This window comes from Thermopirellula anaerolimosa, from assembly GCF_054657335.1.
On sequence record NZ_BAAHYX010000004.1, the window covers coordinates 573,961 to 631,631 of the forward strand.

General features: G+C 60.0%; 36 protein-coding genes and 1 pseudogene (1 of these 37 running past the window's edge). 23 read left to right on the forward strand and 14 right to left on the reverse strand.

From position 1 onward, the window contains the following. Nucleotides 1-127 precede the first annotated feature (127 nt). A pseudogene (locus ACYQ6J_RS02850) lies at nt 128-391 on the reverse strand (transposase); the annotation flags it as partial. Between the two features lie 1,194 nt (nt 392-1,585). Here ACYQ6J_RS02850 and ACYQ6J_RS02855 point away from each other — a divergent pair. The 3 genes from ACYQ6J_RS02855 to ACYQ6J_RS02865 all read left to right on the forward strand — a co-directional run bounded on the left by ACYQ6J_RS02855 (nt 1,586) and on the right by ACYQ6J_RS02865 (nt 8,113). After that, nucleotides 1,586-4,546 (forward strand): vitamin B12-dependent ribonucleotide reductase, encoded by a 2,961-nt coding sequence (locus tag ACYQ6J_RS02855; RefSeq protein ID WP_460182684.1) that lies wholly within the window; start codon nt 1,586-1,588, stop codon nt 4,544-4,546. A 480-nt stretch (nt 4,547-5,026) separates the two neighbouring features. Then, nucleotides 5,027-6,412 carry a tetratricopeptide repeat protein gene (locus ACYQ6J_RS02860; protein ID WP_460182685.1) on the forward strand — a complete coding sequence of 462 codons (1,386 nt, stop codon included), beginning with the start codon at nt 5,027-5,029 and terminating at the stop codon, nt 6,410-6,412. Between the two features lie 27 nt (nt 6,413-6,439). Next, nucleotides 6,440-8,113, forward strand: a complete 1,674-nt coding sequence (locus tag ACYQ6J_RS02865; protein ID WP_460182686.1) for a CRTAC1 family protein — start codon at nt 6,440-6,442, stop codon at nt 8,111-8,113. Between the two features lie 57 nt (nt 8,114-8,170). On the opposite strand, the gene ACYQ6J_RS02870 is transcribed toward ACYQ6J_RS02865, so the two are convergent. From ACYQ6J_RS02870 to ACYQ6J_RS02880, 3 genes are all read right to left on the reverse strand, one after another. Further along, complete coding sequence (locus tag ACYQ6J_RS02870) at nt 8,171-10,105, reverse strand: DUF4340 domain-containing protein (RefSeq protein ID WP_460182687.1); 1,935 nt, start codon at nt 10,103-10,105, stop codon at nt 8,171-8,173. Between the two features lie 141 nt (nt 10,106-10,246). Further along, nucleotides 10,247-13,555, reverse strand: coding sequence for a Gldg family protein (locus ACYQ6J_RS02875; protein WP_460182688.1), 3,309 nt, complete (start codon nt 13,553-13,555; stop codon nt 10,247-10,249). A gap of 224 nt (nt 13,556-13,779) precedes the next feature. Beyond that, on the reverse strand, nt 13,780-14,535 hold the full coding sequence (locus ACYQ6J_RS02880) for an ABC transporter ATP-binding protein (RefSeq protein WP_460182689.1): 756 nt from the start codon (nt 14,533-14,535) through the stop codon (nt 13,780-13,782). A gap of 553 nt (nt 14,536-15,088) precedes the next feature. Between ACYQ6J_RS02880 and ACYQ6J_RS02885 the strand changes: the two genes are divergently transcribed. Then, nucleotides 15,089-16,195: an isocitrate/isopropylmalate dehydrogenase family protein gene (locus ACYQ6J_RS02885; RefSeq protein ID WP_460182690.1), complete on the forward strand. Its 1,107-nt coding sequence runs from the start codon at nt 15,089-15,091 to the stop codon at nt 16,193-16,195. A 473-nt stretch (nt 16,196-16,668) separates the two neighbouring features. After that, nucleotides 16,669-17,052, forward strand: coding sequence for a hypothetical protein (locus tag ACYQ6J_RS02890; RefSeq protein ID WP_460182691.1), 384 nt, complete (start codon nt 16,669-16,671; stop codon nt 17,050-17,052). A gap of 188 nt (nt 17,053-17,240) precedes the next feature. On the opposite strand, the gene ACYQ6J_RS02895 is transcribed toward ACYQ6J_RS02890, so the two are convergent. After that, nucleotides 17,241-18,518 (reverse strand): Gfo/Idh/MocA family protein, encoded by a 1,278-nt coding sequence (locus ACYQ6J_RS02895; protein ID WP_460182692.1) that lies wholly within the window; start codon nt 18,516-18,518, stop codon nt 17,241-17,243. A 461-nt stretch (nt 18,519-18,979) separates the two neighbouring features. Here ACYQ6J_RS02895 and ACYQ6J_RS02900 point away from each other — a divergent pair, with 461 nt between their 5' ends. Further along, the gene (locus ACYQ6J_RS02900) at nt 18,980-19,660 is read left to right on the forward strand and encodes a zinc metallopeptidase (protein WP_460182693.1); all 681 of its coding nucleotides are present in this window, start codon (nt 18,980-18,982) and stop codon (nt 19,658-19,660) included. A 238-nt stretch (nt 19,661-19,898) separates the two neighbouring features. On the opposite strand, the gene ACYQ6J_RS02905 is transcribed toward ACYQ6J_RS02900, so the two are convergent. Beyond that, nucleotides 19,899-21,080 (reverse strand): Gfo/Idh/MocA family protein, encoded by a 1,182-nt coding sequence (locus ACYQ6J_RS02905; RefSeq protein WP_460182694.1) that lies wholly within the window; start codon nt 21,078-21,080, stop codon nt 19,899-19,901. Nucleotides 21,081-21,453: 373 nt separating this feature from the next. Here ACYQ6J_RS02905 and ACYQ6J_RS02910 point away from each other — a divergent pair, with 373 nt between their 5' ends. Continuing rightward, a complete protein-coding gene (locus ACYQ6J_RS02910; protein ID WP_460182695.1) occupies nt 21,454-23,553 on the forward strand; it encodes a bifunctional serine/threonine-protein kinase/formylglycine-generating enzyme family protein in 2,100 nt (699 codons plus the stop codon). A gap of 45 nt (nt 23,554-23,598) precedes the next feature. On the opposite strand, the gene ACYQ6J_RS02915 is transcribed toward ACYQ6J_RS02910, so the two are convergent. Further along, nucleotides 23,599-24,444, reverse strand: coding sequence for a hypothetical protein (locus ACYQ6J_RS02915; RefSeq protein WP_460182696.1), 846 nt, complete (start codon nt 24,442-24,444; stop codon nt 23,599-23,601). Nucleotides 24,445-25,386: 942 nt separating this feature from the next. Between ACYQ6J_RS02915 and ACYQ6J_RS02920 the strand changes: the two genes are divergently transcribed. The 3 genes from ACYQ6J_RS02920 (at nt 25,387) to hemG (ending at nt 29,303) form a co-directional block, all read left to right on the forward strand. Next, nucleotides 25,387-26,259, forward strand: a complete 873-nt coding sequence (locus ACYQ6J_RS02920; protein WP_460182697.1) for an MBL fold metallo-hydrolase — start codon at nt 25,387-25,389, stop codon at nt 26,257-26,259. A gap of 266 nt (nt 26,260-26,525) precedes the next feature. Beyond that, the gene (locus ACYQ6J_RS02925) at nt 26,526-27,767 is read left to right on the forward strand and encodes an alpha/beta hydrolase family protein (protein ID WP_460182698.1); all 1,242 of its coding nucleotides are present in this window, start codon (nt 26,526-26,528) and stop codon (nt 27,765-27,767) included. 39 nt (nt 27,768-27,806) lie between these two features. Further along, complete coding sequence (hemG, locus tag ACYQ6J_RS02930; RefSeq protein WP_460182699.1) at nt 27,807-29,303, forward strand: protoporphyrinogen oxidase; 1,497 nt, start codon at nt 27,807-27,809, stop codon at nt 29,301-29,303. Between the two features lie 506 nt (nt 29,304-29,809). Here hemG and ACYQ6J_RS02935 read toward each other — a convergent pair. Next, a complete protein-coding gene (locus tag ACYQ6J_RS02935) occupies nt 29,810-30,514 on the reverse strand; it encodes a hypothetical protein (protein WP_460182700.1) in 705 nt (234 codons plus the stop codon). Between the two features lie 1,733 nt (nt 30,515-32,247). Between ACYQ6J_RS02935 and ACYQ6J_RS02940 the strand changes: the two genes are divergently transcribed. The 8 genes from ACYQ6J_RS02940 to ACYQ6J_RS02975 all read left to right on the forward strand — a co-directional run bounded on the left by ACYQ6J_RS02940 (nt 32,248) and on the right by ACYQ6J_RS02975 (nt 42,725). Further along, nucleotides 32,248-32,805 carry a sigma-70 family RNA polymerase sigma factor gene (locus ACYQ6J_RS02940; RefSeq protein WP_460182701.1) on the forward strand — a complete coding sequence of 186 codons (558 nt, stop codon included), beginning with the start codon at nt 32,248-32,250 and terminating at the stop codon, nt 32,803-32,805. Between the two features lie 71 nt (nt 32,806-32,876). Then, a complete protein-coding gene (locus ACYQ6J_RS02945) occupies nt 32,877-34,613 on the forward strand; it encodes a hypothetical protein (RefSeq protein ID WP_460182702.1) in 1,737 nt (578 codons plus the stop codon). A gap of 266 nt (nt 34,614-34,879) precedes the next feature. Further along, nucleotides 34,880-36,256 (forward strand): bifunctional folylpolyglutamate synthase/dihydrofolate synthase, encoded by a 1,377-nt coding sequence (locus ACYQ6J_RS02950; protein ID WP_460182703.1) that lies wholly within the window; start codon nt 34,880-34,882, stop codon nt 36,254-36,256. A 283-nt stretch (nt 36,257-36,539) separates the two neighbouring features. Further along, nucleotides 36,540-37,670 carry a sialidase family protein gene (locus ACYQ6J_RS02955; RefSeq protein ID WP_460182704.1) on the forward strand — a complete coding sequence of 377 codons (1,131 nt, stop codon included), beginning with the start codon at nt 36,540-36,542 and terminating at the stop codon, nt 37,668-37,670. A 136-nt stretch (nt 37,671-37,806) separates the two neighbouring features. Continuing rightward, nucleotides 37,807-38,787 carry a sugar phosphate isomerase/epimerase family protein gene (locus tag ACYQ6J_RS02960; RefSeq protein ID WP_460182705.1) on the forward strand — a complete coding sequence of 327 codons (981 nt, stop codon included), beginning with the start codon at nt 37,807-37,809 and terminating at the stop codon, nt 38,785-38,787. Nucleotides 38,788-38,838: 51 nt separating this feature from the next. Then, complete coding sequence (locus ACYQ6J_RS02965; protein WP_460182706.1) at nt 38,839-40,308, forward strand: carbon-nitrogen hydrolase family protein; 1,470 nt, start codon at nt 38,839-38,841, stop codon at nt 40,306-40,308. A 185-nt stretch (nt 40,309-40,493) separates the two neighbouring features. Then, the gene (locus ACYQ6J_RS02970) at nt 40,494-40,802 is read left to right on the forward strand and encodes a hypothetical protein (protein WP_460182707.1); all 309 of its coding nucleotides are present in this window, start codon (nt 40,494-40,496) and stop codon (nt 40,800-40,802) included. Between the two features lie 462 nt (nt 40,803-41,264). Beyond that, nucleotides 41,265-42,725 (forward strand): DUF7402 domain-containing protein, encoded by a 1,461-nt coding sequence (locus tag ACYQ6J_RS02975; protein ID WP_460182708.1) that lies wholly within the window; start codon nt 41,265-41,267, stop codon nt 42,723-42,725. Between the two features lie 11 nt (nt 42,726-42,736). On the opposite strand, the gene ACYQ6J_RS02980 is transcribed toward ACYQ6J_RS02975, so the two are convergent. Next, entirely contained in the window at nt 42,737-43,246 is a 510-nt protein-coding gene (locus ACYQ6J_RS02980) for a YbjN domain-containing protein (RefSeq protein ID WP_460182709.1), read from the reverse strand. Nucleotides 43,247-43,522: 276 nt separating this feature from the next. Here ACYQ6J_RS02980 and ACYQ6J_RS02985 point away from each other — a divergent pair, with 276 nt between their 5' ends. Together ACYQ6J_RS02985 and ACYQ6J_RS02990 are read left to right on the forward strand one after the other, a co-directional pair. Next, entirely contained in the window at nt 43,523-44,653 is a 1,131-nt protein-coding gene (locus tag ACYQ6J_RS02985; protein WP_460182710.1) for a glycosyltransferase family 2 protein, read from the forward strand. A gap of 366 nt (nt 44,654-45,019) precedes the next feature. Beyond that, complete coding sequence (locus ACYQ6J_RS02990; RefSeq protein WP_460182711.1) at nt 45,020-46,015, forward strand: DUF1573 domain-containing protein; 996 nt, start codon at nt 45,020-45,022, stop codon at nt 46,013-46,015. Between the two features lie 57 nt (nt 46,016-46,072). Here the strand turns inward: ACYQ6J_RS02990 and ACYQ6J_RS02995 are convergent, their stop codons facing one another. From ACYQ6J_RS02995 to ACYQ6J_RS03005, 3 genes are all read right to left on the reverse strand, one after another. Continuing rightward, nucleotides 46,073-47,650 carry an outer membrane protein assembly factor BamB family protein gene (locus ACYQ6J_RS02995; protein WP_460182712.1) on the reverse strand — a complete coding sequence of 526 codons (1,578 nt, stop codon included), beginning with the start codon at nt 47,648-47,650 and terminating at the stop codon, nt 46,073-46,075. Nucleotides 47,651-47,800: 150 nt separating this feature from the next. Beyond that, nucleotides 47,801-49,144 carry a Gfo/Idh/MocA family oxidoreductase gene (locus ACYQ6J_RS03000; protein WP_460182713.1) on the reverse strand — a complete coding sequence of 448 codons (1,344 nt, stop codon included), beginning with the start codon at nt 49,142-49,144 and terminating at the stop codon, nt 47,801-47,803. 127 nt (nt 49,145-49,271) lie between these two features. Next, nucleotides 49,272-50,168: a sugar phosphate isomerase/epimerase family protein gene (locus ACYQ6J_RS03005; RefSeq protein ID WP_460182714.1), complete on the reverse strand. Its 897-nt coding sequence runs from the start codon at nt 50,166-50,168 to the stop codon at nt 49,272-49,274. Between the two features lie 616 nt (nt 50,169-50,784). Between ACYQ6J_RS03005 and ACYQ6J_RS03010 the strand changes: the two genes are divergently transcribed. From ACYQ6J_RS03010 to ACYQ6J_RS03020, 3 genes are all read left to right on the forward strand, one after another. Then, nucleotides 50,785-51,135: a protein kinase family protein gene (locus ACYQ6J_RS03010; protein ID WP_460182715.1), complete on the forward strand. Its 351-nt coding sequence runs from the start codon at nt 50,785-50,787 to the stop codon at nt 51,133-51,135. Nucleotides 51,136-51,432: 297 nt separating this feature from the next. After that, nucleotides 51,433-52,038, forward strand: coding sequence for a hypothetical protein (locus tag ACYQ6J_RS03015; protein ID WP_460182716.1), 606 nt, complete (start codon nt 51,433-51,435; stop codon nt 52,036-52,038). 105 nt (nt 52,039-52,143) lie between these two features. Next, nucleotides 52,144-52,563 carry an acyl-CoA thioesterase gene (locus ACYQ6J_RS03020; protein ID WP_460182717.1) on the forward strand — a complete coding sequence of 140 codons (420 nt, stop codon included), beginning with the start codon at nt 52,144-52,146 and terminating at the stop codon, nt 52,561-52,563. Between the two features lie 57 nt (nt 52,564-52,620). On the opposite strand, the gene ACYQ6J_RS03025 is transcribed toward ACYQ6J_RS03020, so the two are convergent. Continuing rightward, complete coding sequence (locus tag ACYQ6J_RS03025; protein ID WP_460182718.1) at nt 52,621-54,015, reverse strand: 3-deoxy-D-manno-octulosonic acid transferase; 1,395 nt, start codon at nt 54,013-54,015, stop codon at nt 52,621-52,623. A gap of 83 nt (nt 54,016-54,098) precedes the next feature. Beyond that, a protein-coding gene (gene secA, locus ACYQ6J_RS03030) for a preprotein translocase subunit SecA (protein WP_460182719.1) crosses the window boundary here: on the reverse strand, nt 54,099-57,671 show its 3' portion. 120 nt of this gene lie beyond the right edge of the window; 3,573 of the gene's 3,693 nt are visible here — the last part of the coding sequence; its start codon lies beyond the right edge, outside the window — the gene reads right to left on this strand; its stop codon occupies nt 54,099-54,101.

Sequence of the window (57,671 nt, forward strand, 5' to 3'; positions counted from 1 at the left end):
TCGCCCGGGGCGACCTCTCCCGAATCGCCTCCTTTTGTCCCACGTAAGCCTTGTCGCCGGTCGGCCGGAAAGAACGCGTTCGGAGACGCCAAAGCGGCCGAGGAATACAGACGACATCAGCCACCGGACGAAAACCCTTGGCCTCGTGGACCCGGCCGGCGGTCACGTGGACGGCTAGCGGAGTTCCCCGGCCAGCGGTAACCGCGTGCATTCTCGCCCCAAACCGCCCCGCGAGCCGCCCAATGCATAGTCGTCCGGTTCGTCGGGGCCCCCTTTTCCTCGGCTCCGGCGCCGTCGCATGAGCCCGGACGCTGCTGCCGTCGAACGTCCGCAAGTCCCGGTCGATCCGGCCTTCCTCGTCCGGAGGAATCTGAAGTCGTTCGAAAATCAATTCCAGCCTGCCGTCTTTTCGCCGGCGATTGAAACGGTCACAGGCGGTCTGTCAAGGGCCTTAACGGTCGAGCAGGTCTCGCCATAGAGAGCCGGTATTGAGAATCCACAGCATGGCGCTGATCATCGTTCAACGGCCTCGCCAAGACCGACCGTTGGTGACCAACGGCGGAAAAAAATCCTCGATCAACCTTCACTGCTCGGCCGTGAGTTCGTAGCGTCGCATCCCTGGGACTTCCATATCCCGGGATCACATTTGCCCTTCCACATACCCTAACCGCCACCCAATTCCGCCCAAATAGGACTTACGAGACAGGACCTCGCCCGTGCTTCAGGCCGGAAACAGTGCGGACGACCCCGCCGGCTGCACGCCATGGGTGCTACGCCAGCGATCAAGGGAGCATTGAGATGTCGGAGCGATGGTCCTGAACCGCCCGTTTCGGAATCGCGCCAAGTTAGCAAGGCCGCCTAGACTGCGTTGAATGGAAGTTTCGTCAAGTCGGAGTTTCCGAAAAGTCAACGGCGGAACTTCGTTCCGCCAAGCTCCGTCCCGCCAAGCTCCCCGAGCGTCAAAATGGTCGGTCTTGTAGCGAGAATAGATGGACGCGGTAGTTTGAGTCGGGTTATTTTCTTGGAATTCTTCGATTGGTGGACTCGCGGCCGGGTAATTCCACAAACTCAATTTTTTCAGATACTTGCGGCTTGAGTTCGTTAATGCGCTCGGCTGGCCCTTCAGCGAGAGCTTTTCGTTTGTTGCTGAGGCGTAGGGACTTAGGGCAAATGGGTACCAGCCTGTTGACAACCCGGCCAGCATGCATAAACTGAACGAAACACTGTATGTAGTGGTTGAAAACAGGCAGAGCACTACCTATAGTTGTTTTGGGTAAGCAAAACGATTACAACCAAAGGGGGGGCGTCTGGTTCCGCATTGGGCAAAACCGGGGACCAGCGGCTGGCGCGATGCGTGAGGGCGGGTTGGCAGGCCGTTTTGACCAAAATCTATTCCAGGTTTGAATGGCAAACGTGGAAGACGGTGCTGGAACAGTGCGTTGTCGGGGATGACGGCGCAACGGACACGTTGGCAGGTTTCTAGTCTTTGGCTTTTCGTTTTTGGGAGAGCCGATACTCCGGCGTTTTTGGAGCATCGGCTATCAGGGTTTCCGGAAAAAATTTCCTTTGCATGGAGTGCAGGATCATGGCTGAGTTGGATCGCAGGAACGTGACTTTGGTTGAAAACGAGGATGCCGGAAAGGCCTCGGCACCCAAGTTTTCTCCTTTCGGCTTGAAGGTCGATGCGCGTTTTTGTCCGCCGGACGTCGAAAGTCCGTTCGACACCGTGGTTTGGACCCGGCGGACCGCCGAAATCAAGAATGAGGCGGGCGGAACGCACTTCCAACAACCGGACTGCGAAGTCCCGGAAACGTGGAGCCAATTGGCGACCAACATCGTAGCCAGCAAGTATTTCTACGGCGAGATGGGGACGCCCCAACGAGAAAGCAGCGTGCGGCAATTGATCCACCGCGTGTGCCGTACGATTGCCGACTGGGGAATCGCCGACGGAGTCTTCCATTCGGCGGAAGACGGTGAACGTTTCTATCGGGAATTGGCCTGGCTCTGCCTGCATCAGCATGCGGCGTTCAATTCTCCGGTCTGGTTCAATGTGGGGCTGTATCATCAATACGGCATTCGCGGCGCCGCTTGCAACTGGAGGTGGGATGCGGCGGCGAATCAGGCCGTCCAACCCGAGAATCCCTACGAGTACCCCCAAGCCTCGGCGTGCTTCATTCAAAGCGTTCAAGACAACATGGAGGACATCATGGAGCTGGCCCGGAGCGAGGCCATGCTCTTCAAGTTCGGCTCGGGGACGGGTACTGATTTGTCCACCCTGCGGTCGCACCGTGAGAAGCTTTCCGGCGGCGGCAAACCCTCCGGCCCGCTCTCCTTTATGCGCGTGTACGATCAAATCGCAGCCGTGGTGAAAAGCGGCGGCAAGACGCGCCGCGCGGCCAAGATGCAATCGCTCAAAGTCCACCACCCGGACATCCTCGAATTCATCGAGTGCAAGTCGCGAGAGGAAAAGAAAGCTCGCCTCTTGATTCAGGAAGGCTACAATCCCGAGGAAGCCTACGGTTCCATCTTGTTCCAGAATGCCAATCTTTCGGTCCGTGTGACCGACGAGTTCATGGAGGCGGTGGAGGCGGATCGACCGTGGACGACGCGCTGGGTGACGGACCCGACTAAAGAAGGCCCGACCTACAGCGCCCGGGAATTGTTGCAGAAGATGGCCGAATCGGCCTGGTCCTGCGGCGATCCCGGCCTGCAATACGACACTACGATCAACCGCTGGCACACGTGTCCCAATTCCGGGAGGATCAACGCCAGCAATCCGTGTTCGGAGTACATGTTCCTCGACGACTCGGCCTGCAATCTGGCCAGCATCAATTTGATGAAGTTCCGTCGCGACGACGGCGTATTCGACGTGGACGGGTTTGTGAACGCCTGTCGAATCGTGTTCATCGCCCAGGAAATCTTGGTGGACCACTCCAGCTATCCCACCGCCAAGATCGCCAGGAACAGCCACTTGTTCAGGCCGCTTGGGTTGGGGTACTCGAATCTGGGCAGCTTGATCATGGCAAGCGGTCTGCCTTATGACTCGGACGAGGCCCGAGGTCTCTGCGGGGCGATTACGGCCTTGATGCACGGGGCGGCCAATCGCACCAGCACGGAGTTGGCTGCCGCCGTCGGTCCCTTCGCCGAGTTCGAGAAGAACCGCCGACCGATGTTGGATGTCATGGAGCGGCATTGGCAAAAGGTGGAGGAACTGAAGCACGCACCGGATTATCTGAAGGATGCCGCTCGCAAGATATGGGATGAAGTCCTGGCCGGCGGGCGGCGATTCGGTTTCCGCAACGCGCAGGCCACGGTTTTGGCGCCCACCGGCACGATCAGCTTCATGATGGATTGCGATACCACGGGGATCGAGCCTGATTTCGCCCTGGTCAAGTACAAACAATTGGCCGGCGGGGGCATGCTGAAAATCGTCAATCAGACGATTCCGTTGGCGCTCAAGACGCTGGGTTACAGCGACGACCAAATCGCCGAAATCACGGAGTACGTAAACCAACACGATACCGTGGAGGGCGCCCCGCATCTCGATCCGGAGCACCTCGCGGTGTTCGATTGCGCTTGTCCGGTAGGCGGCGGAACGCGAGCGATCTCGTGGCGGGCCCACGTGCTCATGATGGCGGCGGCGCAACCGTTCATTTCGGGTGCCATCTCCAAGACGGTCAACATGCCGCGGGAGACTAAACCGGAGGACATCGCGGCGGCCTACATGGAAGGTTGGAGATTGGGGCTGAAGGCCATGGCCGTTTACCGCGACGGTTCCAAGGGCGCGCAACCCCTCGTGACCAAGAAGAGCGAGAAGGACGAGAAGACCGTGCCGCCGCCGCGGCGCGAGCGTTTGCCGGATACCCGAAACTCCGTCACCCACAAGTTTTCCGTGGCCGGTCACGAGGGCTATATCACCGTGGGGTTGTATCCGGACGGGCGTCCCGGCGAACTGTTCATCACCATGGCGAAGGAGGGCAGCACGATCGGCGGGCTGATGGATTGTTTTGGAACCGCCGTTTCGATGAGTTTGCAGTACGGCGTCCCCTTGGAGGTCTACGTCAACAAGTTTTCGTACACGCGATTCGAGCCGATGGGGTTCACCAAGAATCCCGACATTCGCGTCGCTACGAGCATCGTGGATTACATTTTCCGTTGGTTGGGCATCACCTTCCTGCCGGGATATCGCGAATCGTTACAGCGGCAGGAATTCGCCAAGGAACCGGTATCCGGTGAGGCCGGCCAAGTGGCGGTCAAGGCGGCAGGTGTGGGGGAGGGAGATCGGACGACCAAGCCCGCTCCGATTCCGACCGATTCGTTGCTGAAACGAGGTACCGCCGCGGTCTACAAGCCCAACGCCAAATCGGGAAACGGCGCCCAGACCACGAATTCGTCCTTGGTTTCGACGTCGGCGGTCAACCGGTTGGCGGGTGTCATGGAGATGCAGTCCGACAATCCGCCCTGCGACGAGTGCGGCGGATTGACCCGCCGTAGCGGTGCCTGTTTCGTTTGCACCGTATGCGGGCACAGCATGGGTTGCTCTTGACCCCGGCCCGCCGTGTAGCGGCTTGCCTAACCGCAAGCCGACGCTCGCGACGGGAAAACGATCGATGAACCTGAGAGGCCGTCGGCATCCGCCGGCGGCTTTTTTCGCCAATTTGGCGACCCGGGACGCCGCGCGGATTCCCTTCGATCGAACGAGCGGCAGGACAGCGCTGAGGCACGCGGCCTACGGCGAAGGAAGCGGTCGGCGACGTTGCCGTGCGACGGAAACGCGGTCAAGGAAGACGATCCTCAACGTCCGCGTCGGGAGTGCGCTCGCGGAACTCGACGTGCCGGGGACCGGTTGGGGTGCGGTGCTCCATGGTTCGACAGGATGTCGAGACGGTACAATAACGTTACGTGATTTTGGCCGGGCAGCCTGGCGGCGGTCCGATAGCTTGGTAGCCCGCCCGTGCCGGCAGTAGGGACGCCTGAGCGTTTCTCGGCGTGGACGGGCGCGGCCTTTTCCCGGCGATCGATGATCATGGACGTCTTCTCGGGTGTGCATCTGCGTGACGGCCTTTTGCTTGCGGCGTTGTTCCTGCTTTCGTCGGCGGGATGTCGACCGTCGGCGGAAACGGTTTCAAGCCGACCGGATTCCGCGCCGGATCCGGTCGCTGCGGTTGAAGCGGCGGCGGAACCCGTGCCATATCCCGCGCTGCCAGACCCGCTCACAGGCGCTTGGATGAAATTGCAGGCCGAAGAGGAAGCCCGGCGATTGGCCGACGCCTTTGCCGACGATGTGGAAGCCCTGGACCTTCAGGCGACGGTTCACCGGATGTCGGGCCGAAATGACGAGGCCGTGGAAGTCTGGAAGCGGTGCCTGACGCTGCGTCCGGACTTCATCCGGGCCTACGTACCGATGATCACGGTGACCCGGCGAAAAGGGGAGTATCCCGAGGCCGAGCGCCTGTGCCGCGAATGCTTGCGGTTCAATCCCCTTCAGGTCGAAGCGCGGGGGCTTTTGGCGGCGGTGTTGTTCGAGCAGGGGCAATACGACGCCGCGATCGAGGCGGTATTGGCGGGGCAGGCCATCGGGGCGGTCAATGCCGAGGCCTTGTTCTTTCAGGGGCAAGCCTATCAGAAGAAGCAAGAGCACGAAAAAGCGGCGGCGGCCTTCCGCGAAGCGATTCGACTGGAACCGAACTACACGCGGGCCTATTATGCCTTATCCGTCAGCCTGAGTCGATTGGGCCGCAAGGAAGAGGCCGACCAGGCGCGGACGAAGTTTCGAGAGTTGCAAGGACGGGATATGGCAGCCAATGCGGCGGTCCTTCAAGTGGAAAGCGAGGAATTCGTGCGAAGGACCGTAGCTTCGGTGTTTCAGCGGGCCGGCGAGATTTGGGCGAATAAAGGCCGGGTAGAGGATGCCGAACGATGCTGGCTCTTCGCCGCCGTGCTGGTGCCCCAAGATCCTGCCCCGCGGCTGAAGTTGGGCATGCTCTACGACAGCTTAAAACAGCCCGGTCGAGTCCGCAGTGTGCTGGACGAGCTCGGCGCTGCGGATCTTCGCGATCCGGAATTGCTGCGCGCCCGCGGATTGTTGAACTTGCGATGCGGGCGTTACGGCGATGCGGAAATAGATTTTCAGACTTGGATCAAAATAGCCCCGCAAGCGGCGGAGGCCTATTCCTTGTTGGCGCAAACGTACCTGACGATGGGCGGAAAGAACTCCGAAGCTTTGCGCGCCGCGGATGAGGCGGTTCGTTTGACGCCCAGCAAGGAGAATCTGTTGGTATTGGCCGTGGCTTGCGTCGAGACGGGGGATCGGGATTCGGCCCTGCGGATTGCCCAGCAACTCTTGCAGCGAGACCCGCAAAGTCCGGAGGCCCATCGTTTGTACGAGATGCTTCGAGGCGGGAATCGCTGATACTTTTGCCGCACGAGGAGGATACGCTTGCGAGGTTGGATATGCTTTCTTGGGGCCGTTTGTATGGGGGCTTTGGTGACGCCGGGAAGGGCCGATAACGATTCGCCCATCGTATTTCGGGATGTTACGGCATCCTCCGGCGTGAGGTTCCTTCATACCCGAGGTGGCTGCGGCAAGTACTACTTGGTCGAGACCGTCACGGCGGGCCTCTGCCTGTTCGATTACGACAATGACGGCGACGACGACATCTATTTTCTCAACGCCGCGCCGCTTCCCGACTGCAAATTTCCGCAACCGCCGCGAAACGCCCTCTACCGCAACGACGGCGAGTTTCGTTTTACCGATGTGACGGAACAAGCGGGCGTCGGCGATCTTGGGTTCGGCCTGGGGGTATCCGCCGGCGATTACGACAACGACGGTTTGCTGGATCTTTACGTCAATAACTACGGCCCCAACGTCTTCTATCGCAACAACGGCGACGGGACGTTCCAAGATGTGACCCAACGCACGGGGACTTCCAACGGTCGCCGGGTGGGGGCGGGGGTGCTCTTCGTAGATATCGACGGCGACGGATGGTTGGATCTTTACGTCGGGAACTACATCGTGTTTCGCGATGAGTTGCATGTGTTTCATCAATTGACGGGCGTGCCGGTGTACGGCAGTCCCGAAGAGTACGAACCCGACCTGGATACTTTGTATCGCAATCGCGGAGACGGCACGTTCGAGGACGTGACGCAAAGCTCGGGCATTGGGGCGGTTCGCGGTACTGCGATGGGCATGGTCGCCGGCGATTTCGATCGAGACGGCGACACCGACATCTTCGTTGGAAACGACGTGCGCGAGAATTTTCTTTTCATCAACGACGGTACGGGCGTCTTCACGGAAGAGGCCGTGGAACGCGGCGTGGCTTACAACGGTTACGGCGATCCCAACGCCAGCATGGGCGTCGACTGCGGTGATTTCGATAACGACGGCCTGCTCGATCTTTTCATGACCGACTACCAGAGCGAATGGCCCGTGCTGTATCACAACTTGGGCGACATGTTCGAGGACGTCACCTTTCACACCGGCGCGGGCGGCAAAGTGTATCCGTACGTCACTTGGGGTTGCGGCTTCGCCGATTTCGACAACGACGGCGACAAAGATATCTTCATCGGAGTCGGCCACATCAACGATAAGATCGAGCAACTCGACGATACCACCGCCTACCGTGTGGCAAATAGCGTCCTGCGCAACGACCGCGGCAAATTCACGGATGTGTCGGCGGGCGCAGGCGATCTGCCTCGACTGGTGGAATCCACGCGGGGCATCGCCCTCAGCGACCTGGACGGGGACGGCCGAATCGACGTCGTGGTCTTGAACTCGGAGGCCCCGGCCCACGTCCTACGGAACGAAACCCAAAACGATAACCACTGGATACAGATCGATCTGCGCCGCTCCGATCGTAATCGGTTCGGCATAGGCAGCCGAGTAAAGGTGATCGCGGGCGACCTCGTGCAATACGACGAGGTCCACAGCGGACGCGGTTATCAGAGCCATTGGGGAATGCGATTGCATTTCGGCTTGGGTAACCGGACCAAAGTAGACCGCATCGAAATCCAGTGGCACGGCGGTGGGACTCAGATCGTTGAAGATATCCCGGCCGATCAGGTCGTTACGATCGAAAAGGACGCCGGATGGCGTCCCTCGAAACCCCGTTGAGGTTCGCATTTTCGGTTCCGGCAGTTGCGCCCGGCGGAGCCGGAGCGTTTCGCCGATTTACGGGGCGCCGGTCTCTGCCGGTGCGGCATTCCCTTGCCCATCCGCGGAACCGGAAGACGCCGGGGCGCTGTCACCGGATCCGTCTTGTCCTTCCGGCGACGATGAAGCCCCGCCCGCGCCCGATGCGGATTCGCCCGAAGGTTGCTCGGGGGACGGCATTTCACCAGACTGAGGCGACTGAGGTTCGGTTGCCTGCGGAGCGGCAGGCGGCGCTGGGGTCTCGCCGGTTGCCGATTCCGTCGCCGGTTGCTGGCTTTCCGTCTCCGAGGGTGCCCCAGCACCGTTTTCCGACGGCGTGCCGGCGGCGGGGGGCGAGGACTCCTTCTTCTTCACAATATCCTGACGGCTGAGCCGAATCTTTCGATAGACCTCGTCGGAAATGATGTAGTACCATTCGGCAAACCGAGCGTTCAACTCCTTGACTCGCTCTTCGCCCTTCTTCAGTTTCTCCTGGTACTCGTCCCGCTTTCGTTGGTTATCCTTTTCGATGCGTTCCCGCTCGGCCTTGACGTCATCGGCCTTCTTTTCCGAAGTTTCACCGGAAGGTTTTTCGGCCTGGGTGTCGTCTTGGGCGCCTTCGGCATTTTCGGCTTTGGTCTCTCCGCCCTCGGCGGCGGGAGCGGTCGCATTATCGGGTGTATTCTGAGTTGCCTCTGCTTTCGGCTCGCTCGGTGCGGCTTCAGCGGGGAGGTCGGGCAGAGGCTCCAATTCCGGTTCGGGTATCAATTGTGGGTCGAACTCCGCGGTGACAAGCAGAAAGCGATTGACGTTTTGATCGCTGCCGGAATCCGTGCCGCCGCCTTCCCCTTCCAAGACTCGGCCGAATCGCAGCAAGTACCGCACTCCATCCTTCATGCCGACGCGAATCTCACCCTCGCTGGAAATGATTTCCACGCCGTTCATGTCGATCTTGCGAGAACCGACGGGCGGGAATATCTGATAGAACTGGCGGGCCGACGTCGCGAAGAAGCCCGCGCGTTGAAGGTCGGCGAGCGCCTCTTGATTGGTGGTGAAGGAACCGTCGGTGCTGAGGGATGCACTCAACCCCTCCGGCTTCTTGCGGACGTCCACGATCTTCAGATCGTCCAGGGCGGTACGAAGGGCGTCCAATTTCGCCGTGTCCAATTCCTCGTCGTCCGCCAGGGAACGCGGTTTCCACGACATGGTTTTCGCGTCGAACGCCAAATCCTGCGAGAGACTCCAGCGAGGATTCCCCAAATCATCGTATTTCAAGATGATTTGCGATCGCGGTTCGATGCCGCTGGTCAGGCTGTCGAACGAGTAGTCGTGCAGTTGCACGTCCTTAACGTCCCACGGGTTCAGTTTCAGCAAATCCTTCTCGATCCAGTCCCCGAAGTTACTGGAAAGCTTGTCGTCGGAAAGCTTGACGACGTAGACGGGGTCTTGTCCGCTCACGCGGACATAGCGGAGTTGTTCGTCGTCTTTGAGCTTGTTGCCCAAGATGATGTCGATCAGGACGCGATCCCCGGCATCGCGCATCACAACCCTCTTGCCGATTCCCCGGGTGCCGAGAGTCGTTTTGTCGGGGTCGGGCGTGACGACGCCGAACATCGCCAATTCTTCTTGAGTCGGCGAGGACGCCGCGACGTCGAGGACTTTCAAACCGATTAGGGACGTGGCGGCCTGGGCTAGGTGGTCCTTGGCGTCCGCCGGATAGTTGTCGTGACTGGGTATCGACCAGCGATTATTGACCTGCGCTACCTTGAAGGACTTGATGCCGACGGTGTTGGGATCGTATTCGGTGATTTCGAGGCTCGCAGCATCGAGGGCATTGGAAAACGAGGGGAAAAGAACCTTGCCCCGCATGTCGCCGACATCGCCGGCGGGCGGGACGTATCTCGCCCACCAGGCAACGGCCAAGACGACCAGCGTCGCACCGACGAAAAGGAAAGTCTTACGGGTTTCGGTCATGGAGAACTACTCCTCTTTGACGGCATTCCGCTCGGAGTCGAGGCGGAAGCGGCTTGATGCTACATGCTGCTCGACGCAAAAACGGACATCGAAAACACGCTTTCGGTCACCGAACGCGATCCTGGGGCGGCGACGCTGCGGTCATGAGGACCCGCGACGGGCGCGGCGTCGAGCCGGGACCCCCTCCAATTCTCTGGCTCGGCGCCATACGAAGATCACGGCGGCGAGAGCCAGAGGGAATAGCGGAGGAATGAGCACGGACGCCATTTTGTACGAATTTTGCAGGCCGCGAACGTAGAGAGCGAGTTCGGTTTCGATCCGTTCCAGTTCGCGGTCGCGCTTTTGGCGTTCCTCCTCCATCCGCGCGGACATGCGCCGCTCGCCCTGTTGTTGAGCGATGGCCACGCGCCGCACGATCTCGTCCGTGCTGAGATTCTGTTTCTGCATGTCCGCTTCAAGCTTCTTTACGGCTTCATCCAGTTTGTCGCGCTCCTCTTGCTCGATTTGATCGTAGGCGTCTTGGAGTTTTTGTCTTTGCTCGGCCGCTCGCTGCCGGGCGATCTCCGTCGCTTTTTCGATCCGCGTGAGCGTGCGATGCTTGGGCCGCCGATTGCGGATGTCGATGAATCGATCCTCGCCCGCCATCAGATCCAACAGGTTGAGAACCATCGTCACATTGTCGAAGTCGAGGCGAACGTCCAAGCCGGGGAGATCCTTCTGTTGACGCAGGCGGAAAAAGGTCTCATGCAGCATGTCGATATCGGCCACCAAGGCGACGCGCACGGGATGCGTCTTGCCCGCGACTTCCTCCACCTTTCCGGCGGGCGGGGCGGCGGGATCGCTCTGTTCGCCGCCGGAGATGACCTTGAGTTCGGGCAGCGTGCCCTCGATCAAGGCGGCCAAAACATACTCCGTTTTCGTCGCGGTGCGCGGTCGTTGGTCGTTGATTTGCCGCCGTCCGGTCAAGAAGTCCATGCGAAAAACGTCATTAAAGCGGACCGTGCCCGTCACTCTGCCGGTCCGAGTCAACGGTGTGAACTTCATCGTGGAATTGTTCAAGCGAGTCAAGTAGCCCGGGAACGGGAACAGCACCTGTTCCAACGCCGCCGTGACCGATTGTTCTCGATTGAAAGGTTCCTCCGCGCCGCAGTTGCGGTTGATGAAGACGAACTCCGGATTCCGTTGGAAGAGTTCCAACTTCGGGTAGGGGTTGTATTGCTGCCACACAATCTCATCGGCCGAGAAGTCGATTCCCAACTTCCGCCACAAGGCGGTGATGTCGCCTTTCGGTTGCGGTCGCGCGCCGAACATCATCATTTGCATGGGCGGGCGCCGTTCTTCGGAGGTGGCGGGTACGCCCGAGGCGAAAATCGGCAGCGGATCCTCGAAAATCACCGTGGGTTGCCCGTAGCTGACGGTCGCCAGAAACCGATTCATGTCGTCGGGGGAGAGCGAAGACGGTTGGACGGCCAAGAGGACGTCGAATCGCCCCAATTTCAAGGCCTCTTCACGCACGCGGTCCTTGCACTGGGTGATTTGTTCCGGGGAGAGTTTTTCGCGGGGTTCGCTGATGCCCAGCAGTTCGCGTCCGCGGTCGATGATCTTATCTTCCGCGTCGTCAGTCAGACCCAACACCTTCATGCCGGCCTTGGCGCATTCCTCATCGTTGGTAACCAAGTCCGCAGGGGCGACCCGTACGACTTCGAACTGTTTCTCCAATTCGTCGACGATGGGCCACCGACCTTCGCCGCCGCCCATCGAGAACTCGCCGAACAACTTGGCGTCCGTATCGAGGATTCCCAGTCGCTTGCGCTTTTGCTGCGTCACGGTGGCCACGGAACGAATCAGTTCGTACTCCACCGGAATATCGCGATCGATGAACGGCACCACCACCTTCTCCAAGCCGCACGTAAAGGCCACGCCGAGGAATACCCGCATTTCGGTGTAGCGGCCCTGTTGCATGGCCATCACGCGTTGCGGCGTGATGTTGAAGCGGTCCGCCGCTCGCTGGGCTTCCGCGCTGTAAGGTTCGGTATTGTTGATCCGCACGCGAAGATTCTTGCCGCGGGCTTGAAACTCGCGCAGCAGATTGATCAGGTTGGCGCGAACTTGGATGTAGCTTTCGGGGACCTCCGAACTGATGAAGGCCTCGATCTGCACCGGATGCTGGGGATCAAGAGAACGCAGAATCTTGATCGTTTCGGGAGACAGCGAACTCAGACGCTCGCTGGTCATGTCCAAACGCAGGTCGGCGACTTGCAGCAGGGCCACCAGCCCCAAAGCCAGCGTACCGAAGGCACCGGCACGGATCGTGAAATGGGCGGGCATCAAGGAAGTTTGCCTTGGGAACAACCACCAACCCAGGAAGAATAGGACGTGCAGAGCGAGGAGGATGCCCAACAATATCCAAAACGTAGCCGGCGATTCTCCTCGCGCCAGATTTCCACCCAAAAAGACGGCGGCAGCGAGCACGACCAAGACGCTGAGAACGTGCATGGCCGGCGGAACGAGCGACAAATACGTGACGGACCCGCGATTCGGGTGACATTGCCATAGGTACAGCAAGGCGGCGTGCACCAAGAAGTACCCGGCGGCCAGTAACACGATCAGCAGATTCACGTCCGAGAAGCGGTCTCGAAGCAGCACCCAAAACACCACCGCGCTGCCGAGCCAGCAGAAGTGCAGGACGCCGTAGAACAAACCCGCCGGAAGTCGCGATTCCCCCGTGGGCCAGTGTCGGCGACCGATGAGGACCATGGCGAGGTATAGCGAGAGCGCCACCAAGGCGATGAAGTAGGCCGTCGCGGAAAGCGTAATCAAACCGCGACCGAACGTACCGAACTGCTCGCTGATGCTCCAGCCCTTCGCTTCCAACGCTACATCGTGGCGAAGGATGGCGTCGGCGGCATTGAGGAACACAGCGGGGGCGTTCAGGACCACGCCCAGGATGTAGGCCACCGTCAGGTTCGCGGTGAAAAACGACGCCACCATGCCGATGCCGAGCATGGCCAATCCGACCAACCAATATCCGATATAGGTGCTCAACAGCAGACCGACGTCGGGACTGCCCAGGGAAAAGAGCACCGCCGTATTGCAGACCAACGAGAACAACAGCGACACGGTGAAAATGAGAACGGCCGCAAGGTACTTGCCCAAGACGATCTGCCAATCGGTGGCGGGCATGGTGAGCAGGAGTTCGTCCGTCCCTTGCCGCCGTTCATCGGACCAGATTCCCATCGTCACGGCCGGAATGAAGACCAGCATCACGTAGGGAAACCATTTGTTGAGCTGATCGAGATTGGCCAAATTGGCGTCGAAGAAGTCGTTGGGCCAAAACGCCGCCACCGTACTGAGAGCCACAAACACGCAGATGAAGAGGTAAGCCGTGGGGCTGGCAAAGTAACTGAGAAAGTTTCGTTTGACAACCGCAAGCAAGACCTTTGTGTTCATGGTCGTACCCGTTTCCGAATCGGTTTGCACCCAAGGTTGTGTGGCCTAAGCGAGTTGGGTATCCCTGATCGCCGGGGCAAAAAACACCGTCATCTCTTAATTTGACTTTCCGCTGAGATCACGAGAAATCCGCGATCGGGTCGGTGGAACGAGCATGTCGCATGGGTGAGTTGATTTTCCGCGAGACGGTCCCAGCCCGACCGAAGAAGCGGAGCGAGTTTTCGTCATGTCGCAACGGCCTCTTCAGCGACCGCCGTCATTTCGCGGAACCATTGATCGAGCGGCCGACCGCTCCGCGTCACTTCCTCCACCGAACCGTCAAACACCAGGCGGCCCTCATTGATAAATAGGACGCGGGTGGCCATTGCTTCCACCTCTTGCAGGATGTGGGTGGAAAGCAGTATCGTCTTGTTCTGGTCCATCAAGCGGCGGATCGTCTCGCGGACCTCGTGAATTTGGTTGGGGTCCAATCCCGCCGTCGGCTCGTCCATGATGAGCACGTCCGGTTGATGCAGAAGCACCTGCGCCATGCCAACCCGCTGGCGATAGCCCCGTGAAAGCTTGCCGATCGGCTTACCCAACACGCCTTCCAGCGAGCAAAGCTCCACCACTTCGCGGATTCGGTCCGTGCGTTCGGCGGGGGGGATTCCGCGGGCCTCGGCAAAGAACCGTAGCAGAGCGATCGGCGGCATGTCGAGATACAGCGGTCCGTTTTCGGGAAGGTAGCCCAGTCGTCGGGATCCTTCGAGTCGATGTGACGACATATCGAATCCGGCGATCCGGGCAATGCCCGCCGACGGTGCCAAGTAGCCCGTCAATAATTTCATGGTCGTACTCTTGCCCGCCCCGTTGGGGCCAAGAAAAGCCACGACCTCGCCGTCGTGAACGGAAAATGACACATTCTCCACGGCCGCAAAGTCGCCGTAATACTTGGAAAGGCCGACGGCCTCGATCATGGGCCGAGCTTCTTTGGCAGCCATCTTCTTCGACTCCACTTCCGTTAAAAGAAGTCTTATGACGGAACGGTTGCGGTCGCACCAAGCCGCTGCTTATTCGATTGCTGCACGGTCCGACGACAAAACACTCTTCTCGGTGTCCCTGCCGGTGAAACATCGCACAAACTTCGGCAAGCGGCATCGGAGAGAATTGCGCCGCCGGCAAACGGTATCCTTTGCTTCTCGGGGATACCGGCGAGATGGTATTGGTAGTCGCGGAGGTGTACAAAGTTGTGATTATAGTTCGCCAGATAACCCTTTGCCAGACTTCCCGGCTTTCCTAACAGTGCAGTTGTTACCGACACTGGGCCGAGTGTTGCTGATTTCATGCGGAAACGGGCAAGGGCGGTTTGCATTCTCGCGGCGCGACCCGTTTATTGTTTCCCGGCGGTTGGTAAAATCTAATGTTTTGCGGATGCCTCCGGCGGGTTGTTCGTCCCCCAAAAAGGCGTGCATGCCCGCTTGTTTCAGGGCACGCCGTCTTGAATCCGTTAGCGAAGGCGATTTCAGAGAACTGGAAAAGGAGAGGAACGCATCCATGCCGCATGATGTCACATTGATTACAGGCGATGGGGTTGGACCTGAACTCGCAGCGGCGGCTCGCCGTTGTGTCGACGCCACGGGGGTCGAAATCCGCTGGGACGTGCAAGAGGCGGGCGTGGATGTGATGGAGCGAACCGGAACCCCTCTCCCGGATTCCACCATGGAGAGCATCCGGCGAACGCGGTGCGCTCTGAAGGCACCGATTACCACTCCGGTGGGGACGGGCTTTCGCAGCATCAACGTTTATCTCCGCCAAGCGTTGGGGCTTTACGCCTGTCTGCGGCCGTGCAAGTACTATCCGGGCGTTCGGACTTTCTTTGAGAGCGTTCCCGTCGATTTGGTGATCGTGCGTGAGAACACGGAGGATCTGTACGCCGGTGTGGAATTTCAGCGAGGTGCCTCGGCGACCGCGGAATTGATCGAGTTCATCAACCGAGTTGCCACGGATCGAAAGATCAAGACCGGCCCGAGCGAGACCGGCATCTCCATCAAGCCGATTAGCGTATCCGGGACGCAGCGAATCGTAAGATTCGCGTTCCAATACGCGAAGGAGAACGGGCGAAAGAAGGTGACGGCGGTCCACAAGGCGAACATCATGAAGTTCACGGACGGCTTATTCCTGGAAGTGGCCCGAAGCGTCGCCGAGGAGTTTCCCGATATCGAATTCGAAGATCGGATCGTCGACAACATGTGCATGCAACTGGTGCAGAAGCCGGAGTTGTACGACGTTCTGGTGCTGCCTAATCTGTACGGAGATATCCTGAGCGATCTGGCCGCCGGACTGATTGGAGGACTGGGCGTCGCTCCTGGGGCGAATATCGGGGACGAAGGGGCGGTCTTCGAGGCCACCCACGGCAGCGCGCCGAAGTACAAGGGACTGAATAAAGTCAATCCGACTGCGCTGATCTTGTCCGCGGTACTGATGCTCCGCTATTTGAAGGAAAACGAAGCGGCGGACCGGTTGGAGCGGGCGGTGGCGGCGGTCATTCGCGAAGGCCGAGACGTGACCTACGACATGAAGCCCAGTCGGGACGATCCGACGGCGGTTGGGACTCACGAGATGGCGGATGCCATCTGCCGCAAAATCGCCGAAGGGGCATAATCGGTCGCAGAAGGATTCCGGACTTAGCGGCCCGCCGACAGCCCGCATTCCGGCGTAACCGGAGGCCGAAAAGCAGTAACTTTGGCCCATCCGTTTACGATACTTCTTGTACGGAACCGACATCCTGCCTAGCAAGACGCGTCGCCGCGTCGGGATCGCGGCGCCGATGCGTTGCAGCCATTTCCGACCCTCTTCTCAATCTGCAACTGGAAATGCACCGTACCTGGTGCGGGACGAATGCTGCGCAGTCACAGTGATTCGCTTGTGTAATCTGTGTGACTGCGCCTGTTGCTTCTCACGGGCCGACGAGCAATTACAATAAAATTCTTTTCTATAGAACTAATAAGTACTTATGGAATCGAACGCCGTCAAGGAACGGGGTTTGCAAAATCTGCGAACCGGCACGGCAGGTTGGCGACGATGGGTGTCGCGAACCAAAAGACCCAGGTTCCTGTTCAGAGGAGGACACGGCGATGCGTTGGGCTACTTTGACTCTCGCGGTGATGGGTGCGTTGGCGATCGGTTCCCAGGCTTGGGCCGATCAGGTTTCGGTCATGCGGTCTCGGAGCACGACGGTGTTGCGTAGCTCTGATGCCGGCCCCCACGGCGCAGTGCAATTGGCGCACTACGGGTATTCGTATCACGGGAGGAGATGCTACGGCGGACCGGTTGTGATTCGGCCCCCAGTCCCGCATCATCCGCCGGTGGTGATTCCGTTCCCCGGCCATCCTCCTGTGGCCGTTCCGCATCACGGAAGTTCGTATTACCGGGGCCATGATTACTACCGATATCGGTCGTCCGGCCACGGATCGATCGGCATTTACGGACCGCGACTCGGCTTCTCGATCGATTGGTGACGGTACGGCGTGAATCGCCGGCCGAGGTGCGCTGCGAGGCGAGTCCGAGCCGATCACCCCATGGAAAATACGAAAGACGAGCGGTCTGCTATGAGCAGGCCGCTCGCATTTTGACGCCGGGAGGCTTTCGCACTCACACAAAGGCCGGCACCCTTGCCGGACGCTGGAGTAGCCTTCTTCGCTCACGTTCAGACGTCACTGGGCACTTCCAAACGCCACGGCTCGCGCATCGGGCGCCGCATCATGGCGGACGCCTCGGCGTCATTAACGATCTCCTCCGTCTTCGGGTCCCAGGTCACTTCGCGTCCCAGACGAATGGCGATATCGCACATTTGGCTGATGATGTCGGACCTGGCGGCGTCGGCGACCGGGGCGATCGCTTCCCTGCCGGCCTTGATCGATTCCACGAAGTTGATGTCGTGACGCGGACTGACGGTCAAGTGCACGTCGTCGGGGCCTAATTTGACGTCCAACAGCGACTTCGGTTCGGCGCTGATACCGGCGCGCCGGACGTCGACCCACCCTTCCGTCCCGATGAACTTGGTGGAGTCGCTACCAGGTTTGAAGGTCATCTCGATACCGTTGGCCATGCGGACGGTCACATCCCAGTGGATCACGGTGTCGTAAAGTCCTTCTTTGGGGATTTCTCCCGAGCCTTGGAAAGTCATCGGCCCGGCCAAGTCGGCGTCGCAACCCCAGACCATGATATCCAAGGGGTGGGCACCCCACCCAGCCAGGAAGCCGATGGAGTAATCATAAATCCAGTAGGTCCCCGGGGTGACGCAGCGGCTTGGAGTATAGGGCTTCATGGGCGCGGGACCGATCCACATCTCGTAGTCGAGGTTCGGCGGAGGATCGGCGGGTTCGGTGACCCCGCCCGCTCCCCCGTCGGGAGCGATCACTTCGATGCGCTTCAATTCGCCGATCTTTCCACTCCGCACCAGTTCACAACCGAATCGGCAGTGGGCGGAGCTTCGCTGCTGCGTACCGTACTGGAAGACGAGCTTTTTCTTCTGGAAGACGTTTCGGCAGACGAGATCCTGCTCGATCGTCAGTCCCAGGGGTTTCTCCACGTAGGCGTGTTTTCCCGCCTTGGCGGCCATCAGCGCGATGGGAACGTGCCAATGATCGGGAGTCGCGATGACCACGGCGTCAATGTCGTCGCGGGCGAGTAATTCGCGAAAGTCCGCGTAGGCCTTGCCTTGGATGGCCGACGCCATCGCGTCGCGGCGATCTTGATAGGCATCGGCCACGGCGACGGGCTGAGCGCCGGGATTGGACAGAAAGCCGCGCATAAGATCGCTCCCTCGACCTCCGACGCCGATGTGGCCGGTTTGAACGCGCTCGTTCGCGGGCGCGGCGCCTTCCAGCCCCAAAGCCCGACCGGAGACCCAATAAGGCAACGCCACGGTCGATGCGGCCAGGCCTTGCACAAGCGACCTGCGAGTGATTGGCGAACCCTTCATCTTGTGTTCCTTTCCAATTCGGCTGAAACCAACGGGGCGCAATGGTTGAAGGGACCCGGTCACGGGAGAGTCCCTTCGCAAGAGGATGATCCTTCGACTGGTGGGGGTACGTGGGGCCTCTAAGTGATAGCAATGTTAATGGCGGTCGCCACGGTATGCAATAAGAAAGTCGATTCCGCTTGGCCCAACCGGCTTGCCGTCGAGGCCGTCCCGTGGTAAGGCGGAAGCGAGTGCGGCGACCCCGCAACAAAGGCTGGCCGCCGGGGCAACGATAACGTAGAATGCAATAGGTTAGAGTTGTAGGCACCCCCTCTTAAGATTTGTTTTTGAAGCCCCGCCCGCCGTCGTCCGTCTTCGTGTTACCCTAGTCGGTCGACTCGGCGGATAGACTGCGGGCCGGATGAGGCGGGTGCTCGAGTGGACTTGGGTTTGCTGGGAATGAAAAAGATTAAGGTCCGACGATGATTTTCGACCCTCTGTACTTCATCCTGATCGCGCCTGCCTTCTTGTTGGGGTTGTGGGCTAACTTTCGGGTACGGAGCACGTACGCGCGGGCTTCGCAGATGCGGGCGTCCTTGTCCGGGGCGGCAGCGGCGCGGTACATCTTGGATTCCGCAGGGCTTCAAGACATCGCGGTCGAGATGACGCCGGGCGAATTGAGCGATCACTATTCACCGGCCGAAAGGGTCATTCGCCTCAGCCCGGATGTGTATCGAGGGAATAGCTTGGCGGCGGTGGGTATTGCAGCCCACGAAGCGGGGCATGCGATTCAGCATGCTCGGGCGTACGCGCCCTTGGTCTTCACGCAGGCCATCGTGCCGGTGGCCGGTTTCGGGGGCAACGCCGGCTTCTTGGCCCTGTTGTTCGGGATAGGTTTGGGGCTTCAGTGGCTGGCTTGGGCCGGTGTGATTCTGTTCTCGGCGGTTGTTCTCTTCCAACTCGTGAATCTACCGGTGGAATTCAACGCCAGCAACCGCGCCAAGCAGCAGTTGGTCGCCCTGGGAATCGTGCCGCGAGAAGAAATGGTTTACGTCAACAAAGTTCTCAACGCGGCGGCGCTGACGTACGTGGCGGCCACATTGCAGGCCGTGTTGACGTTACTGTACTACCTTCTGCTGGTTAGCGGTCGAAGTCGCGAGTGATTCCCGGTTGGTGCCGAAAGAGCGGGCGATTGGGAATGTGTTCCTCACTCCCCAATCGCCCTGAAAATCGCGACTTCCTCTTCGCGGCAACGCCCTGCTTGCGGATGTCGAACCAAGGTGGCGATTCTAAGCAGGGTGAATGTCTTGCTTCTTCGGCCTGATTACTCTACTCCGGTCCGAAAGATCGGGTTTTTTACGGGCTTTTCCGAACGGCAAAAGCTCAGGCCGCCACGACGTATCATTTTACGTCGTCCAGGTTGACGGGCCGACGCTCTGCGGCCGAAATCAATGCCGCCTCCAACACCCGTTGCGTGTTGTAAGCGTCCTCGAAGTCCGGCAGCGGTACGGTCGGTTCTTCGCCCGCCAGTACTTTCAAGATGTCGTAGGCCTGGTTTACGAAGCCGTGCTCGTAGCCGATGATGTGCGCATCGGGCCACCAATTTGCGACGTAGGGGTGATCTCCGCCGTGCGTCACCATGATGTTGGTCCAGCCCTGTACGGCCCGGGGGAGCGTGGCATCATAGAAGAGCAACTCGTTCATCCGCTCAAAATCAAACTTGAGGGCGCCCTTCGTGCCGTTGATCTCGAAAGTATTGCGGTTTTGATTGCCGGTCGCTTGACGCGCGGCCTCGAAACTGGCGACGGCGCCGTTCGAGAACCGGGCCAGGAAGAGCACGGCATCGTCGACCGTGACATCTCCCCATTGATCGGCGCCCGCCCGACCCGACGCAATACCACCCGCCGATACGCCCGTCGGCAACTTGCGCTTCTTAATGAAGGTCTCGGCGATGGCACCTGCAATTTCTACGATTTCCATGCCCGTGACGAAGCGCGTCATGTCCACGATGTGCGCGTTGAGGTCGCCATGGGCGCCGGAACCGGCCAGGGTCTTATCAAACCGCCAGAGCAGAGGGACGTTATCGTCGGCCCAATCTTGCAAATAAGTGGCGCGGACGTGTCGAATCTCGCCCAGTTTGCCCTGTTTGACCAACTGATGGGCCAGGGCCACGGCAGGGCAGCGGCGGTAATTGAACCACACGAAAGTCTTGACGTTGGCTTTCTTGGCGGCTTCCACCATTTCGCGGGCGTCGGCGAGCGTCCCGGCGATCGGCTTTTCGCAAGCCACGTGCTTTCCGGCCAGAATGGCGGCTTTGGCAACAGGAGCATGCATGTAATTCGGCGTCACCACGTCCACCAAGCCGATCTCGGGTGACTTCACCAGGGCTTCCCAGTCGGTTGCCGCATTTTGCCAGCCCCAATTGGCGGCAAAGGCCTGCGGGTTTTCCTCCGGTTGACCAAACACCGTGTGCATGACGGGCTTGATGGGCGGCTTAAAGAACTTGGCCACTTGGCCCCAAGCATTGGAGTGGGAACGCCCCATGAAGCCTTGGCCGATGAGGGCCACATTGATGGTTGCCATGGTGATTCCTCCGCGTGATTCGTGAACCGGAATGTCCGACAAGACCTCTGGTTGCTTTTTTATAACGCATCTTGCGGCGTTTACAAGGTCCCGCCCCAAAGCGCGATGAAAACCGCGGTGGCGCCCGCCGCATGCCATCGACAAGTCCGATTTCGAGCGTCCGCAGGCGGTGCGAATTCGATGCCGATGCCGGCAGTGGCGTTCGGGCGAAGACGCGCTCTTGATCGCCAAGAAAACACCGGCGGCCTTCTTTTGCGTTGCCGCTTTCCCGGTTGCTATAATGATAACGACATCCTCCCCGTTGAACGCTCGCCTCGACGGAATCGCACTGTTCCAACGCACCACGGTCACGGATTGTCGAGACGGAAAAGCCATGCGAGTGCGTTGTCCGTTTTGCTCGAGCAGTGTGGGATGGAGCGGCGACGAGTTCCCGCACTTGGATGTGTGTCCCAAGTGCGGCAAGCGATTGAGCTTCTTGTCGGAGACGGCCACGTTTGCGCCCAAGGAATTGCAACCCTTGGGACACTTCCAACTGTTGCTCCACGTAGGGACCGGGCACTTCGGCGAGGTCTTCAAGGCCTTGGATACCCAACTGGGGCGAGTGGTGGCGCTCAAGGTTCCCCGCACCGAGCACATGGATGAAGCGACTCGGGAATGGTTTCTCCGAGAAGCGCGGGCGGCGGCCAAATTGCGGCATCCCAACATCGTGGCCGTCCACGAGGTCGGCATGGTCGAGGGACGACCCTATATCGCGGCCGATTTCATCGACGGGCCGACGCTGGCGGAGCGACTCGTTTCGCGGCGTCTCACCTTTTGCGAAGCGGCCGGTATCTGCCTCCAGGTGGCGGATGCGCTCCAACACGCCCATCAGGCCGGAGTGATCCACCGCGATCTGAAGCCCGCCAATATTCTGCTGGATTCCGCCGGCAGGCCGTACGTCACAGATTTCGGCATCGCGAAGCAAGATTCGGCCGAATCGACGGTGACGGCGGAAGGCGTGATTTTGGGCACGCCGGCCTACATGTCTCCCGAGCAGGCGCGGGGGGGGTCGCGCGACGCTGATCCCCGGAGCGATGTGTTCTCCTTGGGCGTCATTCTCTACGAGATGTTGACCGGCCGACTGCCCTTCCAAGGGACCTCGTGGCAGGGTCTGTTTGACGAGATTCAGCACCAGGAGGCAACACCCCCGCGAGGCGTGGACAGACGCATCCCGCGCGATTTGGAGACGATATGCCTGACCGCGATGGCCAAGCAACCGGAACGCCGGTATGCCTCGGCCGGGGCGATGGCCGAGGACCTCCGCCGTTACTTGGCCGGCAAGCCGATCTTGGCCAAGAGGGCGGGGCGACTGGAGCGGGCATGGCGCTGGGTTCGCCGCAATCCCTTGCCCGCTCTGGCGGCTGGCATCGTGCTGCTGTTCGCCTCCGGTGCGATGTTCGCCGCGTACCAGGCTTGGCAGGCTTCGCGCGCGTTGCTCAAGCGGGTGGTCATCGAGACGAATCCTCCCGGTGCGAAAGTCGTGTTTTTCCCGTTGGACGAGGATACGGGCGAACCGGTACCGGAACATGGAGTGGGCCCAAGCGTGACGCCCGCGACCAACTTCGTTCCGCCCGGGGACTACTTGGTGGTCGCCTACATGGACGACGGGCGTTTCCATGAGGTTGTCCGGCATGTGCCCAAAGATGAGAAGGAGGTACCCGGACCGGCCACCCATCGGCATTGGCGGAAAGAGGGCGAAAACATCGTTTTGCCCGGCATCGAGATTCCACCGCTTCACGTAGCGGCGGGCATGGCCTACGTGCCCGGCGGCGAGATCATGGACTTCGGGGCCGTTGCCGTCGGCGGCTTGCCATCCCGAAAGCGCGTACCCGCCTTTTATGTGGATACTACCGAGGTCTCGTTTCGGCAACTGTCGGAGATTTCAAATTTGGCATTCAACGACGGATGCTTTGACGGCGAGTTCGGTCCAGACGACGCGGTGGCATGTTTGAATTTCGATCAAGCCTTGGGCGCAGCGGAGGCTCAGGGAAAGCGATTACCTACGGCCGCCGAATATGAACTGTTAAACTCTCTGTTGGCGAAAACGCGACGGGCTGAATCCGAGGGTGCCGAGCCTCGGAAATGGGTATTCGGGCCGGTCGGCGTGGATTGCGGGGACCGGTTGGATGTGGATCCCCGCCATACAATCTTCGGACTGTCATCGAACGTAGCCGAATGGACGCTCAGCCGTATGAAGCTACCGGCGGTCGCGCACGGAGATTCCGGATCCATCATTCCGGTGGGAAGGATCGTCTTCGGCGGAAACGACGCCGTCCTGGAGCGAAAGGCGGATATCCCTTTCGATCCGACCGTCTCCCCGGGACGAATTGTTGTACATGACAGCAATCGCAAGCCCGGTCTCGGATTTCGCTGCGTCCGAAGCGCACGACCTCGTTTGCGACCGGAAGATTTCGTTTCGGGTGTCGGCCCGTAGCGGGGATGAGACGCCGAGTGTCAGCTACCAAGCCTCCTTACTGACTCACGGTTGGCTCTCGGCTGGGGTAGGATTCAGCGGGTAGGGATCCTCCAGCAACACCGAGTACACGATCTCACCAAAATCAACGAAGATACATCGCGTCTCTTCTGAGTCCCCCGGTGAAGGTATGGGGCTGATCTTCGCAGAGTCGATCAGGGGAGCGTTTTCAGTTTCTTTTTCGCATTGCCGACCCACCCCCAATTCCACTGTTTTGGTGACCGGCGGATAGCAACGGATTTTCGGGACGACCAGTTCCACAACCTGCAATTTCAAGTGGTAAGTCTCTTTCCCTGCCTTAATGTCAACAAAAAGGGTTTTCGAGATTTTCCCAGGTAGCTCGGGGTATGTTATCAGAGTGACGACATCCTGGTCGTTGGGGACCTTTTTCGCACCAATTTGGCCCAGTTTCGGATTTGGTATGGGGCGGGGTTTTTTCCCCCGATTCGACTGAATGGTCTGAATCAGAGACGGACTTGCAAGGTATGAGTAGCAATTGCTGGTGTCGGGCGGAGTTTCCGGACAAATCACCGTGCCGTTTTCCACACGGCATCGGTTGGTTCCCGTTCTACGGCGAATAACGTCGATGTACTGGCAGGTACCGCCCCAGTTGGGATTACAGCACATTCCATAGTAGTAATAAAGGGGTTCAGACGGCGGCGGAGGGTAATAGATTGCGTACTCATAGAACAGGCAAAGACACGTAGAGCGGTCGGATTCCGCCGAAGACTTTTCGCCTCCGCAGTTGCATCCTTGAGCGTTCGCCCCTTGGTCGGCCGGCTCGGCCAAGACAAGCCTTGCGGTTCCGACCGTAAACAGGCACGCCAAAAGCAGCCCCGCTGCTCGCCTCATGGAACTGCCCTCCAAATTAAGAAAGAGTGAAATTACCCGGCGCCCCGCAGCACCGGAAATGCTACACGTCACAGCGGAAATAACAAATCTCGGAAACCGCCGCGCAAAGATTTGCCCCGAATTATGGGGAAAACCCGATTTGCACTGTGGCCGGACGGTGCGAGCAGCAAGAGATGAGAGGTAAAAATAACGCACGAAACACCCTGTAATCTAGCGTCGGAATCAAGAAAAGCAATAGCCTGACCAGCTCTTTTTCGGGAAACGGTTGTGGCAGGGTTTCCGAGCGCTGGGCCGCTCATTTCCCCAATTCCGGTCTGATACCACGTTCTGCCGTGCGTCACGGTTTACGACCACTGCCAGTCTCACGAAAAAACGCTATTGACCGTTTGGCCGGATGACCGCTATCTTAGCGACGCGTTTTTTGAAAGCAGCCGGGTCGTGGGATGGAATCCCCGTCCGCGGCGCAAGTTACCCGGCGGTGAGGCTTGCATTTGGGCGTCGTCGTCCCGCGAGATCTCGCCGGGAAACCGGCATGGAGGCCGGGCTTTGCCGCGGAATGTGCGCTCAACGTGAGTCTGTCGGCGGAAGGAGTCCGCCGAAGAGGGTTTCCGGTTCTCAACGACCTCCAATCGCTCCCGGAATGCGAACAGTCCTTCCCCCCTGGGACGCCGCCTCTTCCGGGGGCCTTTTTTTGCGCCTCATCATACCGTCGGCGGCGTGATGCCGTCTTCATTCGGGCCGGCGCGGGTTGCTGGTGCCATGCGGCCGCCTTCTGAATCGCTTGTCGCTTCCGGCGTCTACGCAAAAAGGGACTCGCGATCGTATAATCGACCGTTTCACGGTGACTTTCCTCGGGCGGTCTCGTTACGATTTGGGTCCAGCAAGTCTCTGCCGCCTCGCGGATTTCATGGTTCGATAGTCCCGCTAAGTCAGGAGTCAGAGTTGTCCGAACACGAAGAGAATCTCGCCGTTCCATCCTTGGAGGACTTGCCGGTCCGGCGACTGAAACACCGTTCGATCACGATTGAGGGGTACTCTCGTGCGGCCTTCCAAACGTATTGGAGGATTCCCGAGTTCCGTTTGGGGTTCGATCTGGGAAATCAACCGTGGCGGTTCATGGGAACTCCCAATTGGTTTATCTCCCATGGGCACATCGATCATATCGCCGCGTTGCCGGCCTATGTAGCGCGGCGGCGGATGATGAAGATGGAGCCTCCCGCCGTCTTCATGCCGGAGGAGATCGTCGAGGGAGTCCAGCGGGTGCTACACGCGGTCAGCCGATTGGATCGCGGCAGGCTGCCTTGTCGATTGGAAGGCCTGACGCCCGGCAAGGAGGTCGAGCTTTCGCGGGAATTGGTCGTCCAGGCGGTCGCTACGTATCATACGGTTCCGTCCTTGGGCTACTTGGTCTGGGAACGCCGGAAGAAGCTGCGCGACGAATTGATCGGGCAACCCGAAGCGAAGATTCGGGAGTTGGCCCTCAGCGGCGTCGCCGTCTCGCGCGAGGTGCGAATCCCACGACTCGCCTACCTCGGCGATAGCCGCATCGACGTCCTGGACGCCAATCCCGAACTTTACGAGGCCGAAGTCCTGATCATGGAGCTGACCTTCGTCGCGTCGAAGCATCGTAAGGAGAAGATCCATAAGTTCGGACACGTCCACATCGACGACGTCATAGAGCGTCGCGAACGATTTCGCAATTCCTTGATCGTGGCTTCCCATTTCAGCATCCGTTATCATCCCGAACAGGTGGAACGCTATGTTCGCAAACGCCTGCCCGATATGCTGGACGGCAGACTCCACCTTTGGTTGTGAATCGCTGAGACGGCGGATGCATGGCGGGGCGTCTTGCCGCTCGCCGGCTTTGCGGAAGGCGGCCGTCGTGGTGATTTCCGTCCAAGTAGCCAAGGCGTGGAGTCAACTTGCGGGCGGTCGCTTCCGCACGGGAGTGAATTGGCGGGCTTGAACTCGGATCTGACGGGAGAACCTATGAAGTGAGCCAAGCTCGCGTCCATCGGTTCGGATACTGACGTTGTGGATTACGTTTTGTCAGTACCTTTACCAACAGAAGGAGACGAACCATGGTGACCGGAGTCAAGACGAGGCGATCACGCAGTACGATCACGCTTGTTTGGTGCTTCACTTTACTGACCTTGTCGGCGGTGATTACGCCGGTTCTCGGCGTTCGAGCTTCCGAGGGCGAAGCGGAGCGCGTCGGTCCTTGGAATCTGACGAAACTGCGCCAAGTTCCGGAATACGAGTGGGGAGAGACGGTCGAAGGCATACGACAGGTGTACTATCGGAGTGAGCCTTATCAGGGACGACCGACCCGAGTTTTCGCTTGGTACGGTTGTCCGGAAAACGGCGAGCGCCCTCTGCCCGGCATCGTGCTGGTTCACGGCGGAGGGGGCAAAGCCTTTCGCGAATGGGTGCAATTGTGGGTGCAGCGGGGATATGCGGCCATCGCGATGGACTTGGCGGGATGCGGACCGGATGGTCAGCGTCTCCCGGACGGCGGGCCGGGCCAGTCGGACGTCGAAAAATTCGCGCCCTTCGACGATGCTTCCGTGGGACGCATGTGGACCTATCACGCAATCGCCGCCGTGGTCCGTGCCCATTCGTTTCTCGCGGCGCAAGAGGAAGTCGATCCTCGCAGGATCGCGGTGACGGGAATCAGTTGGGGCGGATATCTGACGTGCATCGCCGCAGGAGTGGATGACCGCTTCGCTGCCGCCGTGCCCGTGTACGGATGCGGCTTTCTTCACGAAGACAGCGTCTGGTTGAAGACGTTCCAAGCCATGGATCCGGAGCTTCGCGAACGGTGGATCCGGACTTTCGATCCGTCCCGGTACTTGGGCCGAGTGAAGTGCCCGATCTTCTTTCTCAATGGCACGAACGACTTCGCGTATCCTCTGGACAGCTATCGCAAGTCTTTTGATCTGGTCCCGGGCCGGAAATTCATCCGCATCGAAGTGAGGATGAAACACAGCCATCCCGACGGTTGGGCGCCGAAGGAGATCGGCTGGTTCGTGGACTCGGTGCTCCGCGGCGGTGAACCGCTGCCCGAGTTGGGCGAGTTGCGGTTGGAGTCGGGCCGCGTCTCAGCCGAAGTGCGGAGCGTTGTGCCGCCGGTCTCCGCCGGGCTGCACTACACGCGAGACGACGGCCCGTGGCAGGAACGCAACTGGATCAGCGAGCCTGCGCGGATCGACGGCGGCCGAGTCGTGGCCGATGTTCCGACGGGACCGGTGCGAGCGATGTTCTTGTCGGTAACGGATGCTCGCGGGGCGATGGTCAGTACCTCGTGGGTTGAGGGACCGTAGGTCGGGAACCGTTCGCCCGTCGCCTTCGTAGTGGAAGAAATGAACGCATCTCCCGTCCCGACACCGCACGAAGCATCGCCGCGGCGCTACGCCGTGGTGGGTTGCGGCATCTCCGGATTGAGCGCCGCCTTGGAACTTCAAGAGGCGGGCGGTCCTTGTTCGGTCGAGATTTTTGACGCCGCGCCGGAACCCGGCGGGGTACTCGGGACCGTCTTGGAAGAAGGCTTTCAGGTCGAACGCAGCGCGGACAATTTCATCACGACCTTGCCTTGGGGCGTTGAGTTGTGCCGTAAACTCGGCCTGGCCGAATCGTTGGTCACGACCAATCCGGAGGCCCGGCGTGCCTTCGTGGTCCATCGCGGCAAGTTGCGTCCGCTACCGGACGGATTCCAGATGTTGGCGCCGACGCGCTGGTTACCGCTGGCGCTAACTCCGTTGCTGTCGCCGCTGGGCAAGATGCGGGCCGCCGCCGAGTATTTTCTCCCCCCGCGACGAGATGAAGGCGACGAGAGCATGGCCGACTTCGCGCGGCGACGACTCGGCAACGAAGTCTTTGAGCGGTTGGTCGAACCCCTTGTGAGCGCGGTTTACGGGGCGGATACCGAGAAGCTCAGCCTTATGGCCACGCTTTCGCGCTTTCGTGAGATGGAAAAGCGGTATGGAAGTCTGATTCGAGCCATGCGGGCGCAGGCGGCGGAACGCCGAAAAAAGGCGCGGACCGCGGCGGAATCGCCAAGGGCGACGCGGGAGAGCGGCGCTCGGTATAGTATGTTTGTAACCCTGCGGCACGGCCTAAGTCAGCTTTTGGATGCCATCACGGCGCGGCTTGGGGAGGGGGGGATCCATCTCAAGACCCGAGTCGAGTCGGTGACGCCTTGCGAAGGCAAATGGCGGTTGAGTTTCTCGAACGGCGAAGAAGGGCTTTTCGACGGTGTTGTCCTGGCGGTGCCGGCCCATGCAGCGGCGGCGTTGACGAGGCCATCCTTGCCCGGCCTGTCGGCATTACTCGGGCGGATCGACTACACGGGAAGCACGATTCTGGCGGCGGCCTATCGACGCGAGGACGTGGGGCATCCCCTCGACGGTTCGGGTTGCGTCGTTCCCGCCGTGGAAAAGAGTCCCGTTCTGGCGATCAGCTTTAGTAGCCGCAAATATCCCCATGTGGCGCCGCCGGGAACGGTCTTGCTGCGTATCTTCGCGGGCGGAGCCCGGCAACCGGACTTGGTCGACATGGACGAGTCGCGCTTACGAGCGTCGCTCTTGCCGGAAGTGGAAAGGCTTTTGGCGATAAAAGCCCCGCCCCTCAAAACCTGGGTGTTTCGATGGCGGGCGGCCATGCCGCAATATGCGGTGGGCCATCTGGATCTATTGCGCGACATTCGTCGCGAATTGTCTCAGTGCGCCGGTTTGGGATTGGCCGGAAACGGATATTTCGGCGTCGGGATGCCGCACTGCATTCGCAGCGGGCGACTCGCGGCGGCTTGGGTGACGGGACAAGCCCGGCCCGATGAGTTCGCTCCCCCGCCTGCGTTCTGACTCATCGCCCGTCGCCTTCTCGGCATGCGGCGCTCGCTCGTTGGCGAATCGAGAGCGAGAGAAAACCGCGGCAAGAAAATGAAAATCCCGACCGCTTTTTTCCAGTCGCGTCTTGCGTAGCCGATTTCGGTTTCGCTTGCGACTGCGTCACTTCCGGCGATGATCAGGCTGTTCCTTCCGAATTTCGACGCTTGGCACGGCGTTGACCCGGGCTTGCTCTCGCGGAGTCAAGATTCGGTCACGGGTTCGTCGGAAACGGCCTTTCTTGCTTTCGGTGACGTTGTTTCGGTCGGGATTCTCGATTGGGGTAAAGACGCTTTAGGTAGGTGCTTGGTTCTTCGCGTGTTATCAGGTGTGCATCGTCATGTGGATTCCGCGAAGATCGTGTCGCTTGCAGGTAGGTTGACTCAAGGTAGGCGACTCTCAGGTAGGCAACTTTGGGCAGGCTTTTGAGGTGGGTGTTGGTAGGTGAGATTGTGGTAGGTTGAAGCTTCGTGGTTCTTAGTTCAGTTTTCGTTCATCGCGACCGGGTTGACGGCGGCGGGGGCGAGGGCTTCGTTTCGCAAACCTTCCAGGAACCGCTTGGCCGCCATGTATTCCGCCGCAGGCATCTGTCGGATTTGGGCACGCAGCAGTTCCGCCATGCGATCGGTGGCCGTCTTAACCTTGGCGAAGAACACGCTGTCGGCTCCGCTGTCGCCGGGTCGTTGGGCGGCGAACAATCCCTCGATCTCTTCGCGAACGGCGGCGTAGCGATCGTCGAGGAGGCGGTCCGGCCAGTGGATGACCTTGGTGACCGGATCGAATTCCGTGACCGTCAAGCGGTTCATGGGCTTCTGCACGGTCATCGCGGCGGGCTGAGCGGCGTGCTTGCTGTCGCCGGGGCTGGGGGTCTGTCGCAGCGCGAAATAGGTGTCCCGGGCTTGCCGACGATCGTAGAAGGTCTTGGTGTGCTTCAGGGCGTTATCCATCCGCATGGATTGCACTTCGGTCATGGTCTTGGCGATTTGTGCCTGTTGAGCTTGGGCGTCAGAGATCGCTTTGACCATCGCGGCCTGGGCCTGGATGAACATGGCTTGAGCCTTGACCATTTCGGCATCGTTGCGAACCTCTTGGATGGTATACGAGGTGGGCTTTTGGGCGAGGGCGTGGCCAGCGATCAGGGTCAAGGCGGCGACGGCAACGCAGCAACGGGTGGCGATACGAGTCATGGCAATTCTCCTTTGTGGAACGAAAAACCTCGTCAAACTTCCGGCGAAGAACGACTCTTCGCCCTTCGGGGACCGCGTCCAGTGATCGCCTTCAGGCCGGCGTTTCTAGTGTAAATACACTAGTCCTATTCGCTGTCGGCCTTAGCTTCGTGAAGGGGGCCTCACGGACGCACGATAAACTCGGGGAACCGCTACAGGTTGTGGCTGGGTGCTCCGCTGGGAGCGACGGGAGCCTGTATCTCCCTTGGGGGGCGCCCGGATGATTGCCGGGCCTTACGGGTGGGACTTCAGGGGGGAGGTTGAGATTTCACGCTCCGCCCGCCGCGGCACAAGCCGCCAGGATGCTCCTATTTGCCTCGCACCTCCTTTCTCGCGGCGCATGTCTAGTGTAAATACACTAGACAGACTACGAACCTCGTCGTACTTCCAACAAACTCACTTTTCCGAGACCGCAACGGTTCAACCTTTCCTAGTTCCGCCGTTGCGACGTCCTCTTTCTAAGAGGCGGTTGATCTGATCCTAATTTCGGCGGGCGTCATCCTGCGTTAATGCGCACGCCCGCTTATGCTCCTCGGTATCCGCGGTCCGTGCCGTCGCAAACTCGCTGCGGCACGAATGTGGGATTGAAGCGACGGGTCAGTCGTCGTCCCGCATCCTTGCACCCGCGGAGGGTTTCATGCGGTTTTGCTTCCGAACCGGCGTGTGTCGGAATCGCGCCTGCGATCGTACCGATCGGCCGACTCCTGGTCACCGCTTGGCGTCGCCGTCACATGCGATCATCAAGGCGAACCTGCTGGGTAGGAAGCGTCAGGTGGGTAAAGGTTGTAGGTAGGATGTCGTATTAGGCAGGAACGTTCGTCGCGGCGGGTGCTCGCCGAAAACTCATGAAGTCGAGTCACCTCTTCCGCGATCATTAGCTCTTGCGATATACCGAATGGCTGGTTTCATCGCAAGACCGATTGTGCGTTTCTTTCCTTTTATTCGGGCGGTGCGAGACCTCGGGTTCAGGAAATCTTTGTCGAGGAATCGCGTTGCATCGTCCCGTGTTTCTCACGATTTCGGATAGGCCTTCAAGCCTCGTTCGCTTTCAAATCGTACAAGGCGGTCCAAGATTTACCGAAAGAAGGCCGCAGCCGCAAGGCGGAAAACCGACAAAACCGCTGTTTCGTTGCGGGGGTCGCCGGCGAATGTCGTGACATTCCGCGGAGCGCCGTCGCTATGAAGGACTCCTCGCCGGCGAGTATCGGCCGCCGCAACCGAGGCGGTGGCGGATGTGCAAGAGGTGGGAGCAGCGTGTCGCGAAACGTCGTAGGGAAAATCAAGGATGGCCCGCGGGTGCCGCAGGAATGAGTCATCGTATCAAGCGCAGAGACCCCCTATCCGGAGGGGTTGATGGGTCGATTTCTTGAAATTCGTCGGTAAAATGGTGGTGGATCGGTACGATTTACCCGTGACGCACGAAAGAATCGTGACGAAATCCTACCCACGACTACCCACCTGACGTAGACAGTCATACCCATTCCCCGCCTTTAGCCTTCATTGATAACGGATTGGGGTATTCCGCAGCACGCCAATCATGGATGGCGGCGCGGCGTTGAGTTCGGAAAACGGCGTACCGATAGCCGTATTCTTTCAATGCCGTCGGGAAAGGATTGCCCGGATCGCTTGGATGCCCGGGAGGATGCGGCGCAACACGGCGTCCGCACTCACCGATAGCTAGCAGGAGCGATGCCATGGGCTGGAACCAAGACGTCATGGGGGCCGACGGATCGGTCGTTTCTTCGCGGACGGAGACGGAAGAGTTCGTGGCCCGGTTCTCACGGTGCCATGAACGTTTGTTCGGATACATTTACAGCCTGGTACCGCACGAGCAGGACGCCCGCGACATTTTCCAGAGGGTCAGCCTGTTGCTGTGGAGAAAGTATTCCAGCTTTGATCCGGAAGCCGACTTCTTCGCTTGGGCGTGCGGAGTGGCTTATTACGAGGTGCGTAACTTCTTCCGAGTCTCCGCTCGCAATCGTCTGCAATTCAACGATGAACTGCTGAGTACCTTGGCGATCGAAAAAGCACGCCGCGGTTCCGAGGACCGCCGATTGGAGGCACTGCAAGAGTGCTTGGATGAGTTGCCGTCCGCGGAACGCAAGTTGTTGATGGAGGTCTACGCGGACGGTCGCCCGATTCGCGAAGTCGCCGAGCAACGCGGCAAGGCCGCACAGACCGTTTACAATCGGTTGAATCTTATCCGTAGAAAGCTGTATGCAAGAATGCAGCGGGCTTTGACCGAGAATTAAAGGTCGGGCCGAGGGTTTCCCAAGAATCCATCCCAGGGGGATATTCTGCGCCGAGGGTGCGCGCGTGATAGGTGACGGTTGTCGGGGATGTGCCGACTCCGCAAGGGATGACGATGATGCTGTGTGGCAAGATGAAAGAAGAATTGCTGGTTCTACTGGAGGCGGTCGTCAATGAGACGATCTCGCCCGCCCAGCACCGCCGTTTGGAGGAAATCCTGACCTCCAGCGCGGAGGCCCGTAGCATCTACCTCGACTACCTGGACATGCACGCCGGTTTACGTGCCGTGGCGATGGGGCAAGGCGAAGAGCGGCAAGTCTCGCGGATTGTCGCCATGGTGGAGGCGGAAGCATCAACGGCCGGGACGGCTTCGCGAAAAAGGGCGGCTTTCTCGCGTCCCTGGGCGATGGTGGTCGCGGCGGGCGTGGTCCTCGCGGTTCTGGCGGGCTGGTGGCTCGGGAAACTCGCGGGGAAGGCTCCGGCAACCGGGCAGCCGAAGGCGCCGGAGCACGTCGCCACCATAACGCGTTGGGCGGGCACGGTCGCCGAAGATTCGCTGCTACCCTTTGAGGGTCGGCGGCTTTCGGCCAATGATGTCTTGGCTCTGACCGACGGCAATGCGGAAATCATGTTCGACGGCGGGCAGCACGTGGTTTTGCAGGGCGAGACCCGGTTTCGAATCGAATCGGCGAGCAATGCGGAACTGATGCTGGGTCGCGCCTTGGTTCGGGCGGACCAAGCGGCGGGGCGATTCCGCCTGCTGGCGGGCGATGCCGTGTATGCCCACGGGGCATCGGAGTTCAGCATCGAAGTCGGGCCGGATGGTACCAGCGCGCTGCATGTTCGCTTGGGTGAAGTCCGCCGCGAGCGAATCTCGGAGGATGGCAAAAGGCGTCTCTCTCGCGAGACTGTGGTGGCGGGCCATGCCCGGGTATTCCCGCCGCAAGCCGAGACAGGCTCCCCGATTTCGTTTGAGCCGGAACGCTTTGCCGATGTTGGTTCCGCCCCGTCGGTGACCGGTACGGATGAGGTTTTGGCGGAGGAGAACTTCTCCGCGGTGTCGCCCGATCCCGTCGCCTTGGTGGCGGCGCGGGGCGCCGAGTTCGAGGACGGGCCGGGTTGGAGCGGGCGGTGGGTGGTCGGACCGGGCGACGTGCCGAACATTCTGGCCGATCAGTGGTTCGGTTCGACACGCAACGGTCTTCGTGGATCGCCCGGCGTACTAAGCGTGGAGGGGCAAGCGGTCTTCCATCGCCGACTGGCGCGGGCTTTGGTGTTCCATCGCAATTCCGTGTACTACTTGGGGTTCATCGTAAAGTGGGATCGCGCGTCGGGAGGGCAAGGCGGATGGTTTTCCGTCAGCCTGGATGCCGCCGACAACCCCAGAACGGATCCGATTACGGTGGGCCTTTGGGTCGATCGGCAATTGGTCTTTGCAAGGGCGGAGCAAACGGCCGTTCGCAGGGCGATTCCTTTGGAGACCGGGCGGGAGTACTTGTGTCTCGTCAAGCTCGCCGCCGACGAGCAGGGGCGTGCGGAGGTCTTTGTGCGGGTTTTCCCCGGTGAGCAACCGCCGAACGACATCGAACCCGAAGCCTGGAACCTGGTCTTCCGAACGGTTCTGCCGGAGTCGCTGCCGGATACCGTGCTGTTTCGCGTCGATACGGCGTCTCGCTGGTATCTCGATCACCTGCGATTGGCCAAGACATGGCGCGGAGTCGTGTCGCCATGGTTGCCAAGCCGGTCGACGGGCGAGACGATCACCACGGTTTCGCCCCATCCGCACACCCGATTGGTTCGCAATCCGTGACCGTCGCCGCCCCTCCGGATGTCTTCGAAGGACGAAACACCTCTTCTTGCAGGCATTGGGGGAGCCGAGGCCTCATTGGCAATTTCTTTTTTTCGGCCAAAATGAAGGGAACGACCGCGGTGCGCGGTCTCCGATAGGTAGCCCCATGCGCAGAGCTCCCGTGCGAGCCTGAAGTTCTTCGCTCATCTTCACCCTTCCACCGAATTATGCCGCAAAACCCCGCTAACCAACCGTTCCCGTCGTACTCGCATGAATCGGTCGGCGCGATGCGCTCATCCGAATTACGGGACTTCTTGCTCGGTCGCACGAACTACGAAAGGACGGTTCCGGGCGGAACGTCGCGCAACAAGATTTTCAAATTGAGCCGAACCCGGGAACTGCTCGATCGACTGGGGAACCCCGATCGCAGGTATCCCGTGTTGCACATCACGGGAACGAAGGGCAAGGGATCGACGGCAGCCATCGCGGCGGGGATCTTGCGAGCGGCGGGCTATCGCGTCGGCGTGTTCACGTCGCCTCACTTGTTGCACGTGGAGGAGCGATTGGCTGTGGACGGGCATCCTTGCCCCCCGGACCTGTTCGATCGGCTGATCGAGGAAGTACGCCCGATCGTGCTGGAAATGGACTCGGCATGGGAAAGCATGGGAGAGAGCGGTCCCACCTATTTCGAGATATTGACGGCCCTGGCGGCAATCCATTTCGCGCGACAGGGCGTCGATCTGGCCGTGCTGGAGGTGGGACTGGGCGGCCGATTGGACGCAACCAACGTGTGCCGACCCGCCGTCTCCGTCATTACCTCCATCAGCTACGATCACACGGATATTCTGGGGACGTCCCTCAAACAGATCGCTTGGGAAAAGGCGGGCATCATCAAGCGCGGGGTTCCCGTGATCAGCGGCGTTACCGATTCGGAAGCGAGAGATGTCATTCGCCGGGTTGCCGCCAAACGCGGGGCGCCCTGGATCGCACACCCGGAGCACCTAACCTTTCGTTATCGTCCGCCGCGCCACCTGGAACTGGGTGATGGTCGCGGTTGGGTTGAGGTGGAAATTCGCCTTCCCGACGAGTCTCCGGTTACCGTTCAGTCGGAGTTGCGGTTGGCGGGGGAGCATCAAGCGCGGAACGCCATGCTGGCCGTTGCCACCGTGCGAAGATTGCAGCGGGACTTGGGGATTCGCGTTCCCGTAACGGCTTATCGAGAGGCGCTGGCGGATGTCGTCGTGCCCGCACGAATCGAAGTGGTGCGGCGGAATCCGGTCGTCGTGATGGATGCGGCGCACAACGTCGCCTCCGTGGAGGTGCTGTGCCGAACCCTGCACGAGTGCTTCGACGCTCGCCGAAAATGGGCGGTTTTCGGGACCACTCACGGAAAAGACTACGAGGGCATGCTGCACGTGCTTGCACCTCATTTCGATCATTTCGTGCTCACCCAGTACCACGGCAACCCGCGAATGTTGCCGGTGGATATCTTGACGACCGCGGCGAGTCGCATCATGCCGGGACGTTTCACGGTGTGCCCGGACGCGGCGGAGTCGTGGCGACACGTTTGTGCAGTCGCCCACTCCGACGATTTGGTCTGCGTTACGGGATCATTCTTTCTCGCCGGCGAGATGAGCCGCGTCCTGCAAGAGGCCGGGTCTTGAGTAGGCTTGGCTTTAGCTCCGCAATCGCAGCACGGCCTGCTTGGGCGAGGGGGAGGGTCTGCCGCCGATAGCGTGTTCCTTCATTTGCAGCCGTTGCCGTTGCGTCGCCGGCGCAGTAACCCCCCTCCCCTATTCTCGGTTGCCACTGGACCTCACTTTTGGCCTTGCGAAAAACCATCGTCTGCTTGCAATTGACGGCTCCGACGATCACATTGTTGGGGTAAGGACGCGGTTTCTTTGCGAAAAAAGCTCCGTCCACGAGCGAAAACCAGGGAGATTGCCGATGCGAGCGACGTTGACGGTTGTAATCCTCTTATCTTGCGCATCGCTGGGATTTTGCACAGCGTTGGGGTTCTCGGACGAATATCCGAGAGAAACGGTGGTTTTCGCCGAAAAAGAAAACGGCTATTTCGCCTATCGCATTCCCGCCGTGTTGACGGCCGCCGACGGCTCGGTCTTGGCTTTTGCCGAGGCCCGCAAGTACAACCTGTCCGACCCCGGTGGGAAGGGGCAGGACATCGATTTGGTCGTGAAGCGGAGTCGGGACGGCGGGCGAAGCTGGTTGCCGATGCAAGTCATCGAGGACGCGGGCGAGTATTGGTCCGCCGCAAATCCCGCCCCGTTGTTGGATCGACGGACGGGCCGCGTGTGGCTGTTTTATGTGCGCTGCGAACCGGGACGCGGCAGCCACGAAGCTCGACCGGGCACGGACGACGTCCGGAATTTGATTCGCTTCAGCGATGACCACGGTGCAACTTGGAGCGAACCCATCGACGTCACGCGTACGGCGCGGGACTACGACGATCCGCAGTGGCGCGTCACGATACCAGGCCCGGGCGGCGCCGTCCAATCGAGCACCGGGCGACTCATCGTGCCGTGCTGGAAGTACGCTCCCTATCGCAACTTCACTCTGTATAGCGATGATCATGGTAAGACATGGCAGCGCGGCGAGATCCTGCCCAACGAGGAGGGCGCCGATGAGTCGCAATTGGTGCAACGATGCGACGGGGTGTTGTGGATGGATTGTCGTCAACAGACCGGCCCGCGGCGTTTGCTCTTTGAGAGTCGCGACGACGGAACAACATGGGCCCCGATCGGTCCGGGACAAGCGGTTACGCCCGTGATGTGCGCGGTCGAACGACTCACCTGCCGAGCGGACGGAGGCGATCACAACCGCATTGTTTTTTCGGGACCGCGAGGACCGGGACGAAAGGGTCTGACCCTGTGGACCTTGTATGACGACGACCGAGAATTCAAGAACCCGCGATCGATTTCGGATGGCCCCGCCGCCTACTCGGATTTGACCGTGTTGCCGGACGGAACGCTCGGCGTGCTCTGGGAAAAGGGCACGGTGCATCCCTATCAGCAGATTGTTTTTACCTGCGTCAATCTCTCTTGGTTGGAACCCAAGTAGGCCGAAGGCGACTTGGGTGAGTTCGAGTTTCGAACTTCGCCCGGCGAGACGAGAGCATTCCGGATGGCAAAAGCGCTCGCGAGAGCGGAAAAAGATCGCCTTACATCCCTGGGATCTATCGAAAGGATGAAACTTCATGAACACGACGCGACGGCGTTTTTTGCAGACTACGGGCGCGACAATGGCGGCGGGGATGTTGCGTACGAGCGCGGATGCGGCACCGCCGACGACGGCGGGCGGCGGACCGGTCACCGGTCCCAAGCATCCCATTCGTTTGGGTGCTCCCGTCTTTCATGCCCCCAAGGATCCCGCCGAACTGGCTCGCCTACACCGTGAACAGGGCTATCGGGCCGCCTATTGTCCGCCGGTGGGAATTCAGGAGACGGAACGACTTCGCGAGATTCGCGAGGGTTTTCGGCAGCACGACGTGGTGATCGCGGAGGTCGGCGTCTGGTGCAATCTGCTGGATGCCGATCCGCAAAAACGAGCGGAGAACATGCAGCGCGTCATCGACGGCCTGGCGATAGCGGAGGAGGTGGGCGCCCGATGCTGCGTCAACATCGCCGGTTCGTTCAATCCGACGGTCTGGTTCGGGCCGCACCCCAAAAATCTATCCGACGAGTTCTTCCAGGCGGCGGTCGAAAATGCCCGCCGCATCATCGATGCGGTCAAGCCGAAGCATGCCAAATTCGCCTACGAAATGATGGGTTGGTCTTTGCCGGACAGTCCCGATTCCTATCTTCGCATGATTCAAGCCGTTGACCGCGAAGCCTTCGCCGTGCACTTGGATCCGTGCAATTTGGTGAACAGCCCGGCGAAGTTTTACGACAACACGGGCTTGCTCAATGAGTGCTTCGACAAACTGGGGCCTTGGATTGTCAGTTGCCACGCCAAGGACCTGAAGTGGGAAGTGGAGATGAACGTCCATTTCGTGGAGGTAACCCTGGGGGAAGGGGAATTGGATTACGTGACGTACCTTCAGCGTCTCGCGACGCTGCCCGCCGACGTTCCGCTGATGATCGAACACATGAAAGGTCCGGCCGAGTACGAAGCCTCGAAGAACTATCTCTTCGAGGTCGCCAGAAAGGCCAATGTGTTGTTCGAGTACGTGCAATAGTCGCCGACAAGGCCGCGAAGGGCCGAAATGTGCGCGAAGGGAGATACGTCCATGGCGCCCAGTCACATCGATCGATCTCGGCCAAGCGTGGAACAACGGCAAGCCAGGTTTGCGTTGCCGCCGTTGGTATGGATCGTGTTGCTGGGCGGTTTCGGCTCCGCGTGTCTCCCCGACGAGTTTCTTGCGGCCTCGGCCCAAGCCCCCGCGGCGAAGAATCTCTCGCAGTGTCCGGGATTCGCGCCGCAAGAGGGTCTCCGCCCGACTGAGGTCTGGACCGTCTTTCAGCCTGCGTTTTCTCCGGCTCAAATCCGTCCCACCTTCGAGGAAAGGGGAGTTATTTGGGAGTCGCCGGACCGCCCGTTCGCCGTGGGCGCGATTTCGCAAAGGATTGATGGGATTCAGGGTGGGCGTTCGTATCTTCTCCAACTGAGCGGAACCGCCTGGAATCTGAAGGAACCGGTGCAGAGGACCGTCTTGGCTCGCGTGACGTTCTTGCGGCAAGGGAAGCCGACGCACCCGGCGGGAATGCTTGCGCGGGAATGTCAGGTATCGCAGGGAGGGGCCGATACCACCGTCTCGTTCACGTTGAGAGACGTATTCGCGGCTCCCGAGGACGCCGACGGCGCGGAAATATCGCTCGAGATCAAGTGGCTCCGCGGCGGGCGCGTTCGGTTGGAAAACGTGGTCTTTCAGGAAACCGCACCGGTCGCCGGACGGACTGTGAAAATCGGCACGATCCATTTCCGACCGCGAAACGGTTCCCCGACATCCAATCTCGAGCGGTTCGCGGAATACATCGACCGCGCGGGACAATTGGGGCTGGACGCGGTGTGCTTGGGCGAAGGTATCACCGTGGTGGGGACCAACGAGTCGATCGCCGACGTGGCGGAACCGATACCGGGGCCGTCTACCGAGTATCTGGGGCGATGTGCGGCGAAAAACCGACTGTGGGTCGTGGCGGGATTGTACGAGCGTGACGGAAGCACGCTGTACAACACGGCCGTGCTCATCGATCGTCAGGGCAATCCGGCGGGAAAATATCGCAAGGTTCACCTGCCCCGTGAGGAATGGCGGCAGGGTATTACGCCGGGCGACGATTATCCGGTCTTCCAAACGGATTTCGGTCGCGTGGCGATTCAGATCTGCTACGACTGGTTTTTCCCCGAGGTGGCCTCGATGTGGCGAATCCGTGGCGCGGAAGTGGTCTTTGCACCGACATGGGGCACGACCTTTCCCGACCAAGAGGGACGCGTGGAGGGGGAAAACGTCTTTCGTGTTCGAGCGCGAGACGGCGGGTTTTTCCTGGTTGCCTCCGTCTATGACGGCAGTAGCCTGGTGATCGATCCCCTCGGGCGGGTCTTGGCTCGTAATGACGGCAAGGAAGGGGTTTTTTGGGCGGAGGTGAATTTGGAAGATCGCCATTCGCTACCGTGGGTGGGCGATTGGCGAGCGATCGGACCGCGACACCGAATGCCGGAAACTTACGGTCCCTTGACGGAGGCGACGGATATCCCGCGATGATACGTACGGTTCTTCGGCCGACCGTCATGGACCGGCGTGCATGATGGGATCGCGTCGGCTTATCGTTCGCGGGCGGGAGGGTGCGGCGAGTCATACGAGAAAGGCCGAATTAGCGGAGATGAGGGCCTCGCTTGTCGGCGAGGTTGGGGTTGGGAGGAAGACCAGGACAAGGGAGGGGAACGATCATGACCAAGACGGCCGTCGTGACGGCTCAGCAGCGCTGGGAGTACCTCTACACGGTGCGGCGATCCGAATTGGCGCTGCAAGATGAGTTGAACGAGTTGGGACAGCAAGGTTGGGAGCTTGTCGGCTTCGAATACTACAAGGACGCCAAGGGTGTCATGGGGTGGATCGCGTTTTTGAAGCGTCCAAGCGCGGGAGGAAAGCCGGCGCCTGCCGCCGGTGCCTCCGAGACATCGGAGCACGAGACCGGCGCACACGGCGGTAATCATGCCGTAGCAGAAGACGACGTCTTCGACGTGAAGCAGGAATGAAGAGCGGGCGCATCGCGGATAAGACGCCCTCGCTTTATCCGCAGTGCCGGGATCGTCGCCGTCTTCGCATTCCCCGGATCGAGTCTGCGCCGTGGGGATTCCGAGGCAAAGAACAGCAAAGGAAAAACCATGAAGGGCCGGTTTCAAGGAATGTGCCGCAGCGGTATTGTACTCGCGTCCTTGACAATGTTTGGTGCGCTCCTCTGCGCGGCAACCTCGGCCGCGGGGGAAGAGTCGGGGGCGAAGGGCGGCGCGGCTTCGTACCGTACGATAGAAACTCCGCCCGCCGCGAGGTATTTCACCTGGCCTTCGGATCCGCCGCCGGATTGTCCTCTGCCTCGTTCATTCGACTTCGTGGAGATCGGTTTTACCGGTTGTCACGCAGAATACACCGCGGCTGACACTTGGTACCCTTCCTGGGCGGCTGACGACAGGCTCTATTCCTGTTTCACAGATGGGACGGTGAATGACGTCACGGCCATTTCGGGCAACGGCGATCGGGCCGTCGTGGGGCACGCGGTGATCGTCGGCGACGATCCGCTGCGTCTTCGGGTAATCGACCCGGGCGTGATTCCCGGGTCCGCCCTGCCGTATCACGGTCGATACCCCTCGGCAAACCTCTTTTACAAGGGCGTATGGTACATCGGCACCTACGGTTTAGCGCCCTCGGGCCGAGTCGAACACGAAGGTGTGGCGTACAACTGGCCCTGGCTGGGACCGCTGGTTGGGTTCCACATTTCGCGCGACGGCGGTAAGACCTGGACGCCGTGTCCGCACTCGCCCGCGGCCCCCCTGTTTGGAGAATCCGGGCTGGAAGGCGGGCCGGTCAAAATCGGCGCCGCCCATGTGGTCGACTTCGGTCGTGAACTGGAGCACTCGCCGGACGGCAAGGTGTACCTTGTCTCTCACGGAGCGTCGCGAGGGCCGGAGAATCGCCGCTTTGGCTACAACAGTTGGATCACCGGTGACGAGATCTACCTCATTCGCGTTTCGCCCGGGCCGGATTCTCTCAATGACCCGAGGGCTTACGAGTTCTATGCGGGGGACGATGAGAATGGGCAACCCCTCTGGAGCCGAGACTTTTCGGCCATAAGACCGATCGTGCGTTGGGACGACAACATGGGGTGCGTGACGATCACCTACAACGCCCCGTTGAAGAAATATCTGATGTGCGTGACCGATGGCACGAACACGGCGGGTTTCTTCAACAGCTATGCCTTGGAGGCCGATCGTATCACCGGACCTTACCGCGTGGTCAAATACTTGCACCACTTCGGCGAGCAGGCCTATTTTTTGAATTTGCCCTCGCGATTCATTTCTCCGGATGGTCGCACGATGTGGCTTTGTTACGCGGCCAATTTTGCCCCCAATTGGAATGAGGCCAAGATTCGCTCCAATCCCCCGGGAAGCCGGTACGGTATGTGCCTGCAAGAGATTCGACTGATCTCTTCGAGTGAGCCGCGTGAGGATTCGCCCTGGACTTCTCCTCGCAACGCGGCCCGCCGTGCCAAGATCAGCGTCAGTTCCGTTCATCCCGATTATCGGGCCGAAGCCCTTTGCGACGGTTCGGCGGCGGGTTTTCCCAACAGCCCGGAAACGGAATGGGCCAGTCGCGGAGAGGGCGAGACCGCCTTCCTACGATTGACTTGGGATGCCCCTGAGACGATCGACCGGGTTTGGCTGTTCGATCGGCCGAACGACCTCGATCAAATCACGAGCGGCATGCTGGTTCTCAGCGACGGAACGACCATCCCGGTACCGTCGCTGCCCGACGGACCCGAGGCGGGCCTGGAAATCGCATTTACCCCACGACAAACCACGTGGCTGGCATTCGTCATCACTGCCGTCAAGCCCGAAACGCCCAACGTGGGTCTGGCCGAGATCGCGGTGTTTAACCCTGCAAGCAAAACCGGGGGCGAGTGAAGGACGCTCGATTAGAAATCGTCCCCGCCCTCGGTGACCGCCTTTTCTTTTTCGTCTGCGGTCGTGCAAACGGCCTGGACGACAGTCTGAAACGTGTCTTTATCCGCGTCGGCCGATATTTGGGCCGTGAATACGGCCACCAAATCGCTGCCGGACTTGATGACCCGCCACGCACCGACCTTGACGCGATTGTTTTCTCGCAACAGGTCGAGCAGCATTTCGGCGGAAGCATCCCCGGGTATCTTGAAACCGGGCGCCCAAACCTCTCGAATCTCCATGTTGCCCAATTCTACCGTTTTCCCGTTGGCGTAAACGAGTTGCGTCCGCTCATCGTCGAACCGAAACACCATCTTGTAATCGCCGTCGGAATCGACTTCATACTTCCAACCGATGGCTTCAATCACTTTGCGAACGCGGGCATCGGCCGAGCTGCCCAATTGCGCCCGGGCGACGACCGCGAACATGGATGCGGCGATTATGGCCGCGAGGGCTACCCAGGCCGGCTTGTGACGAGTTGACATGGCGAAATTCCTTTCGCTGAAAGAGTCTGAAAACACGCGGTTGCCCGGGCGGTCCGAGCATCGAAACGGTACAAACGAGAGGCCGCACAAAAAGCCATCGAAATCACCTGGACTTCCGTGACGTCACGAGGCAGTGTAACCCCGTCGCAACCAAAAAACACTAACCATTATTGGGGGGTAAACCAGTGTTGTCCGAACCGGACGAGAATCGGTAAGATGCAATGCGTTTTTTGAAGGGAGAGAAGCTCGGCGCGCCCGGTCGTCAGGGATGATCGTATGCAGCAGTCGGTATGCTCGCAAGATGCGGCAGCGGAAATTTCCGTGGTGATTCCGTTGTGTAACGAAAAAGACAATGTGCGCCCGTTGTATGAGGAGCTTGTGCAAGCCCTGGCGAGCCTGGGGCCATCCTGGGAGATCTGCTTTGTGGACGATGGTTCCCGCGACGGAACGTGGGAGGAGTTGCTAACCGCGACCTCGCAGGACCCTCGGGTCACGCTGGTGCGTTTCGCGAGGAATTTCGGCCAAACCACGGCTTTAGCGGCGGGGATTCGTTCTACGCTAGGTCGCATCGTCGTGACCCTGGACGGAGACTTACAAAACGACCCCGGCGACATCCCACGCTTACTCGAAGTCTTGGAGCAGGGCTACGACGTTGTTCACGGTCGGCGATGCAAGCGGCAAGACGGTTTTTGGACCCGCCGATTGCCCTCTCTGGCGGCCAATTGGCTGATTCGCCGCATTATGGGCACCGAGGTGCACGATCTGGGTTGCGCTTTACGGGCCATGCGTCGAGAGTTGGCCAACCGCCTGGAGTTGATCGGGGAGATGCATCGTTTCATTCCCGTCTTGGCCGACTCTCTGGGAGCGAAATCGGTCGAAATTGACGTAAACCATCGTCCACGAACGTCGGGGCGGACCAAATACGGGCTGGGCAGGACGTTTCGCGTTTTGCGAGATCTAGCCATTCTCGCGTCCCTTGCCCGGGGACGCCGCACGCCGATGAGCCGTTTCTCCCGCACCGCGATTGCGTCCGGTGTTTTGGGAGTGGGGTTGATGTTCTGCGGAGTCGTCGGGATGGCGGGGAGCGCCACGGCTCGGGCGGCGTTTCTTATCGCGGCCGAGGTCGCGTGGTTTTTCTCGCTGGCGATGTGGAATTTGGGGCTACTGGCCGAACAACTGGTGAGAGTGACGGGCTGGGAGAAAAACGCCTTGCCGTTATACCGAACCGTCGTTTCCGGTCGGGAAGCGGTTCAGTCAGTCGCACCCGCCTCGGTCGCGCCGACGGTTTCGGACGGCCCGCCGTCGCCGCCCGCCGTCATACCATTTCCGCAACCGAAGACGCTCCACATTCCGGTAGCGGAAACGCCCTTGGAATCGCCGTTGGCCCGCACGGGCACTCGGTGTTAGCGCATCGCTTGCTGCGGACCGAGCGGGCTACACGCTGGTGACCGTCCCGGACCATTTCGGCTGATGCTCCGCGATGACAGGCTGAAACCACAGGCATCCGAAAAAGTGCGCAGGATAAGAGGACTGCGGCGTCCGGCAATCAACGTTGATCGTTATCCCGGGGATCGGTATGATCCAAGCCGGCGGGGGCTTCCGGATAAGGGAAAGCTGCGCTCGAGCGAAACATTGCGTTCCGCCCGCGGTTCGGCGCGTCCGTTCGGCGGTTTTGCGAAACCAACGATCTGGTGTAAGTACCGACCGGACCGCAGCGTTCTACGAAAAAGTCGTCGCCTGCCGTAATGATCCCTTCCGCCGATGGTGAACGCCATGAATAAGCATTTCGGCTTACTGACTCTTGCGGTATTGACGGTCGTCTGCTCGGGACGTCTCAGTCTCGGCCAGGAATGGGCGACTGCCATGTTCGATCACACGCAGCACGATTTCGGTATGGTGGCGCGGGGCGCCAAGGTCGAACATGTCTTCACGTTGAAGAATCTTTACGTCGAGGACGTGCACATCGCGAACGTGCGAACCAGTTGCGGTTGCACGCAACCCCGTTTCACCAAGGACACTTTGAAGACGTATGAAACCGGGCAAATCATTGCGACGGTGGACACGCGAGCGTTTATGGGCCGAAAGGACGCCACGATAACCGTGACCTTCGATAAACCCTTTCCCGCGGAAGTGCAACTACATACGTACGTGTACATTCGCAGTGATGTGGTGTTCGAACCGGGCGAGGTTTTGTTTTCCGGCGTTCCCGCAGGCACCGCCGCCGCCCGTAAGGTGCAACTGAGCTATGCCGGTCGCAACGACTGGCAAATCGTCAAGGCCGTCCCAAGCGTACCATTCTTGGATGTGAAACTGGTGGAGACTGCTCGCGGCGGAGGGCAAGTTCGTTACGAAATCACGGTGACGCTGCAACCGGACACCCCGCCGGGCTATTTCTCGGAACGCATCGACCTGACCACGAACGACGTCCGCAGTGACGCCCAGCGTGTCAGTTTGCCTGTCGAAGGTTCCGTCGTGGCCGCTGTCAGCGTTCAGCCTTCCCAAGTGCTGCTGGGCGTGGTTCGGCCCGGCAACACCTTGGCACGCAACATCGTGATCCAGGCTCGCGAACCGTTTCAAGTATTGGGAGTGGACGGTCCTGATGATCGATTCCGATTCGTGATACCGAACGGCAAGAAGAGCGTCACCGTCATTCCGATGACGTTTGAGGCCGCGAGCCAAACCGGAGAGATTCGCGGCGAAATCGTCGTTCGTACCGACCTGCCCGGCTACGAGACGATCCGCGTGCCGGTTCTAGGGAAGGTCGAGTAGGCGGCGACTGCCGAGATTGCACGCCGAAATCCGGCGATTACAGTCGGGGCCGAGGAATTAGGGTCCGTGGGTTGCGACGTTGGATTCCGCCATTGCCTTGACCGCGAACAATCGCGTCAGCGTTGCCACGTACAGCACGCCGTTCGCCGCGGTCGGGGTGGATGCCGTGGGGCTTCCCAGATCGATCTCCGCCAAGATGCGCTTTTCTTTGTCGGCGGCGAAGACGTAGAAATCGCCGCGCCGCGATCCGACGTAAATCTTGCCGTCGGCCGCCATCGTGGAACCAAAGGCGTCCCCTCGCATGTTGTGCGTCCAATAGGGTTGGCCGGTTTCCGCATCCACACAATGGACCATGCGCCCGCAATCGGCGACGAAGACCAAGCCGTCGACAATCGACGGAGTGGAGCAGCAGTGTTCTTGGAGAGGATACGACCACAGCAGCGCCGTTTTCGTGACGTCGCCCTCTTCCCTCGCCTCGATGCACTGTAGCCAGGCCTCCCGTTTTCCCCACCAAATATCGCCGCCCACGGTGACGTAGATGCGACCGTCATGAAAGACGGGCATGCTCTTGATGTTGCTGGGACTGACACGTCGGTTGGTGATGTATTGATGGACGTCTTCCTTCGGGGCTTCCGGGTCGCAATCGAAACGCCAGACGCGTTGCAAAGTCCGCACCGGCCCCTCCGGAAGGTCCTGGGGCAGCGCCTCAAAGCCGTACAGCACACCGTCGCCGCCCGCAAAAAACACGACCCGCTTTCCCCCGATTTTTCCCAGGGCGGGAGAAGACCACGTGGCGTGGAAGATTCTCGGGCCGATGCGTTCGCCGTCTTGAGCCACCAATCGACCCGTTCGCTTGTCGAGCACGATGAGGCTGGGGGCGTCCGGCGCCCGAATCTTACGATGCGTATTGTCGACCCCGTTGCCGGTGTTGATGTACAGAAAGCGACCGTCCATGAGAATTGACGCGTGCGCACCGTCGTGCGGATAGCTGCCGACCTCTTTCGGCATGTCGAAGAGCCAAATGATGTCGGCATCCTTTTCGGTGACCTCTGGGGGCGGTTCGTCGAGGGCCGCCATGTGCCGGCCCTCATCTTGATAAGGGCCGTCGTTTCCGTCGCGTTGTCCATCCACGTCCAGGCATACGACCTCAAAACGATTCGTGACGGTAAACAAGCGATCGCCGTCCACGGTGGGCGGGGAACACATGCCGATCCGCGGCCAATCGAGATACGGGTCCTCGCCCAATCGCGGCACGGCCAATTGCCATTGCAGTTCCCCCGTCGCTTCGTCCAAGCACAGAAGCACGGCCCGATCGCCTTGGATGCGAGGGTCCCGCGGCCTGGCGTTGTTGGCCCCGATGTAGACTCGCCCTTGCGCGACGATTGGCGACGCATAATTGTCCGTGCCCAGGTCCACGGACCAAAGTATGTTTTCCCCGCTTGGGGGATCGAATCGCGCGGGCAGGTTCGTTTCCGCCGAAACCATGTTCCGGGTAAACCGTTCACCCCATTGCGGCTGATCGGCGGCAAACATCGGGCCGTTTAGATAAAGAATCAGCAGAAAGGAAAAGATGCCGAGGCCGTGCTTGGACGAGGACTTGCCGGAGTTGCCGGGAGGAATACCGGGGGGGAGCATGAAGACACTCCGAGATGAAGGCAGGAAAAAGCTTGGGAACGTGTTCCCTCAGACTACGCGTTTTGGCGGCGAAATCAAGAGTCGATTCGGGGCGGGTTGGCAACAGCGCACCGCACGGTTCGTGCCGCCGCGGTTCCGCTTGGCCGATCTTCAGACCTTCTGCTGGAGATCGGGATTGGGCTCGGTAATCGGCCGGTCGATCATCGCATCAGCCCTAGCGCTGCCGAAGAATTGCTCGCGCTGGGCGTCCCAGCGAAGCGTTTCGCCCAGATTGACGGCCAAGTGTCCCATCACGAGCGCGGCCGTAACATGGTTTCCCACCTCGGCCGGTTCGGAACTCGGGCGGCGACTCTTCACCGCGTCGAGAAAGTCCCGCTTCTCGCTGGTGAAGCGAGGTTCAGGTTGGTCCACCAACGGGAATGGCTGCGTCTTAAGCTTGTCGTCACTGGCTTCGAAAAAGTTGAATCCGGCCTTGATCCAACCCTTGTCGCCCTCGAAATACATGTAGGGGCTTTCCGTAAAGTATTCGATCTCGACGCCGCCGGGATACTTGTAGGTGATGTGGAATTTCAAGAGCACGTTCCAAAAGCTGTCGGCGGGCGGATAGACGCCGGTTCCGGAGATTTCCAGGGGCCAACTGCGATCCAAGCCGAGGCACCAAAGCGCCCCATTAAAAAGGTGCGTTCCCCAGTTCGTCACCATGCCGTCGCAGAAATTGAGCTTCCGCATCCATCCAGGCCGACCGCTCAGATCGTGCCGCGGATGAACGCCGTTGAGCGTGTATGGGATGGGCGGCGCTTGGGTCTTTCCCGCTCCCAACCAGCGATCGTAGTCCAATTCGTCGGGCACAGGCATTTCCGGTTGGGGCGGGCAACCGACGTCACTCTCGGGCACGCCGACACGAACCTTGCCGATCTTGCCCAGCAAGCCACTTTGGACGACCGAATAGGCCCGCCTCGCCGGTTCTCCCACACGAAATTCACTGTCAACGCGAAAAATCCGCCCCGACTCTTGCGACGCCTTTTGAAGGCGGCGTCCCTCCGCGATAGTCCGTAGGATCGGCTTTTCCAGGGCGGTGTCTTTCCCGGCTTGCATGGCCTCCATCGCCATGACGACGTGCCAATGATCCGGGGTCGAGATCATGACTGCATCGATGTCGTCGCGTGCCAAGAGGTCGTGGTAGTCGCGATAGGCGGCGCAACCCGCGGTCATGCCGTGTTTTTCGCGGTTGTATTCGTCCACCAACTTCTTCGCTTCGTTCATGCGCCAAGCGTCGACGTCGCAGACCGCGAGAATGCGACAGTCGGGTTGCCGTTGAAATAGCGGGATATTCTTGTGGTAGCATTGGCGCCCCGTGCCGATCATTCCCATGGTGACCGTATTGCCGGGTGCGCTTTCGCCGAAGACCGTGGCAGGTACGACGGTCGGAACGGCAACGGTCGCACCGACGCAAGCGGACCATTTCAAGAAGCGACGTCGCGAAGACCTTTGCATGGGGAATCTCCTCTGGTATCGGTTCGGGGACAGTGGGAAGGGCCATCCCCGCCGTTCGTCCGCTTACGCCGGATCGTATCGAGTGCCGTCCGTAAAGCAACAGGGGGCGCCATCGGGAATGAGGCGGCTATCGACCGTCCGCCGTGTTTCGCTGCTCGTCGTGCATCGCCTTCCATGCGGCCAAGGTCGCCTCCAGCAACTGCTCGGCGGGGGTTTGGATGTTGTACAGTTGAACGTACACCGGACCGCCGTAGCTCAAATCCCGCTCCAGGAAGTGCATCATGCCCGCTACATCAAAGCTGCCCCGGCCGAGCGGTTGGATCAATCGATCCCAGTTCATGGATTGTGTATCTCCGGTGTCGGAACCATTGATGGTTACCGCCTTCAAGAGCGGGCGCGCCGTCCGAATCGCTTCGCGAATTCCGTCGGGCGAGTGTTGTTTCAGGTAGTGGCACAGATTGAAGCAAACGCCCAAGTTCGGCCGATCCGCCGCCTTGGTAACGGCGAGGGCCGATTCGATGGTCGGAATGCGGTTGCCAACATGGGGATAGATTGCCACGGTGACGCCCTCCCGACTCGCGCGATCGGCAAGTTCCCGCAATACTTGAACGATCCGCGCGTCATCCGCCTGGGGACCTTTGTTCCCCGTTACATGAACCAGTGCGATACCGCGGCCTTTTAGGACCGCCAGGACATCCTCGATTGGAATGCTGAAGGCGACGCCCTCCGGGGTGACGGCAAGGCCGACATATACCGCCGTAACTTCGACGCCGTGAGCGCGGTATGCTCGAACCGAGTCGGCCAATTGATCGGCCGGACAACTGAGTGCCACGTAATGGTAACCCTGCCGCTGCATGATTTCCGCGACCGTGGTCGGGGGGAGACGTCGGATGTCGATGCTGTTGGCCATGACGCCGAATTCACCGGCGATTGCGCCGATCGACGGCACCAGGCACGCGGTCATCGCGAAAAGAATAGACCGTGCAATGCCGATGCCCGTGTGCTGCCGAGCATGCGTTTCCATGAAGTCACCTCCCATGCGTGAGAGAAAACGCGGCGAGGGCCCCCTCTTACGCCGCTCTGCATATCATGATCCGAAAGGTGCGTGGGCGAAAGACCTAGCCCGCAGCGTGGCCATATCCACGCGTCTGCAGGTCTGAGTCGGGCCCCCCCAAAAAACGCCTTCGGTTGGGAGAGGGGCTTCGCCAGGTTGTATTCGCAAAGGCTACTTGCCCGACCGAGCGATCACGACGCGGACAGGCCCGGTGAAGCAACCCCGAAAAACCGCATCGGCGATCTAGGCGGCGTTGTTCGTCTTCACCGTTTAGCCTTGCATCTGAGGAAATCTCATAGCAATGAGATTTCGACTTCCCGGGTTGTGCCTCACAGGGGTCGGCGCGGGCAAGCAGAATGAATCGTTGGATATTTTCGCAGCGATCTACGAAAAACCGTGCTCGAGAGACGACGAGCATGGACTCTCGCTTCCCGTAAGTGGGACACAACGATCCGCTGTGCCTTTTGTGTCAGGATTCACTGCAACTTAGTGGCTGGTCTGTCGCCAGGTACGATTAGTGCGCCAAATAGAAAACCCCTTCGGAAGCGAGCTAACGAGGAGTTATCGGCCGCGATGAGGTGCGGGAATGGACGACGTGGTGCGGGTGTTTTTGGCGAACGGGCAGCAACTTCGGCCGATCAAACGCCTGGGGTCGGGCGGGTTTGCCGAAGCCGGGGAGGTGGAATCCCCCAGCGGGGTCCGCTCGGCGGTGAAGGTTTCGCTGCAACCGATCAACGGGAAGAATCTCGCCCTGAAAAAGGAACCGAATAACCTCTCGCTCATCAAAGCCATTCCCGGTCACCCGCACATTGTGAGCCTGCTGGACTATTGGGTAGTGATGGGTAGTGATCGATTACCTCGTGTCGCGCTAGGCACTGGCCACGGGCGGCGACCTAATGGCGTTGTGGATGCGTCATTTCTAGCGTATTCGCTTTGAGGTCCTATTTGCGGTAGCGAGATGAGCTCTCTTTACAAGGCCGGACCTGACCTTCCTGAAACACTCGACAGGGATTTCTCGCGGCCTTCTTCCGTTTGCGATTTCACTCGCTAAAATAGGCTCATAAGAAAGGAGCAAACCGCCGAACTTGGGCTATTCGGCGAAAGGATTCAGCGGTGTTTTCTAAAAAAAAGGGGCCGCAGAATGAAACACCTCACGAACGGGGCAAAGGGGTGGAATCGCTTACCTGTATCGCGCCGATGCCTTCCGAGCTTATGTTTGCTGGGTTGCCTGTGGATGCTCGGGTGTTCTCGCGAGGCCGTAGAAAGCTTGCGGGCTTCGCCGCCCACGCCTCAGGCGACGTCGCAGCAAGTCAACACGCCGGAACAAATCCCGCCGCAACAGACCGTCGGAGGACCGGTGGGCTTCTTCGTGCATCGACCCGCTCAAGGCGAATCCGAGACGAAGGTAGTGCCGCCCGGTGGAAGCAATTCTTCCTTGCCGCTCGGTGCTTCGGTCGGGGAATCGTCCGGACCTACGCTCGGCGAGATCGCACCGACGATTATCGCGGCGGCCCAACCCTCCGGTTCCGCGACGGGTTCTCCAACCGTTCGATGGGTGGATTTGACGCTGCCGGTTTCCCTGCCGCAAACGGGACCGGAGGGAACGATCATGAGCTTTGGAGTCGAGTATCGTCTCCTCCCCGAGGCCCCGCGCGACCAAACATTCGCCTGGGTGATCCAGTCCCGCTCGGGAAAGATTTTTCGTTTGGACGGCCTGCAACTTGACCAGCAGGGAAATCTGATGACGATTGTCGCGGAATGGCGACCTGAGGATGGTCCGTTTTGCTCATGGATCGAAGATGCCGTAGGGCATGCGGTCTCGCGGAAACTCGATTTTTGACGCCCCAAGGACTGCGTTCAGCCTGCCGCTGAACAACGACGGTACGCACTCGGGGAATCGACCGCCGTTATTGACTTTAGCTTCGCTGGAAATTGACCCCGGGGCATGTTGACCGAGCACGAAATCGAGATTCGCGTCCGTTATCCCGAGTGCGACCCGGGAGGTTTTTTACACCACAGCCGGGTTTTTATCTATTTCGAGATGGGGCGGACCGAATTGCTGCGGGCATCGGGCGGCAATTACCGCCGGTGGGAGGAAAGCGGGCTGTACGCGGTCGTGGTGCGGGCCGAATGTCGCTATCTCAAACCGGCTCGGTACGATGACTTGCTCCGTCTCCGGACCATCGTGCGGCGGGTCACCGGCTTCAAGATCGAGCACGAATACCTGTTGTACCGCGATCAAGATCTTCTTTGTACCGGACGAGTCCTTTTGGCGCTGGTGGACGCCCAAGGGCGTGTTCAGCCCATTCCGGAAGAAATGCAGACCGCCGACGGCACGGTCCGCCGGAGCGACCGCGCGGAGTAGTCAAGCCGCTGTGAGAACCGCGATCCTACTGGTGGGCGCCCCGTGCAAGACGGTCGGTCAGCCTGCCTCGCGGTAGGCTGGAATCTCCGGGGAACGGTCATTGCTCTCTAAAGCATCCCGCGCGCCCGATTCCAACCAGGGAGCGAGCAACGCCAGCGTCCGATCGACGGCCCCTCGATGAGAGGCAACCAGGTCCGCGGCCCGTTTACCCAACTCCCGGCGGTACTCCGGGTCTTGCAAGCATTGTGTGACGAAGCGTTCCAATTCGAGCTTATCACGCACGACGACCGCCGCCTCGGCCGCCAAGAAATGGCGGACCACGTCGCGGAAGTTCCAGGTGTTCGGGCCGAAGCAAACCGCCGCCCCATAGGCCGCCGGTTCGATCATGTTTTGCCCCCCGCGGCGTCCAAAGCTCCCGCCGACCAGAGCGACGTCGGCCATCCCCCACCATGCCGCCAGTTCGCCCACGCTATCGACCAGCAATATCGGTAGACTCGGCAAGGCGCCACTCGTCGCGCCCTCGGGCGACGTAGCGGCGTGTACGCGCGTATCCGGACCATCTCCCAACTGCGAGCGTCGCAACCAGGGCATCCCGCTCCGGGACAACATATCCGCGACCGCATCGAATCGTTCCGGATGCCGCGGCACGACGATCAGTCGGAGTTTCGGGAACCGTCGGCTCAGCTTCTGAGCCACGGAAAGCGCGAGGACCTCCTCTTCCTCCTGAGTGCTGCCGGCGATCCAGACGACTTCGTCCCGCCCGATTCCCGCAAGGTTCCGAAGACGTGCGGTGGCCGGATTGTCGCGATCGCTCTGCGCTCCGTCGTACTTCATGGAACCGGTCACGTGGACCGCGGCGGCATGGGCACCCAGTTGCTGGAATCGCCGCTTGCCTTCCGCGTCTTGAACCGCAATCAGATCGATCGCCGCGAAGATCGGTCGCAAAGCGAATCGAGCGCGACGATAGCCCGCGAAACTCTTGTCCCCTAATCGTGCGTTGATGATCGCCACGCGAACGCCTCGCGCCTTGGCCGCCCTGATTAGATTGGGCCAAATCTCCAGTTCGGTCAGCACCAAAACCGAGGGACGAACACGGTAAAAGACCCTTGCGACTGCCCAGGAAAAATCCAGCGGAGAGTAGAACACCGTGAGGTCCGGAAACCGCTTGCGTGCCACCTCCATTCCGGTTTGGGTCGTCGTGGAGATGACGACATCCCAATGCGGATAGGCCCATCGCAACGCCTGAACCAGCGGCGGCAGGAGATGGACCTCACCCACGCTGACCGCGTGGAACCAGATGCAAGGACGCCGACTCTTTCGGTACGGCACCGTGCCTAGCAACCGCTGCGCCCAACCCCGGCGGTACTTTCCTGCGGTGACGGATCGATAAATCAGAACGGGGCTGACCAAGATCAGTAGCGCGAGATAAGCGATGTCGAACAAGATCGACATGGGGAATTCCTTTTCCCGCAAGGCGGTCGCTGTGCTCAGACCCGCGTGGGTATCGAGGTGCGTTCCCCGACACGCGTGCGAGTTCACGCGACGCCGCGCTTCTTCATGCAACAGTGCTTGTACTTTTTGCCGCTCCCGCAAGGGCAAGGTTCATTCCGTCCGACTTCCTGCGTTCGTTTGCGGAAGGGTTGCTTTTTCTCGGATTGTTGCGAACCTTCGATGGCTTCCTGCTGTTGCTGGGCGATTTCGGCGACCGCGTTTTTCGACGACTCTTTCTGCGCTTCCGTCTCTTGCCACATGGAGCGGACGAATCGTTCGTCCATTTGCTCCACGCGGAAAACGAGATCCGTGATCCGGCGCGCCGTGGATTCCCACATCGCCTCGAATAGCCGCATCCCTTCCCGTTTGTATTCGACTTTGGGATCGACCTGGGCGTAACCGCGAAGCCCGACGCTGTTACGGAGATGATCCATTACTAGAAGATGCTCTTTCCATGCGCTGTCGAGCGTGTGAAGAAGCAGGAATCGCTCCATCTTCCGCATTTCCGGCGCATAGCGATGATTGAACGCATCGCGGAACTTCCATTCCAGATCGCGGCGTTCCATCCGCGCCACATCATCGGGAGTCAGTTGCAGATCGACGTGCTCCGCCGTCCATCGACAAAACGCATCCAATTGCGGATGGTCTTGGGGAACCTTGGCTCGGGGATCGTCCGCCATTCCTTGGAACAAGGAACGGAGCAAGGCCGTGCCTTCCTCCCGAAGTTTTTCGGCTTTCTCGAACTGCCGCTCGGAAGCCTCCAGTAGAATGTCCCAGATCTCTTGTCCGGACTTGTTCTTGAGATCGTCCTCGGACAATTCCACGTCGAAGCGACTGCGGGCCCAGGCCAGGAGACCTTCGCGATCGTAAACACGATGCCCCGTGGCATCGCGACCCGAATAGTAGGCCAACCCCGCCCGCAAGGGGAACTCGATTTCCTTGCGGCGATACGCCTCCAGGGCCTTTTCAAAGACCAAATCCTTGACCGCCGGGGGCTCCAAATCCCGAAGTTCGTCCAGGCTCAGTTCGATGCCGAACTTTCCCCGCACCCAGTTGATGCTGCTCTTCAGACCGAAGTCGGGTTCCAGGAATTTCGCCCCCTCCTGAAGATCGACCTCGCGAATCGCGGCCTGGACCTTTTCCAGAAGCGCATCGAGGAGTTCCTCCCGAGGAATCCTGCGGATATCGCGTTCCTTGACGTCCACCTTCCAACGAGCGGAGATGGACTTCGCCAAGGCTTCCCAGTTCCAATCCTCCGGGTCGGCGTCCTCGGGCAAATTCTCCTCGATGAGATCGAAGAGTTGGCTTTCCGCCATGCGCTCGGCTTGATCGCGTGCGAACGCCTCCGCCGTGGAAAACTCCATGCCGCGGAAATCACGACCGCGGAATTCCGTGGAGAGTTGTCGGCCCGCCCACTCCGCGAACATATCCGCGCCGAACATTTTGGCCAAGCAGATGTCGAGATGATGGTCGATCTGTTCCCGAATCATCCGCGTGACCAGCATTCGGCAATCGGCCCCTTCGAGGATGTTCTGCCGGTAGCTGTACACGCGTTTCCGCTGCTCGTCCATGACTTGGTCGTACTCGAGCAGATTCTTGCGGATTTCGAAGTTGCGTTCCTCGACTTTTTTCTGCGCCCCCTCGATGCGACGCGTGACCATGCGGCTTTCGATGGCCTGACCTTCCTCCATGCCCAGGCGAGTGAGGACGTTCTTGACCCAATCGCCCGCGAAGATTCGCATCAGGTCGTCTTCGAGCGACAGGTAGAATCGGCTACTGCCGGGATCGCCTTGACGCCCCGAACGCCCTCGCAACTGATTGTCGATGCGGCGGGCCTCGTGACGTTCGGTTCCGATGACGTGCAACCCGCCCAAGGCGACGACTTCGCGTCCCTCGGCCTTCATCTGCTCGCGCTTCTCGATCTCATTGACGAGGGCGTCCCACTCTTCCCGCGGAACGTCCAAACGCGTGGGGTATTTGTGCTGCAAGACGGCCCAAGCCATCGCCTCCGGATTTCCTCCGAGGATGATGTCCGTACCGCGTCCCGCCATGTTGGTGGCGATGGTCACCGCTCCCTTGCGTCCGGCCTGAGCGATGATTTCGGCCTCGCGGGCGTGATGCTTGGCGTTCAGTACCTGGTGCTTGATGCCCCGCCGGCTTAGCATCTCCGAGAGCATCTCGCTCTTTTCCACCGAGACGGTGCCCACCAAGATCGGGCGTCCCCTGCGTTCGATGTGATGCAACTTGGCCTTGGGCAGAATCTTCCGCTCGCCTTCCTTGGTAATGAAGACGATGGAGTCGTCGCTCTCTTGTTTGACCTCGCCGATCTCGTATTCGTAACGCGTAAACCAAACCGTATCCCACTTGTGCATCCGTTCGATTTCTTCGACGATGGCCTGGTATTTCTCACGGGCCGTCCGATAGATTACGTCCGGATGGTTGACACGCCGGAGGGGCCGGTTGGTGGGAATCGCCACGACCTCGAGTTTGTAGATCTTCCAAAACTCGTTCGCCTCGGTCATGGCCGTACCGGTCATGCCGCAGATCTTGTCGTACAAGCGGAAGAAATTCTGGATCGTAATCGTGGCGAGGGTTTGCGTCTCCTCCTTGATCCGCACGTTTTCCTTGGCTTCCACGGCCTGATGAAGACCGTCGCTCCACTGCCGACCGTGCATCAGTCGCCCGGTGAACTCATCGACGATTACCACCTCATCGCCCTGCACCACGTAATGTACGTCGCGTTTGTAAAGGTGATGGGCCTTCAGCGCGTTGTCGATGAGATGCGGCCATTCCAAATTGCCGGCCGTGTAGAAACTCTCGACGCCGGCCAATTCCTCCGCCTTGCGAATACCCTCCTCGGTGAGATGACAGGTACGATCCTTTTCGTTGATTTCGAAGTGCGCTTCCGGTTTGAGTTGCCGCGCGATCTGATCGGCGCGACGGTAGCGCGAAATGTCGTCGTGAGCAGGACCGGAAATGATGAGCGGCGTTCGCGCCTCGTCGATCAGGATGTTGTCCACCTCGTCGATGATGGCGTAGTGCAAACGCCCCTGCACCTGCTGCATTTCGGCGGGAAATCGATCGTCGCCTCGCGCCGCCAATCGCATGTTATCGCGGAGGTAATCGAAGCCGAATTCGTTGTTGGTCCCGTAGGTGATGTCGCAGGCGTAGGCCTTTTGGCGTTCCCGGGCGCCCATGTCGTGCTGAATCGCTCCGACGGTCAACCCGAGGAACATATAAAGCGGCCCCATCCATTCCATGTCGCGCCGGGCCAAATAGTCGTTCACGGTGACGACGTGAACGCCCTTCCCTTCCAGGGCATTCAAGTAGGCGGGCAACGTGGCGACCAGGGTCTTTCCTTCACCGGTCACCATCTCGGCGATGCTGCCGTTGTGCAAAACCATACCGCCCATCAGTTGGACGTCGAAATGCCGCATTCCCAACACGCGGCGCGACGCCTCGCGGCAGACGGCGAAGGCCTCCACGAGGATGTCGTCCAACGACTCGCCCGCCTCCAATCGCTTGCGGAACTTCTCCGTCTGCTCCCGCAGTTCGGCATCCGTCATCTTCTGATAGCGCGGTTCCAAATCGTTGATCGCCTGCACCTTCGGTTGCAA

Excerpts from the sequence above, each read along its gene's own strand:
- ACYQ6J_RS02855 (WP_460182684.1), top strand. The coding sequence starts at position 1,586 with ATGGCTGAGTTGGATCGCAGGAACGTGACTTTGGTTGAAAACGAGGAT.
- ACYQ6J_RS02860 (WP_460182685.1), top strand. The coding sequence starts at position 5,027 with ATGGACGTCTTCTCGGGTGTGCATCTGCGTGACGGCCTTTTGCTTGCG.
- ACYQ6J_RS02870 (WP_460182687.1), bottom strand. The coding sequence starts at position 10,105 with ATGACCGAAACCCGTAAGACTTTCCTTTTCGTCGGTGCGACGCTGGTC.
- ACYQ6J_RS02875 (WP_460182688.1), bottom strand. The coding sequence starts at position 13,555 with ATGAACACAAAGGTCTTGCTTGCGGTTGTCAAACGAAACTTTCTCAGT.
- ACYQ6J_RS02880 (WP_460182689.1), bottom strand. The coding sequence starts at position 14,535 with ATGGCTGCCAAAGAAGCTCGGCCCATGATCGAGGCCGTCGGCCTTTCC.
- ACYQ6J_RS02885 (WP_460182690.1), top strand. The coding sequence starts at position 15,089 with ATGCCGCATGATGTCACATTGATTACAGGCGATGGGGTTGGACCTGAA.
- ACYQ6J_RS02890 (WP_460182691.1), top strand. The coding sequence starts at position 16,669 with ATGCGTTGGGCTACTTTGACTCTCGCGGTGATGGGTGCGTTGGCGATC.
- ACYQ6J_RS02895 (WP_460182692.1), bottom strand. The coding sequence starts at position 18,518 with ATGAAGGGTTCGCCAATCACTCGCAGGTCGCTTGTGCAAGGCCTGGCC.
- ACYQ6J_RS02900 (WP_460182693.1), top strand. The coding sequence starts at position 18,980 with ATGATTTTCGACCCTCTGTACTTCATCCTGATCGCGCCTGCCTTCTTG.
- ACYQ6J_RS02905 (WP_460182694.1), bottom strand. The coding sequence starts at position 21,080 with ATGGCAACCATCAATGTGGCCCTCATCGGCCAAGGCTTCATGGGGCGT.
- ACYQ6J_RS02910 (WP_460182695.1), top strand. The coding sequence starts at position 21,454 with ATGCGAGTGCGTTGTCCGTTTTGCTCGAGCAGTGTGGGATGGAGCGGC.
- ACYQ6J_RS02915 (WP_460182696.1), bottom strand. The coding sequence starts at position 24,444 with ATGAGGCGAGCAGCGGGGCTGCTTTTGGCGTGCCTGTTTACGGTCGGA.
- ACYQ6J_RS02925 (WP_460182698.1), top strand. The coding sequence starts at position 26,526 with ATGGTGACCGGAGTCAAGACGAGGCGATCACGCAGTACGATCACGCTT.
- hemG (WP_460182699.1), top strand. The coding sequence starts at position 27,807 with ATGAACGCATCTCCCGTCCCGACACCGCACGAAGCATCGCCGCGGCGC.
- ACYQ6J_RS02935 (WP_460182700.1), bottom strand. The coding sequence starts at position 30,514 with ATGACTCGTATCGCCACCCGTTGCTGCGTTGCCGTCGCCGCCTTGACC.
- ACYQ6J_RS02940 (WP_460182701.1), top strand. The coding sequence starts at position 32,248 with ATGGGCTGGAACCAAGACGTCATGGGGGCCGACGGATCGGTCGTTTCT.
- ACYQ6J_RS02950 (WP_460182703.1), top strand. The coding sequence starts at position 34,880 with ATGCGCTCATCCGAATTACGGGACTTCTTGCTCGGTCGCACGAACTAC.
- ACYQ6J_RS02955 (WP_460182704.1), top strand. The coding sequence starts at position 36,540 with ATGCGAGCGACGTTGACGGTTGTAATCCTCTTATCTTGCGCATCGCTG.
- ACYQ6J_RS02960 (WP_460182705.1), top strand. The coding sequence starts at position 37,807 with ATGAACACGACGCGACGGCGTTTTTTGCAGACTACGGGCGCGACAATG.
- ACYQ6J_RS02965 (WP_460182706.1), top strand. The coding sequence starts at position 38,839 with ATGGCGCCCAGTCACATCGATCGATCTCGGCCAAGCGTGGAACAACGG.
- ACYQ6J_RS02970 (WP_460182707.1), top strand. The coding sequence starts at position 40,494 with ATGACCAAGACGGCCGTCGTGACGGCTCAGCAGCGCTGGGAGTACCTC.
- ACYQ6J_RS02980 (WP_460182709.1), bottom strand. The coding sequence starts at position 43,246 with ATGTCAACTCGTCACAAGCCGGCCTGGGTAGCCCTCGCGGCCATAATC.
- ACYQ6J_RS02985 (WP_460182710.1), top strand. The coding sequence starts at position 43,523 with ATGCAGCAGTCGGTATGCTCGCAAGATGCGGCAGCGGAAATTTCCGTG.
- ACYQ6J_RS02990 (WP_460182711.1), top strand. The coding sequence starts at position 45,020 with ATGAATAAGCATTTCGGCTTACTGACTCTTGCGGTATTGACGGTCGTC.
- ACYQ6J_RS02995 (WP_460182712.1), bottom strand. The coding sequence starts at position 47,650 with ATGCTCCCCCCCGGTATTCCTCCCGGCAACTCCGGCAAGTCCTCGTCC.
- ACYQ6J_RS03000 (WP_460182713.1), bottom strand. The coding sequence starts at position 49,144 with ATGCAAAGGTCTTCGCGACGTCGCTTCTTGAAATGGTCCGCTTGCGTC.
- ACYQ6J_RS03005 (WP_460182714.1), bottom strand. The coding sequence starts at position 50,168 with ATGGAAACGCATGCTCGGCAGCACACGGGCATCGGCATTGCACGGTCT.
- ACYQ6J_RS03010 (WP_460182715.1), top strand. The coding sequence starts at position 50,785 with ATGGACGACGTGGTGCGGGTGTTTTTGGCGAACGGGCAGCAACTTCGG.
- ACYQ6J_RS03015 (WP_460182716.1), top strand. The coding sequence starts at position 51,433 with ATGCTCGGGTGTTCTCGCGAGGCCGTAGAAAGCTTGCGGGCTTCGCCG.
- ACYQ6J_RS03020 (WP_460182717.1), top strand. The coding sequence starts at position 52,144 with ATGTTGACCGAGCACGAAATCGAGATTCGCGTCCGTTATCCCGAGTGC.
- ACYQ6J_RS03025 (WP_460182718.1), bottom strand. The coding sequence starts at position 54,015 with ATGTCGATCTTGTTCGACATCGCTTATCTCGCGCTACTGATCTTGGTC.